Source organism: uncultured Aggregatibacter sp., assembly GCF_938046485.1.
In the GTDB taxonomy this organism is placed as follows: Bacteria; Pseudomonadota; Gammaproteobacteria; order Enterobacterales; family Pasteurellaceae; genus Aggregatibacter.
On sequence record NZ_CALIWN010000045.1, the window covers coordinates 1 to 57,671 of the forward strand.

Sequence of the window (57,671 nt, forward strand, 5' to 3'; positions counted from 1 at the left end):
CACAAGCCCCTTGAGGGGCTTGTGAAGTATAGGCCCTTATAGGGGAGCCTAAAAAACGCACGTTTTACGTGTGGATTGTTATTTTAATAAAAAAGGGCGGTGTTGAATGGGAAAACTCCCATGAACACGCGCCCTTTGAGGTTGTTGTGTGAGATTACATTTTCTCAACGGTTTTAATGCCGAGTAAATCCAATCCTTGTTTTAGCGTTCTTTCTGTTAACAACGCCAGTTTTAAGCGACTGAGTTTCACTTGCTGATCGTCGTTATTCAGAATTGGACAATGCTCGTAGAAGGAAGAGAATACGCCGGCTAATTCGTATAAATAAGCGCAAAGTACATGTGGTGTACCTTCTTTTCCAACCACTTGAACGGCCTCTTCAAATTGCAATAATTTGATTGCCAAAGCACGTTCTTTTTCATCCGTAATGCTTAATTGGGCTTGTTCTACTTCGCTTAGGGCAATTTGGCTACGATTGAAAATCGAACGAATGCGGGTGTAGGCATATTGCATATAAGGCGCCGTGTTGCCTTCAAAGCTCAACATATTGTCCCAGTCAAATACATAATCCGTGGTGCGGTTTTTGGATAAGTCCGCATATTTCACCGAACCGATACCAACAGCTTCAATCACATCAGCTTTTTCTTGCTCAGAAAGTGCGGTGGATTTTTGCGAAATTAATACGCCCGCACGTTCAATGGCTTCGTCTAATAAATCCGCCAGTTTTACGGTGTCACCACTACGGGTTTTGAACGGTTTGCCGTCTTTGCCTAACATCATGCCGAAATTTTTGTGTTCCAACTGGAAGCTATCCGGCACATAGCCTGCTTTACGAGTAATCAGCCAAGCTTGTTGCATATGTTGGCTTTGGCGCGTATCGGAGAAGACTAATGCACGGTTGGCTTTTAAGGTTTCGTAACGGTATTTGGCAGCCGCGATGTCAGTGGTGGTGTAAAGGAAACCGCCATCTTTTTTCTGCACAATAACACCCATTGGATCGCCGTCTTTATTTTTGAATTCATCCAAATAAACCACTAATGCGCCGTCATCTTCTACGGCTAAGCCTTGTTTTTTCAGATCTTCAACAATGCCCGGCAACATTGGGTTATACAAGCTTTCACCCATCACATCTTTGTCTGTTAAAGTCACGTTGAGACGATCGTAGTTGTGTTGGTTTTGTTGCATGGTAATTTTCACCAGTTTTTGCCACATGGTACGGCAATATTCATCGCCACTTTGTAATTTCACCACGTAGTTACGGGCTTTTTCGGCAAAGACCGGATCTTCGTCATAATGTTTTTTTGCCGCGCGATAAAAGGCTTCTAAATCGCTCAATTCCATTTCGGTGGCGTGTTCGTTTTCCATTTTTTCCAAATAGGCAATCAGCATACCGAATTGAGTACCCCAGTCGCCAACATGGTTAGCGCGGATAACGTGGTTACCTAAAAATTCAAGTGTGCGTACAACGGCATCGCCAATAATGGTGGAGCGTAAATGTCCCACGTGCATTTCTTTGGCAACGTTTGGGGAGGAATAGTCCACCACCACAGTTTGTTTTTCCGGATTGTGTACACCTAATTTCGGATCTTGTACCGCGCGGTTGATGTTGTCTGCCAGCCAAGTGTCTTTTAGAAAAATGTTAATAAATCCTGGGCCGGCAATTTCCGTTTTTTCTGCAATGTCTTGTAATTCGGCTTTGTCTAATACGCTTTGCGCAAATTCACGTGGGTTTAATCCCAATTTCTTGGCGGCCGGCATGATGCCGTTAGCTTGATAATCACCAAACTGCACTTTGCCCGATTGGCGAACGAGGGCTTCACATTGTGCGTCGGCACCGGCAGCGATCATCGCCTGTTTGATTTTTTCGGATAAAATAGATTGAATATTCACGGCTGAACCTTAATTTTTTGAAATAAGTTTGGGCTGATAAAAATAGCTCGATATAATACCGTTCTTTCACCTTTCAGAAAAGCCAAAAAGGAAAATTATGTCGTTTCGCTTTCCCCATAAAATGTTTGAAAAACAGACCGCACTTTTTGCCGACTTTCAGGATTTTGAGCAAAAAATTCAGGCATTGGCACAACAGATCAATTTAGATTTAAACCAATATGAAATTGATCATCTTTCGCTTCGGGTTAATTCGGCACAGAGAGCCTGTGCTTGGCTGGCATTGTTATTAAACTATGGCACCGTGCTAAGTGATAATCAAGTGAATGGGCGGGTGATTTATTTAATTGCTTTAGCGGAGCCTTTATACCTTGCAGGTCGTCCCATTGATATTGTGGAATTGCCGTTTCCTAAGGATAAAGCGTACCCGAAAGAAACATGGGAGCATATTGAAGTGGTTGTTCCATTTTTATCAGATGAAACCGCCACCGCATGGTTAGCGCGCATAAAAAATTTGTTTTTACGGAACCAATCGGCAGAATTGAAAGTCAAAACGAGCGAACCGAAAGCTGAGGGCGAAAAACTGGCTAATTTATCGGTGGCAATCAGTTTTGCGGACAAGCGCTGTAATCATGTTTGTATTAAGGTTCACCCATACAGTATTAAACAAATCGTGAATGCGGTTTGATTGTATGAAACGATTTTACTAAAATGAGTCGCCTCACTTTATGAATAAGGCGACGTAAAAATTAATCTCGTATTTAAGGAGCATTTATGAAAAAAATTGCATTCGCTGTGCTAATGAGCTTAACTCTTGTGGGTTGTGCCAATGAAGACATTTATGGCGGTAACGTCTATTCTGGCGATCAAGCAAAAGAAGCGCGTTCAATTAGCTACGGTACCATTGTTTCCACCCGTCCGGTGAAAATTCAAGCAGATAATCAAGGTGTGCTTGGTACCATTGGTGGCGGCGCTATCGGCGGTATCGCCGGTTCTGGTATCGGTGGCGGTACTGGTCAAGCGATTGCGACTGCCGTAGGCGCGGTTGCCGGTGCGGTGATTGGTAGTAAGGTAGAAGAAAAAGCCAGCCAAGTTAGTGCGCTTGAAATGGTGATTAAGAAAGATGACGGTAAAGAAATCGTTGTGGTGCAAAAAGCAGAAGCGAATCTTGTCCCGGGTGCACGTGTACGCATCGTAGGTGGTTCTCGTTTGAACGTTTCCGCACTTTAATTTGTCTTTCTAAAAAAATCAGCCCTCTTATTTTTAAGGGGGCTGATTTTTTATGGTTTATCCGTTTTAACGTTAAGCTATTTGCGCGGAAGTGAAATTTTGTTTTCTTCGCTCGGGCGATATAACACTAATACATGCCCTATCGTTTGCACCTCAGCAGCACCGGTTTCACGCACAATGGCATTGATGATCAGTTGTTTGGTTTCACGATCCGAACCGCTAATTTTCACTTTAATTAACTCATGGTGGCTGAGGGATAAATCAATTTCCGCCAATACCCCTTCAGTTAATCCGTTACCGCCCAACATCACCACCGGGCTTAAATGATGGGCAAGACTTTTTAAATATTGTTTTTGTTTGGTTGATAATGTAATCGACATAATAATCTCTTGAAAAAAGGGAGGCGGTGATTCTAAAGCAAAGTGCCTATTTTAGCGAATACATTCTGATGAAAAATAGCGCTAAAATCCACCGCACTTCCATTATTGTTTGAGGGTCTGGATATAACTCGCAACATCTTGCATATCTTGTTCGCTTAATCCTTCTTTCACGCGATTGCCGGGACCTTCAATTTTTCCGCTTTTACGATCTTGAAGTGAACTAATAATTTTCTCTTGGGAGAACGTATTCACAATTTGGGATTGTCCCATCGCTGATTTTTCAGCTTGTTTTCCGTGGCAAAGTGCACATGAACGGTTAAAAATCTTTTGTCCATGTTCAATATTGCCTTCCGCATGAACGCTTGAAATTGCACTTAATGCAATAAGAGAAAGCATAGTAGAGTAAATTTTCATGATTTTCCTTAATTGATTTTCGTTGGGGTAAAGAGTTGTTGTAAATCCTTTTCGGATAACAAACCTTCAAATTTATATATCAGTTTGCCGCTTGGGTCAATCACGAAAGACGTCGGTGTACCGACAAGTTGGTAGCGTTCGGCGGTGATTTTCATTTGATCTTTAAATACCGGCAGGGTGAGTTGTCGTTTGGTGACAATCGCTAGTGTGTCGGCCTTTTCGCCGTCGATATTCATGGCGACCAGTTGCACTTGGTTAGGGTATTTTTCCGCCCATTGTTGCAAGGTTCTTAATTCCGCAATGCAGGCGCCACAGGTTTCCGACCAGAAGTTGATGAGCACGGTTTTGCCCTGCCAGTTGCTTAACGAGGCTTTATTGCCTTGTAGATCGAAGGCGGCAATCTCCGGGGCAGGTTGGCCGATTTGCGCGGATTCCTCTTTGCAGGAAACACTGAAAAAAACGACCGCACTTATACCGAGAAAACGAAGAAAATTAGCCCGCATTTTTTTCCTCACGCAATAATTTGCCGTGTTGTAAGTAAATAATGCGGTTGGTGAGTTTGCCTAAGTCCGGGTTATGAGTCACCATGACGATCGTACGTCCTTGCCGGTTTAATTCCGTGAGTAAATTCAACACTAAATGTTCATTTGTCTCATCGAGGTTGCCGGTGGGTTCATCGGCAAAAATGACAGGCGGCTGGTTCACTAAGGCGCGCGCAATACACACCCGTTGTTGTTCCCCGCCGGAAAGTTGGCTTGGGCGGTGATTCATGCGATGCGCCAAGCCTACTTGATCTAATACGGCTTTGGCAGCGGCTTCATCGACCACGCTGTGATAATGTTGCGCCAGCATCACGTTTTCAAGCGCGGTTAAATAAGGGATGAGGTGAAATTGTTGGAACACTAAACCGATTTTTTCCGCGCGGAAACGTTGTCTGCCCGTTTCGTCCAGTTGTGCGGCATCCACACCGTCTAAAATCACTTTGCCTTCGGTTGCGGTATCCAAGCCGGTGAGAATGTTCATTAATGTGGTTTTACCTGAACCGGAGGCACCCATGATAGAGACGAATTCACCTTCGGCAATTTGAATATTAATGTCTTCAAGTGCGGTCACTTGGCCGAATCTTTTATATAAATGCTGTGTTTCAATGACTGGTTTAGCCATGTTATTCCCCTTTCAATACGTTGGCGGTTTGAATCTCTAAAGCGCGGCGGGTCGGTACGATAACCGCGATAAACGCCACTAATAAGGATAAAGTAATGGTAATCGGGAGCACCGGCAGGCGCATATCAATATAGGCTTTGAATACGGTTAAGCCGAGTACCTGTGCTAATAGATAGCCGATGATTAAGCCGCATACAATGGCGCAAAGGGCGATAATCAAGGTTTCTGCGCCGATTTGTTTAATGATGTCTCGGCTTTTCGCACCGAGAGCTTTTTGCAACGCAAATTCTTTCGCTCGTTCGCCCACAATGGCGATTAAGGTGGTGTTCACGCAAAGGGTAGCTAAAATCAAAATTACCACAGAAATCAACCCCATCAAGCCTTTGATTTTATCTAAAATTTGCCCTTCGGAGGCGGAGACTTTGCGGATCGGATGAATGTCTAAATCGGGATATTGTTGTTGCAACTGTTGGGCAAATTGATCCACTTGGCCTTGATCGTTTTTGACGTTTAACAATACGTTGGTCGCCAAGTTTTCTTTTTCCAACCAGTTTTGTGCAAAATCCAGGCTCACGATCAACATATTGTCGGTGGCATCGCCCGCTTCTACGATGGCTTTAATATTGAACTGGTGTTTATCCACGGAATTGAGGCTTAACATGAGTTTATCGCCCACGTTTAAATTAAGCCGTTCCGCGAGAGTTTTTCCGATCATGGCGTTGCGTTCGTCGAAGTTTACCCCGATAGGATTGCCTGTGATTTGCCAATAAGGTGCAAGGGTTTTCATATCTTCAAACCACACGCCCATCATCACGATTTTTTCCAAATCACTACGTGTCACGCCATATAAATAGGGGCTTGCAGCCGTGATTAAGCCTTTCGGTGCTTGGTCAAGGATCTGTTGCACTTGATCCACTTTGATTAAATTGCCGTTGCTGGGGCCAATATAAAAATTGGCGCCGAAGGTACGCAGTTCTTGGCTCATTTTGGTGTTGATGTCGAAGTACACCGCCGCCATTGCCGTCACAATGCTTGCGCCCACCGTGAGTGCGGCAAAAATGATGAATACCCGTTGCAAGCGCAGACGCAAGGCGCGTAATACCAAGCGCCAAAACATATTGATAGGTTTATTGTCTGCCATAAAGCACCTCGATAGGATAAAGACGGGCAATTCGGTGTGCCGGGAACCAAGCGCCGATCACGGCAATCAAGACGGAGAGTACCAATACGCAAGGGATAACGATCCAGGCGAAACTGAGCGGTGCGCCAAATAACGTGGCACCGATAAAACGTGCTAACCCCCAACCGGCAATGCAACCTAAGATACCGCCGATTAAGCCGCTGATGATGGCTTCGCAATAAAACAGCAAGACGATTTGCCATTGATAGGCACCGAGCGCTTTCATTAAGCCGATTTCTTTGCTACGTTCGATAATGGTTGTGGTCATTAATGAAGCAATGCCCATGGCGGCGGCAATCAGTGCGGCAAGGGTGACGACAGCGAGTAATAATTGAATTTTCTCAATGACGACGCCTTCGGAAGCCGCGACTTGCCAAATAGGGCGAACAATCGCGCCGGAAATCGCTTCTTCCAATTGATGGGAAATAGAGGAAACGTAGGCCGTGCAATACCAACGGTCATATTCCTCGGCCGCCAAACCGTCCACATTGGCGCGCGCTTTGCGGGATAAATCATTTTCCGGCACGGTGAGCGCGGAGACTTTAATTGCCTGTACCTTGCCTTCTAATCCAAGTAAATTTTGCACCGCACTTAACGGCAAAATCAGTTGTTGTTCTTCTGTTCCGCCGGTTTTAACAATACCTTTCACGATGGCGGTCATGTGTTGTGGTGACGCACTTTCTTCCGCCTGATAACTTAAGGTAATCACATCGCCGATTTTCCATTGCTGTTGCTTGGCAAGCTGGGCACCGAGTAGGGCAGGAATCTGTTCACCAAAATCATCAGTAGCATCATCCACCCATTCGCCTTCTACTTGCCAATAAGGACTGATGATTTTTTGCCCGGTATGGTAATCCTCTTCATCCGGCACAGGAATATTATGATCAAAAAATGTCCCGAGGATGCTCACATCGTTTTCTGCGCCGTTAGCCACGCGAGCTTTCACCTGCGTGCTCAGTAAGGGGGCGAACCCCACAATATTGCTGCGCCAGAAAATGTCTTTCACATTCGGCAGTTCTTTTTCATCTAAAAAATCTTGCGTAGCGAGGGAACTACGACCGCTGACATCATCCGGCAAAACGGCACTGCTAGCCGGTTCCACCAAAATATTGGCACCGTAAGATTTCAATTCTTTTGCCATTTTGTCACCAATGTCGATGGACACGGCGAGCAAGGCGGAAATCAAACCGGCAGCGAGGAAAATGGTGACAATGGCAAGAAACTTACGTTTTAAACCATAACGCCAAGATTGAAATAACATTCGCGCTAACATGATTATTTTTCCTCCTTGGCGGTTGAGGCTTCATCGGTTTTGTTTAAATAGGCCTCAGGATTATCACGGAACAGTTCTAAGTTCTTTTCATCAGTAAAGAAATAGGTTTTGCCTTCATGGTTGTATTTGTGTTCCGTTTTAGTGTTGGTCAATTTCTTACCATTGACGGGATCCACCACTTCAATTTCAATGATCGTACTGAAATAGTTCAAACCTTCTTCCAAGTTTTTCTTGTTGATGACTACTTCTGTCTCTGTTTGTTTCCAATCATCGATTGGCACAGGATTGCAACCGCCCGGTTTGCCGATGGAAGGGGTAAACATACGGACGCCACAACCTACGCATACCACTTGGTTGCCTTCCATTACATAACCTTGGTCGCCACATAAAATGCAGGCATCGAATACGGCGGCAAGACTGAGTTTGTCGGGCAGACGATTAATAATGAAGAAACGTACCGCTTTGCCATCGTCGGCAACCCAAAGAAAACGGTGTAATTTGCCGTCTTTTACTTGTTCGATTGGGATGTATACGTTGTTTTCCCCATCTAAGGTGACTCTTTGCGCTTCCGAAAGTTGTGGCGGCTGGGACGCAATTCTGTCCCAATAAAGCTGGGAAACAAGGATGATAGCGGTTGCGACTAAACCGTAAGCGATAATTTTGCCGGAAGTCCGTTTGGCGGCAATGGCTTTACGTTTTTCAATCGGGTCTTGTTCTTGGTTAGCTTGATGAAGGCGTGGTAAGTGTGTTTTGAAAGCAAATAGGCACACAATAAATGCCAATACCGCGACGTTAATATAATTCAAATAGATGGAAATATTGCCTGATTTTGCCGCAAAACTTAACCGCACTTTTGTGAGATCTATCACTTGGAGCTTCATTAAAATCAACAAGATATCGCCCATTAATGGGGTTATTAATAGCAGTGTGAAAAGGGAGGTTAAGAAAACAGAAAGTGCGGTCGTTTTTCCGGACGTTTTTTGTTGTTGAAATAAAATAAATAGCCAACCGGCGACAATAATGCAGAAAATAACGCCCAAAATGATCGCACTGAATTGAAGTAAAAAATCGGTGTTAATGACGTCTGTGCCGGTGATAGACGCAATATTAGGATCTTTTGCCCACAAGTGTCCGGCAAGCATAGACAACATAATATGCCAAAAGGTATTGAGTTTTTGCCAATGGATAAATTGGGTGAAATAAGCAAACAATAAAATACACAATGCAATAATGGCAACGGCGAGTTTTGCACTTTGTGTTGCAGGTAAATTCAGCGAGATGAGGCTACCGATAAAAAATCCGAAAAGAGAAAGCCAAATGAGTTTTTTCGCATTGGCGTTCGGGTAATGCGCCCAACTGCAACTGAGCAAAATAGAAATAGGGAGTAGGGTTTGAATGAGGAAAACAAAAAAATAGTTCATAGCTTACTCCGAAAGGGTGAATGAATCATATCGCTTATTTGAGCATCAGAGATTATGCTCTAGCATAAAAAAACACCTTGAGTGATTTCAAGGTGTTTTTTAGTTAACACCTGAAAGGCTTATTTCAAACCGGTGAATTTGAATTCATAGTTAACATCAAACGGTTTCCACCAACGGCCAACACCGGTTTCTTCGTCAGTGTGACGGTGCATACCGGCTTTTGGTGGCGGGTCAATGTGATAGGTTAATTTATAGTTACCCACGCCCATCATTTTGATGTTTGCTCCGTAGTGAGGGCCGTCGCTGGCAACCATCGGCATGAAGGTGCCTTCTTGTTTTTCACCGGTGTCGCTGTTTACTAGGGTATATTGAATGGTTAAGTAAGGCATCCATTCGCCTTCACCGAAACCGTTTTTGTTACCTTTGGTGGCGTGAATATCCGCTTCTAAGTGAATATCGGATTTCGCTGCCGGCAAGCCCATGCCACGAGGTTCCATGTCAACCGGTTGCAAATACACGGCAGCAATTTCCATTTCGTTCATAGTTACCGGTTCACCGACAGGGAACTCTTTGAAGCCTAAGGCTGCCGGTGCGGTGATCATGCCCGCTAAAAGTGCGGTGGCGATTAATGTTTTTTTCATACTTAGTTTCTCCTTAACTGAATAAGTATAGCTTGTGCGACATTAAGCAGATTTTCTGCTTTGGTACTTCATATAAATGAATGCAAAAACAGCAGCCACCAACAAGACAGCCTGCGGAACCAATGTTTCTACATAAGGATAAATACCCAACCATGAGATTTCCTTGATACCGGAAACCAAGGTTGGTTCAAATAATTTGCCTTCGATAAGCTCTAGTACGCTTTTACCGGCAAACACAAAGGCCATTAAATACATGAATGAGCCGGTGAACATAAAGAACGGTTTAAGCGGTAATTTCACCACGGTATAGCGCATGAGGAAATAGCATACGGCTAGAATTATCACGCCAAGGAAGAAACCGCCGAAAAGATAGAAATAATCCACCGCACTTTGTGCATCGCCGGCGAGGGCATAGTAGAACAACACGGTTTCTGCGCCTTCACGATACACGGCAAGGAAACTGGTCAGCCACAGACCTACAAGAGAGCCGGTGGTGAGCGCGGTAGAGAGTTTGCCTTCCAAATAGCGTTTCCAGTTTTGCGCTTCCACTTTGGAAAGCAACCAGTAACTCATCATGAACAACATCACCACAGCTATCATCATTGTGAAGCCTTCCAACAATTCTCGGCTGGCGCCGGAATTAGAGAAAATAAGTTGGAAGATCACGGCAGTAATAAGGCTACCGAGTAATGCCACATAGACGGATTGACGAATGACAGGTAGTTTGTCCTGATGGTTGTTTTTTACTAAATATGCCACGATGGCAGCAACAATTAATAACGCCTCCAAGCCTTCACGCAAGATGATTAATAAGCTGTATAAGAACAGACTCCAGGCGGTTTGTTCTCCGCCCTGTAATATCTCTACAGCTTTACTTAAATCTTGACTTAATCCTTGCGCTTGTTCTTGTAACTTTTCTTTCTCTGCGCCGGCTTTCATTAAGCTCACCAAACGGGTGAAATAGCCTTCTAATTGTGTTTTGAAATTGCTGTCGCGGGAACCCACTTTGTTTTCCATGCCAGTGCTTTCAAAAATGTCAAAGTAGGTATCTTGCACGGCTAACATGGCTTTTTTGGCTTCGCCTTGTTCATATAAGGCTATCGCTTGTTGAATGCCTGCGTTCACTTGTGCACTAACCTGCGACCAGTCTTTGTCCTGCGTGGTATCCGTGATAGTTTGATTGGCAGGCTGTTCCACTTGTGTATCACGGGTGGTTGGTAAGTCAGGCAGTTGCTCTTCGACGTCTTGTAATAACGTCGTGATTTGATAACCGAAATTGCTGATTTGATCCGGTTGTTCGCTCAGTTTGATTAAATCATAAAACTGTTGATTAAGATTGCCGGAAATGGCGGCGGAACGATTTTGGCGAATGGACATTTCCATTTCGGAGTTTTTATACCCATCGTATTGCGCTTGTTGCACCAGTTTTTTGGCGGTTGCGTAATCTTTCGCTTCATACGCCGTCATGGCTTGAGCTAATAAATCATCGATGGTTTTAAAGCTTTTTTGCCAATGCGGGGCGATAGTTTGGTTTTCATATACGCCATGTTGCGCGGAGGCGTTAAGTTGATGCCCCTCTTTTAAAGAAGGAAGCACTTCTTGCAATTCGGCTTTGAGACTGTCAATTTTGGCTTTAACTTGATCTTGTGGCAGACCGTCACCAATCATCTTGCGAATTTCGCCAAAGGTGGCTTCCATTTGATAGCTTTTTTGTGCGGAAAAGTTAATACGAATAGGGCCTTCAAGATTTTCAAATACTTCAAAATAGGCCATTTGGACTTCAGTTCGGGCGTCATCTATTTTATTTTCGGCATAAAGTGCGGTGGTTTTATCCAAGCGATTTTCAATGTCTTGTACCCATTGCTGATAGTTATCTTCTGCGTGGGTAAATGCTGAAAACAGAAGCATAAAACTAAAAAGAACAGATTGAGACCAACGGGAAAAACACATGCGCATCTCCTTGATTTATTGCATTTGCCTATAGATATAATTGAGAATAATTATCCTCTAATGAATTTTTAGTGCAAGTAAATTCTTGTTTGATCTCTGAGGTAGATCACAAAATGAGCTTTTTTATGGCGCATAAAAAAGGAAAGTTTGGCAACTTTCCTTTTTATCTCATGGAGGGGATGTTTTAGTTTTGTGCTAAATCATCAATGACAAGATAGATTTTCGCCACTGGGCCATGTACGCCGACCACTTTGATTAATTCAATATCTGCCGTGGAACTTGGGCCGGAAATGATATTAATACAAGAAGGCATACGTTCGCCCTGTTGCGCTTTGTCGTGTAACACTTTTGCCAGTTGCGCCACGCGTGGCAAGATCTTGCTTTTGCGTACAACGACAATGGATTTCTCCGGCAGTAAGCTCACAGAACGACCACGTTCGGCTTGGGAAAATAGCACGATGCCGCCCGATTCGGTTAAACCGTATTCGGCGTAAACGATCCCAATATTGGCTTGTTCCGATTTGGTAATGTTGGCGTCCGCCTGTTCCAGTGACCAAATATGGCAAGTGTATTTTTCTTGAACCGCTTGGGTAATACCGAGTTCCTCCAGACGAGGGTCGTCATTTAACACGATATTGCCGCCACCGTATTTTTCGCAAAGCTCAAGTGCGGTCTGTTTTGCTAACGTTTCTGACGTCACAACCACATCCACCATCATCACTTTGGCGAAGTTTACAAATTCTTCGCAAAGTTCTGCTTGGGTGAGATGGGTCAGGCGTTCTGTTGGGTAAGTATTCACCGGTGTCGCCATCGTTTCAGGCACATTAGCACGTTGTTTACCCATTTTGGCTGCCAATTTATTGAGGAAGTTTTCTCTATTTTGTAAATCCATTAGTTTGCTCCTCTTTTGTTAAACCATTGACGGAAGCTTTCTCCTTCAGGTGTCGGTAAATCACGGGCTTTTGTCCATTCTGCCAAGGCTCCCATTTTAATTGGCGCTTTGCCGTTCTTAATGAGTTTACCCGCTAATTTGGCGCCGGTGTTTACACCGATTTTCCATAAGGTTGGATGGGCGTTGGCAAAGCCAAAACCGAAAATGGATAAGCGTTCCAAGGCTGGCGTTTTACCTTGTTCCACCATTTTTTCACGGTGTTTTAAAATCAGTTGCGCTAACGGAATGCGTACCGGACAAACGGAGTTACAGGCATTACACAAGGAACAGGCATATGGCAATTCTTTGAATTCATCATAGCCGCCAAGTAATGGCGAAATCACTGCACCAATTGGGCCCGGATAAATAGAGCCATAACCATGACCACCGATTTGACGGTAAGCCGGGCAAGTATTTAAGCAGGCACCGCAACGAATACAACGTAAAACTTCTTGGAATTCGGAAGCCAGAATATCGGAACGACCGTTATCGACAATCACTAAATGGAATTCTTCCGGGCCATCGGTTTCGCCGGCAAGACGAGGGCCGGTAAGCCATGTGTTGTAACCGGTTAATCTGGCGCCCACCGCACTACGTGCCAGCATGGTAATTAACACGTCTACTTCTTGGAACGTCGGTGCCAAGCGTTCCATCCCCATTACGGCAATGTGGGTTTTCGGTAGAGTAGTGGCTAAACGCAAGTTACCTTCATTCGTAACTAAACAAACAGAGCCGGTTTCCGCCACAGCAAAATTACAACCGCTGATGCCGATGTCTGCTTCTAAGAAATCCTGACGAATTTTTTCACGCACGAAACGGGTCATGTCTTCCGGGGTTTCTGCACCTTCATAACCGAGTTTTTCATGTAAATCTTTACGAATTTGGTGACGATCTTTATGAATCGCAGGTACCACGATGTGAGACGGCTTATCACCGGAAATTTGCAGTAAATATTCCCCTAAATCGGTTTCAATGACTTGCATGCCCTCTTTTTCCAACACGCCATTTAACCCGATTTCTTCGGTTACCATGGATTTGGATTTCACGATTTTCTTGGCATTTTTTTTCAGCGCAACTTGGCGAATGTATTCGGTGGCTTCTTCGGCGGTTTCGGCAAAATAAACTTTACCGCCGTTTTCCATGACTTTTTCGCTCAGTTGGTATAAATAGGCATCAAGGTTTGCTAAAACGTGGTTACGGATTTGTTTCGACAAATCACGCCATTCTTCCCAGTGGCCTAACTCATCCACCATTTTTTGACGGTTTGTGCCGATGGTTTCTTGCGCTTTTACCACGGCTTTACGCATGATTTCATTATGGACTTCGCGATCAACGCGTGCTTTAAATGCAAGATTGCTGGTTTTTAATGACATACTTTATTACTCCTGCATTAACACTTCTGCGATGTGCATCACTTTGATTTTGCTACCTTCACGTTGTAGGCGACCACCAATATTGAGTAAACAGCTCACGTCTGCGCCAATTAAGTATTCAGGTTCGACTTCCTCAACGTGTTCCACTTTTTCTTTTACCATTTCACCGGAAATTTCTGCCATTTTGACCGAGAACGTGCCACCAAATCCGCAACAGGTTTGTTGATTGTGAATGGGTAACAGTTCCAAACCTTTAACGTGTTTTAGTAATGTGATCGGCTCATCCACGATGCCAAGTTTACGGAAAAGACTGCAGGAGGGGTGATAAACTGCACGACCCGGTAGATGGGCACCGATGTCGGTCACGCCGAGTTTATTGACGATAAAATCCGTTAAGTCATAGAAACGAGCGGAGACTTTTTTCGCGCGTTCCGCCCATTCCGGTTCATTGGCGCGGGTGAAGTAATCCGGGTAATTTTTAACGGCATAAACGCAAGAACCGGCAGGGGCGACGATAGGGTAATCGTTGGCTTCAAAGGTTTCGACCAAGTTTTTCATGCCGGGAAGGGCTTGTTTGGTATAGCCGCTGTTTAACGCAGGTTGTCCGCAGCAACCTTGTTTTTCCAAAAAGGTCACCTGACAGCCCAACTTTTCCAGTAATAGAACGGTGTTTTTCGCCACACCGCTCTTTACTACGTCGGCAATACAGGTCACGTAGAAATTCACATTCATAGTAATACTCCAATATTCAAAAAGAAAAATCAGTTAAAAAATTAAATGACGACCGCAAAAGTGCGGTCGTTTTTTGAGTTAATTTTATATGTTGCCGCTACAACGTGTATAACAACGGAATTAACAGGGTGGCACAAAGTGCAGCAATAATACCGTAAATCACCATTGGAATGATCGTGGTTTTGATGATGGTGCCTTCTTGATTTTGAATGTTTAATACGGAGGACACGGCAACGATATTATTAATACATACCATGTTACCCATTGCACCACCGACTGATTGTAGTGCCAAGATTAATGCGACGGATAAACCGGTCGTTTCTGCAGTGGATAATTGTACACTACCGAATGTTAGGTTCGATACGGTGTTAGAACCGGAGAAGAACGCACCGACTGCACCAAGGTAAGAGGAGAAAATCGTCCAGTCATCGCCGGTGACTTCTGCAAAGGTGCGGCCAATAATTTTCACCATAGAATGTTCGCCACCCACTAACATTAAGTTCACCATTACTAAGGCACCCATTAAGGCGATAAATGGATTTTTGGATTGTTTTAAGCTGGTGGAAAAAATATCTTTGATTTTGGCACCGGAAACGCCGAATACCGGAATCGCGATTAATACGGTGATAACAAATGGAATTAATGCCGGCACATAAAGCAATTTATAGCTGGAGGAAACATCTGATCCGAAGATATTTTTTAGGCTGAAGATAAGGCCTTTACTGATTTCGAATGTCCCTAATGAACCTAAGGCGGTAGTAAACCAAACGGTGGTATCGTTCATCATCGCTTTAAACGGCAGTTGGTGAATACGTGTTACGACTAAAAACGCAATTAACAAACCGGTAGGGAAGAGGGCTTTAACCACTTGACCGGTAGTTACCGCATTGCTATCCAATGTGTTTTCGACTTTTGCTAACCCGATATTGCGATTTGCCGCCCAGACGGAAACAAACAACCCGATTGCGCCGCCCACTAAAGATGGGAATTCATAGTTAAATTGTGCAATCAGTAAATAAGGCACGACGCAAGCAAAGACACTGATATAAATAAAGACCAAGTTTTGGCGAATATCTTTCCAGCTGACGAGTACACGCAATGCCAACAATGGGATAAGCAGGGCTGCCACAGAGTGAATCAGTGCTGTGATGGAGCCGACTTCTAGTACCATGTCTTCAGACAATTTAAGCGGACCAAAACCGAACCATGTTGGTGTGCCGACCGCACCGAAAGACACCGGAACGGAGTTCATAATTAAGGCAAGCATCGCGACTTTTAATGGGTTAAAACCTAAGCCCATCAGAATTGGCGCGGCAATGGCGGCTGGCGTACCGAAACCACTGGCGCCTTCAATCATAAAGGCAAACGCCCAACCGATAATCATCAGTTGCGCCACCGGATTTGGGTTAATGTTACCCAACCATTTACGCATAATGTCAGTTGCACCGGAGACTTCACTGAAACGGTTAAATAAAATCGCACCGAAAATAACGGTGATCGGGGTTTGTACGGCAACGATCGCAGACGCGATGTTTGCACTGATCGTGACAATATCCGTATGGAAGTGCAATAAATGCACGACCATCACCAGCACTGCCACCCAAGGTAAAGCAACATAAGACGGTAAGGCATTACGCTTAACCATGAGATAAATGAGTAAAACAATGGGGAATACGCTTAGGAAAAAAGACATATTGGCTCCTGTATCATAAATGGGACATTAAAACATTTGTCGCATTTTATGGAGTAGTCTTAAAAAAAATATACCTATTTTGGGAAAATGTGATCTAGTTATCAAAAAAAGTTAACATTTTATTAAAATTTGTGATCTCGTTAACTTAATTGTTTCAGCCATGCTTAAAATCTTGCTTTCTCGGCTCAAGTGCGGTCAAAAAAAAGCGTGTTTTTCACTGTCTTGTGGCGTATATTCTGTTATGCTTTTCGCCTTTCTTGACAACATAATTTTTAACATAGGAGTAACAATCGATGACCAGTGCTTCATTAATTAGTCAACTTCGTCAAATTGTCGGCGACAAATATTTGATTACCGACCCAAGCCAATCGGAAGCCTATCGTAGCGGTTATCGTTTTGGGAATGGAAACGCGTTGGCGGTGGTTCGACCGGGAAATTTAACGGAATTTTGGGCGATTCTTAAAGCGTGTGTGGCAGCCGATGTCATTGTTATCGCCCAAGCCGCCAATACCGGTTTAACCGGCGGTTCTACGCCCGATGGCAATGACTATGATCGCGACATTGTGATTATCAACGCCATGCGCATTTCAGGTATTCAATTAATTAATGATGCACAACAAGTGGTTTGTTTGCCGGGTTCTACGCTAAATGAATTAGAGATCGCTTTAAAACCGCACGGACGCGAACCGCACTCTGTCATCGGTTCTTCCTGTATTGGGGCCTCGGTGATCGGCGGTATTTGTAATAACTCCGGTGGGGCGTTGGTACAACGTGGTCCGGCTTACACAGAAATGGCGCTTTATGCGCAATTAACAGAGCAGGGCGAATTACAACTGGTGAATCACTTAGGCATTGATTTAGGTGAAACGCCGGAAGAAATGTTAGCGAATTTAGAGAACCAACGTTATCAACGCAAAGACATCCAATTAGATTGTGGCAAAGGTCACGACCATGCTTACTGCAACCATGTACGCCAAGTGGATGAAGACAGCCCGGCACGTTTCAACGCGGATCCGGCGCGTCATTATGAGGCGTCCGGTTGTGCAGGGAAATTAGCGATTTTTGCGGTACGGTTAGATACCTTTGTGGCAGAGAAAAATACGGCGGTATTTTATATTGGCACTAATCAAACAGAGACATTAAATGATCTTCGTCGTCATATGTTGGCTAATTTTAAACAGCTACCGATTTCCGGCGAATATATTCACCGCGATGCGTTTGATGTGGCAGCTAAGTACGGCAAAGATACGTTTTGGGTGATTAAAAAATTTGGTACGCATTGGTTACCGAAATTGTTTGCTTTGAAAGCCAAAGTCGATCGATGGGCGAAAAAAATAGATTTCTTGCCAAACCATCTCAGTGATAAGATGATGCAAACCCTCTCTCGTATTTTGCCGGAACATTTGCCGAAAAAATTATGGCAATATCGTGATCAATACGAACATCACTTAATTGTTAAAATGGGCGGTGATGGCGTACAGGAAGCCAGGGATTATTTAACCTCTTACTTTAAAGAGAGCAGCAAAGGCGCTTTCTTTGAATGTGATGCTGTAGAAACGCAAGCGGCAATGTTACACCGCTTTGCTGTGGCTTCAGCAGCGATTCGTTATCGTGCGATTCATGAAAAAGAGGTGGAAGATATTGTGGCACTGGATATTGCATTACGCCGCAATGATCGTGAGTGGTTTGAAACACTGCCGCCTGAGATCGACCAAAAAATCAGTCATAAATTGTATTACGGGCATTTTATGTGTCATGTTTTCCATCAGGATTACATCGTTAAAAAAGGCCATGATTGCATGGAATTGGAACATCAAATGCTAGAATTGCTTGATAAGCGTGGCGCACAATACCCGGCGGAACACAACGTGGGGCATTTGTATGAAGCCAAGCCGGAGTTGCGTAAATTCTATAAATCTCTTGATCCGACAAATAGCTTCAATCCGGGGCTGGGGCATACCTCGAAGAAAAAATACTGGGAATAACCCATTGACTAATAAGGGGAAGGCGTATGGTCATTGCCATGCGCCTTTTGAATGTAATATTGCTTGACGGAATTTCCGTCACATAAGGAGAACGAAGTCCTTTTGTTCATCAACCATGTCTATGAAATTACGGCTAGTTTATTTTATTTTTCTTCTTTTTTTAATTTTCTTTCTTGCTTACGCCTTTCCTCGGTTGTTTACTCAGATAGCCGATTGGCAGCGACTGTTCAATCAGTTGATCAGCGATAATTTACACCACATTCAACAACATTCAGCGGCGGCCGGCGTAACGCTCATTACAGCGAGTTTTTTATACGGTGTTATCCATGCGCTGGGACCGGGGCACGGCAAATTCATCATCGCAAGTTATTTATCGACACATGAGAGTCGGCTAAAGCAAAGCATTAAACTCAGTGTCTTTTCCTCCCTTACTCAGGGCATTGTGGCGGTGGTGGCGACCTCTGTCGTATTGATCGTGTTGAATCTCTCCTCTCGTTATTTTAAATTAAGCCAGTTGTGGCTGGAGCGAGGCGCATTTTTATTGCTTGCCGGGTTAGGGCTCTATTGGATCTATCAAGGTAGCCGCTTGCGGAAAAAACCATCGACAACCATTTTTCAAATTAACAAACTTACGCCACTTTCTTCTTCACAAACTTCTTCAAAAATTTCTTCGCAAAGTGCGGTCAAAAATCACCGCACTTTTTCCACGGAACACGCCCACGCTCATGTCTGCGCCTGTGGTCATCAGCATTTACCCAATGCCCAACAATTAAAAAAAGCCGAAGATTGGAAATCGCAGTTACTGGTGATTTTAAGCATTGGTATGCGCCCTTGTAGCGGTGCTATCTTTGTGCTCTTTTTATCTTATATGCTGGATATTTACCTATGGGGCGTGGTGGCGACTTTGGCAATGTCATTAGGAACAGGGTTGATGTTGGCGCTTTTTGCGGCGCTTGTAAAATACACGAGACATCTAGCGATCACGCTTGGGAATTGGTACGGCAAAGGTTTTACACGTTATCACAGTGAGGCACTAATGAAACTGGTAGCAGGTGGCATTATGCTGTTCTTTGCGCTGGCTTTGCTTTATGGCACAACATTGCCGATGAGTGGAGGCGCGGTGTTATTTGCGAGATGATAGAAAACAAAAAGGATTCAGCAGAAAAAAAAATAAGCCCATAAGGAGGCTATGGGCTCAAAATCTTTTGGAAATTACTGTTTTTATAAAAGGAGACAAATAAAAACGATTGAACCAAAAGACAAAAAATTGGCTCCTCCTGCTGGACTTGAACCAGCGACATATGGATTAACAGTCCACCGTTCTACCGACTGAACTAAGGAGGAATAATTCAGTATCATTTGGTATCAAAAGATAGGTGGCGTATGTTACTTATCCGAACATATCTTGTCAACACCCTAAAGAAAAATTTTTTACTTTTTCAGCGTCAATTTTCTATCCACAAAGTCTGTGGATAAGTTTGTGAGTTATTATTTTAAAAATCCTGCCATCCCCGATAAAATCAGGCTTTATTGAAATCCAAGATAAAATTGATTGTAAAATGACATTTTCTTATTTTTCAATTAGTTAATAAAAATCTAGCGAATTTTTTAAAAAAAATTTATAAATTTGTGACTTAGGCTACTTGACAAATATAACTCTGTGTAAAACTTCATTTTTTATCACTCAATTTGGAGTGAGAAATGTGTTAAAATGCGCGGCATTTAGAATATACCGTAAAAAATGACCGCACTTTATGTCAGAGAAAATTAATACCAAACCTTTCATTCTTCATTCCGATTTCAAACCTTCCGGCGATCAGCCACAGGCGATTGCCAAACTCGCCGAAAATTTAGAAGACGGCTTGGCTCACCAAACCTTACTGGGCGTTACGGGTTCCGGAAAAACCTTTACGATTGCCAATGTGATTGCGCAGTTAAACCGACCGGCCATGTTGCTTGCGCCAAATAAAACCCTTGCGGCGCAGCTTTATGCGGAAATGAAAGCCTTTTTTCCTGAAAATGCGGTGGAATATTTCGTTTCTTACTATGATTATTACCAGCCGGAAGCCTATGTGCCGAGCAGTGATACCTTCATTGAAAAAGATGCGTCTATTAACGATCAAATCGAGCAAATGCGCTTGTCCGCCACCAAATCTTTTCTGGAACGCCGGGATACTATCGTGGTTGCCTCCGTCTCAGCTATTTACGGTTTGGGTGACCCCGATTCTTACTTACAAATGATGTTGCATTTGCAACAAGGGGCGATAATCAATCAGCGTCAGATTTTGGCTAAACTAGCGGAACTGCAATATACGCGTAACGATCAGGCGTTTCAGCGCGGTACATTTCGTGTGCGTGGGGAAATTATCGATATTTTCCCGGCAGAATCCGATGAACGCGCAGTACGTATCGAATTATTTGATGATGAAATTGAGCGTTTAAGCTTATTTGATCCACTCACCGGAAGCAGCTTTGGTGCCGTGCCGCGTTTCACCGTGTATCCAAAAACGCACTACGTCACACCGCGCGAGCGCATTTTAGATGCCATTGAAAAAATCAAAGTGGAACTGGCGCAACGACGGGAATATTTTATTAAAGAGAATAAATTGTTAGAAGAACAACGCATTAGCCAACGTACTCAGTTTGATATTGAAATGATGAACGAATTGGGCTATTGCTCGGGGATTGAAAACTACTCACGTTATCTGTCGGGCAGAAATGAAGGCGAACCGCCGCCAACCTTATTTGACTATATGCCGTCTGATGCCATTTTAATTATCGATGAATCTCACGTCACGGTACCGCAAATCGGTGGGATGTATCGTGGCGACCGTTCCCGTAAAGAAACGTTGGTAGAATATGGCTTCCGTTTGCCTTCAGCGTTGGATAACCGTCCGTTGCGTTTTGAGGAATTTGAGCGCTTGGCTCCGCAAACCATCTATGTTTCAGCGACACCGGGGCCTTATGAGTTAGAAAAATCCGGGGCTGAAATTATCGATCAGGTTGTGCGTCCAACAGGCTTGCTGGATCCGCAAATTGAAATTCGCCCGGTGTCTATTCAAGTGGATGATTTGCTTTCTGAAGCGCGTCAAAGAGCGGATAAAAATGAGCGCGTTTTAGTGACGACGCTGACTAAAAAAATGGCGGAAGATTTAACGGATTATTTGGATGAACACGGGATTCGAGTGCGTTATTTGCACTCCGATATTGATACGGTGGAGCGTGTGGAAATTATCCGTGATTTGCGCTTAGGCGAATTTGATGTGTTGGTCGGAATTAACTTATTACGGGAAGGGCTGGATATTCCCGAAGTATCACTCGTGGCGATTTTAGATGCGGATAAAGAAGGTTTCTTGCGTTCCGAACGTTCTTTGATTCAAACTATCGGACGTGCTGCGCGAAACTTGAATGGTAAAGCGATTTTGTATGCGGACAGCATCACCAAGTCGATGGAAAAAGCCATTACGGAAACCAATCGCCGTCGAGAAAAACAAACAAAATACAATGAAGATCACGGCATTGTGCCACAGGCGTTAAATAAAAAAGTGGGTGAATTGTTAGATATTGGTCAGGGTGCCAAGCAAAAAGCGAAAGCCAATAAACAACGTGGAAAAATGGTGGCAGAACCGACCGCACTTTATACGGTGCCAACCTCACCGAAAGAATATCAACAACAAATCAAAAAACTGGAACAGCAAATGTATAAATTTGCGCAAGATTTGGAATTTGAAAAAGCCGCTGCGGTGCGTGATCAATTACAGCAATTACGAGAAAGCTTTATGTTGTCAGGCGAGTAAAAGTGCGGTCGTTTTCAAAGGTGAATTTTTCTTGATAAGGCAGGCGGCGGATTTTTGCAGGCATCAAAAATTCGCTTATAATACACCGCACTTTTTACCTAAACGGTAAGCGAATAATCTATGAAATTAACAGCACATAATAAAACACTCGATCTTTCTACCCCTAAAATTATGGGGATCCTCAATTTCACCCCGGATTCTTTTTCTGATAGCGGTAAATTTTTCCAATTAGACAAGGCGTTGTTCCAAGTAGAAACGATGTTGAAGCAAGGCGCATCGATTATTGATATTGGGGGAGAATCCACTCGTCCTATGGCAGAAGAGGTGACGTTAGAAGAGGAACTTGAGCGGGTTGTTCCTTTAGTTGAGGCGGTGAGAAAACGGTTCGATTGCTGGATTTCGGTGGATAGTTCCAAAGCACAGGTGATGCAAGAGGCCGCTAAGGTGGGCATGGATTTGATTAATGATATTCGCGCTTTGCAAGAACCGGATGCATTACAAACCGCTGTTCGTTTGGCATTGCCGGTGTGCATTATGCATATGCAAGGACAGCCGCGAACAATGCAACTCAATCCGCATTACGATGATGTGGTGGCGGATGTTTTAAAATTTATGCAGCAGAGAACGGAACAATGTTTGGCTTCCGGAATCAAAAAAGAGAATCTGATTTGGGATCCGGGCTTTGGTTTTGGCAAAAGCGTGCAACATAATTATTGTTTGTTACAACAATTTTCTGTTTTCTGTGAACAAGGGTATCCGGTGTTGGCGGGAATTTCCCGTAAATCTATGATTGGTGCCGTGTTGGATAAGCCTGTAGAACAACGGACCGTGGGCAGTGTGGCTGCCGCATTAATTGCTGCGATGAAAGGCGCCAGCATTTTGCGTGTGCATGATGTTGCTGAAACTGCTGATGCCCTTAAAATTTGGCTTGCAACACAGAATGCGTAATTGTGCTGTCAGACGAACGACGGCATAAAATAATAAATGACATTTTTATTAAGAAGGAATTGAAACATGGCTGAACGTAAATATTTTGGGACTGATGGGGTGCGTGGCAAAGTAGGTAGCCATCCGATTACGCCTGATTTTGTTTTAAAACTCGGTTGGGCGGCAGGTAAAGTGTTAGCGACACAAGGGTCTCGCGTAGTGCTGATTGGTAAAGATACCCGAATTTCGGGCTATATGCTTGAATCCGCCCTTGAAGCCGGTTTGGCGGCAGCCGGTTTATCTGCCGCATTTACCGGCCCAATGCCAACCCCAGCGATTGCTTATTTAACCCGCACTTTCCGCGCGGAAGCCGGTATCGTGATTTCCGCTTCCCATAATCCGTATTATGACAATGGGATTAAATTCTTTTCTACACAAGGGACGAAATTACCCGATGATGTGGAGGAAGCCATCGAAGCCATGTTGGAGCAACCGATGGACTGTGTCGAATCTGCCGAATTAGGGCGTGCCAGCCGAATTAAAGATGCGGCAGGCCGTTATATTGAATTTTGTAAAAGCACGTTTCCGGCTCACTTGAGTTTAGAGGGATATAAAATTGTGGTGGATTGTGCCAATGGCGCAACCTACCACATTGCGCCGAATGTTATGCGTGAATTAGGTGCGGAAGTCATTGAAATTGGCACCCATCCGAATGGCATGAATATTAATGAAAAATGCGGTGCAACGGATATTAAAGCGTTGCAACAAAAAGTGTTAGAAGTAAAAGCGGATGTGGGTTTAGCGTACGATGGTGATGGTGACCGTTTAATTATGGTGGATCATCTCGGTAATAAAGTCGATGGTGACCAAATATTATTTATTATTGCACGTGAAGCCTTACGCGAAGGGCGTTTGCAAGGCGGTGTTGTAGGCACCTTAATGAGCAATATGAGTCTTGAACTTGCCTTAAAACAATTAGCTATTCCGTTTGTGCGCGCCAATGTGGGCGACCGTTATGTGTTGGAACAAATGCAAGAACGCGGTTGGGGCTTAGGCGGTGAAAACTCGGGGCATATTATTATTGCTGATCGCAATACGACCGGTGATGGCATTATCGCTTCTTTAGCCGTGTTGACGGCAATGGTAAAACATCATTTGTCGCTGAACGAATTAGCCGATGCCGTCAAATTATTCCCACAAGTGTTAATTAACGTGCGTTTTGCCGGGGGTAATAACCCATTAGAAAGCGACGCCGTGAAAGCGGTGGCTGCTGAGGTTGAAAAGCGCTTGGCCGGCAAAGGACGTATTTTACTGCGTAAATCAGGTACTGAGCCGTTAATTCGCGTAATGGTGGAATGTGAAGACGGCGCATTGGCGCAGCAATGTGCAGAAGAAATCGCGGAAGCGGTGAAAGCCAATTAATCTTTAAGGTCGTTATCAATGCATTTATTTATTATGCGTCATGGCGAAGCGGAATTGATGGCGAACTCGGATAAAGCGCGCCATCTTAACGCTAACGGCAGAGAACAATCCCGACTTCAAGGAATGTGGCTAAAATCCACCGCACTTGAGTTCGATAAAGTCTTGGTGAGCCCTTATACCCGAGCTTTAGAAACCTTTGATGAGATTAATCAGGTTTTTGAGCAACAACTTTCCGATAAATTGGAAGTGTGGGAAGGTATTACGCCTTATGGAGATTCCGGCTTGGTGAGTTCTTATGTGGCTTTGTTGGAAAAAGAAGGGCACAGCAACCTCCTGCTGATCTCTCATTTGCCTCTGGTGGGCGATATTGTGAAAGAATTGTGCGGTCGAAATCCGGCGAGTTTTTATCCGGGTGCTATTGTCGATATTCATTGGGATAACGATCAGCCGAAGGTAAACGACATAAAATATGTGAGTAAAATTGCGTAAATTCGGTTTCTTTTTATGCTGTTTTACGACAGACTATGGTTTGCTTTACGAATTAATGACGTAAAGCATTTCTATTTAATCATTCATATGCATTAGGAGCTACAATGAAAAAATCACTATTAGCCGCTTTAGTTTTAGGCGCAACATTCAGTATGGCCGGTTGTGATGACAGCAAAACCTCACAGCACGTTGAACAGGCAAAGGCCAGTGTGTCTGAAGCGAAAGACGCTGTTGTCAACGCCGCAAAAGACATGAAAAACAGCACAACAGATGCTGTAAAAGACGCGCAAGCCGTTGCTGCAGAAAAAATGGATGCGATGGCAGCGAAAGCGGGCGAAATGAAAGAGGCTGCAGCTGAAAAGATGTCCGCGGCTAAAGACTCGGCTGCAGAAAAAATGGATGCCATGGCAACCAAAGCTGGCGAAATGAAAGATGCCGCAGCTGAAAAGATGTCCGCGGCTAAAGACGCGGCTGCAGAAAAAATGGATGCGATGGCAACGAAAGCTGGTGAAATGAAAGATGCCGCAGCTGAAAAGATGTCCGCGGCTAAAGACGCTGCTACAGAAAAAATGGATGCGATGGCAACGAAAGCCGGCGAAATGAAAGAGGCTGCAGCTGAAAAGATGTCCGCAGCCAAAGACGCCGTATCTGAAAAAATGGATGCGATGGCAACCAAAGCCGGCGAAATGAAAGAGGCTGCAACTGAAAAGATGTCCGCAGCCAAAGACGCTGCGTCTGAAAAAATGGATGCAATGAAAACCAAAGCGGGTGAAATGAAAGAATCTATGGCAACCAAAGCGGGCGAAATGAAAGAGGCCGCTGCAGCGAAAATGGATTCCATGGCAACCAAAGCAACAGAAATGAAAGACGTGGCTGCTGAAAAAGTGAATCAAGCAAAGGATGCCGTATCTGAAAAAGCAGCGGAAGTAAAAAATGCAGTGAAAAGCGAAATGGAAGGCAAGTAAAGCAGAAAATTATTTTGTAACAAGGGGGGAGAAATCCCCCTTTTTTCTTGCTCTAAATTGAATGCCTCAAAAAATGGCATTTCACGTCAAAATCAAACAGTGTTTCATTTAAACGGTATGCCTGTTTTAATGCAGGTCCGCAGGAATTTGACCCAATGCCACTCATTTTGTAATCAATACACAGCACAGTACTGTTGCTTTCGACAAGATCATCGTGATGCTTTTTCATTGCCAATTCTTCTTGGCGATAAGGCGAAAGATTGAAACTAAACGGTGTGGTTGCCGTGATAAAAATCTGCCGATTTTCTGACCACACTTTAACGTAAGAACAGCCATAATGGCTACCATTTTCCTGCGGTTTCAAATAAGGCACGTGATTTTGCCGAACCGTGGTGTGATAACGGCCTAAAAGGGAAGACTGATGTTTATCAATATAGCTTTCTGTTGGACCATAACCAAAATATTCAGCCTGTTGATAGGCGCGATCTAAACAGAAACGTAAACCAAAACGCGGTAAGAAAGGCAAGTGCGGTGCTTTTTCCCCATGAATTTTGATGTGTAATGTGCCAGCTTCATCTAGGCGATAGATGACGTCTAAGGTTAAAATTCGGGCCTTGGATACCGCCACTAATGCTGATTTGACTTTAATTTCAACCGCACTTTCATATTGTGTCACATGGCATTCATAGGCGCGAGTGATTGCGCGATCGTATCCTGCCGCTTGCCAGTGCGCGTTGATTAAGCCATCGTTATCTAAAGGCGCGCGCCAAATATTGAAATCCAACGGCTGTTGCAACAAGGATTCGCCCTGATGGAAAACCTGCTGCAAAATGCCTTTTTGTTTATCAAATACATAACAATGATTCTGTTGTTGTACACGAATATGCTTGGCATCTTCCTGTATCGAAAACGTGGCTTTTGTTGGTGGCTCAACGCCCAATGGTGGCATGATTGGCAATCTTGGGCGATGAAAAAGATTGAGTTGATCGAAGCCTAAAATATATGTCGCCGGCACGAAATCGGTGGCTCGACATTGTTCGTAGAATAAGGTTAACAACCATAAATTGCCGTTATCCGCAGGCAGTTCCAGTGGCAAAAGTGCGGTGTGTTTTGGCGCAATTTGGATCCCATTTATTTTTCCTTCTTGCATGACAATGCCATTTTCTGAAAGTTGATAGCGAATGCTTAAGCACTCGGCAGTATTCGTGAAATCCCAATAATTGGTCAGCCACACCTTGCCGTCTTTTAACTGCGCGCGAATAGGACGTTGTACGTTTTTTAGCTCTAATAAGTTACTTTGAATTTGACGATCTGCCGTCACCAAACCATCAGCGCAGAAATTTCCATCATTGGGGACATCGCCAAAATCGCCACCGTAGCCCATGCGGTCGGTTCCTGCCAAATAGGGCGAATGGTTGCACCATTCCCATACAAAACCACCACAGGCACCGGGGTATTTTTGCATCGCGAGGAAATAATCTTCTGCATCGCCACAAGAATTGCCCATCGCGTGCAAATATTCGCAAAAGATATAAGGTTTACGATTTTGTGGATGGGCAAAATAGGCGTCCATGTCTTCGGGGGCCGTGTACATTTCACTATGCAAGTCTAAATTTGAGGTATCATTTTGATGGGCGGAATGCTGGAAAATCGCATTTTCATAATGGACTAAACGGCTGGGATCACGCGCTTTCACCCAGGCGGCGGCCGCTTCAAAATTTTCACCGTAGCCACTTTCATTGCCGAGCGACCAAATCACCACCGAAGTGCGGTTTTTATCCCGCTCCACGTTGGCATAGGTGCGGTCTAAAATCGCGTTTTTAAATTCAGGCGCGCGAGCCGTGTAACAATAATTGTCAATCGTTTGTTGTCGAATGGCATCCTGATCGATGTCTGGTTTCACGCCAAGTAAAATGCTGCTTTCCGGTGTCGGCACATACACGGCATTGGTGCCATGAGATTCAATATCGCTTTCGGCAATGACATAAAAACCGTATTGGTCGCAGAGTTCGGTAAACCAAGGCGCATTGGGATAATGTGCTGTACGGATGGCGTTAAAATTATGCTGTTTCATCAGGCGTAAATCCTGCAATGCCTGCTCACAATGAATGACATAACCGGTGCGTGGATCGCTGTCATGTCGATTGACCCCTTTAAATTTAATCGCTTGCCCATTGAACAATAACACGCCATTTTTTACCTCAATTTTACGTAAGCCGATACGCTGACAAATCACCTCTGAACCATAACGAAAAACTAGCGTGTAAAGATTTGGTTGTTCGGCATTCCATAAGATCGGCTGAACAAGAAAACATTCGAAATCTTGACCGTACTTTTCCGCCACTAAATGCTGTTTGGGATCAAAGAGTTGCCAATGAATGTCTTGCCCATGATGATCAGAGAAAATACATTCCACCGTGATATTAGCTGCTGTGAAATCATCGTTTAATGCCGTTTTTATAAAGAAATCCTGTAAATAATGGGCTTCCCGTTCCAACATATAAACATCACGGAAAATGCCCGACATTCGGAATTTATCTTGATCTTCCAAATAACTGCCATCACACCATTTCAGCACGATGACCGTGATGTTATTTTCGCCAGATTGTAAATAATTCGTTACATCAAATTCTGAGGTGCAATGACTGATTTGGCTATAACCCACAAATTGTTCGTTGAGATATAAAAACAAGCAACTGTCCACGCCTTCAAAATTCAGCAAATAACGCTTATTGGCTTTGAGTGTCAAGTTCAATCGGCGTTGATACCAACCGCATGGGTTTTGTTGCGGAACATAAGGCGGATCAAAGGGAAAAGGATAATTGACATTGGTGTATTGATGTTGATCGTATCCGTGATTCTGCCAATTTGACGGCACAGGAAGCTGACTATTAGGAGTGAGTTGAAGGAAGTTTTCCGGCAGATCCCAATAGCTTGAAAAATACTGAAACTGCCAATTTCCGTTTAAAGGAATGAAATAATCTGAATATTCTCTGGGATTTTCTACCGCACTTTTATGTGTCGCATGAGGAATAAAATAGGCATGGTGTGGCGTAGTATTAATGTGGAGTATGGAAAGGTTTTGAAAATAGTGAGGTAATGACATAATGCACCTTAAAAACAACGAATTGTGAAACCAATATACGCAATTTCTCCGCTCAATTTTAGACAAAATGGTAATTTTGTGATTTAAATCACAATCTTTATTTTACAGTATGTAAAATTTGCAATACAATCACTGTAAATATTAAAATACACAATAAGGAACATCTATGAATAAAACAGTGGGAAGTACGCTGCTTGTGGCAGGTACCATGATTGGCGCAGGTATGTTAGCCATGCCGTTAACCTCCGCCGGCATTGGCTTTGGCGCGACCTTATTTCTTCTACTTGGGCTTTGGACGCTGTTAACCTTCAGTGCGTTGCTGTTCGTTGAGCTTTACCAAACCGCACCAAGTGATGCCGGCATCGGCACGCTGGCAGAGCAATATTTCGGTCGTCCGGGACGAATTGTTTCCACCGCTGTATTAATTGTCTTTTTGTATGCGCTCATTGCCGCCTACATTAGCGGTGGCGGTTCTTTGTTGACCGATACGTTGCCAACCATCGTTGATCGCGATACCACCGGCAAAGTCGCCGTATTGATTTTCACCCTTTTCTTCGGCGCGTTTATCATTATCGGTACGCACAGCGTAGATAAAATTAACCGCGTGTTGTTCTTTGTGATGATTGCCACATTCGTGATGGTGTTAAGTTTGATGTTGCCGGAAATTAAACTCGACAACTTGATGGCAATGCCCATTGATAATGCGCTGATCATTTCCGCCAGCCCGGTATTTTTCACCGCGTTTGGTTTCCACGGATCTATTCCAAGCTTAAACAAATACCTCGGCGGTAACGTCAAAGCCTTGCGCATTTCCATTTTAGTGGGTTCCGGTATCACCTTGTTCGCCTACATTTTATGGCAACTCTCCACCCACGGTTTGCTCACACAAAATGAATTTCTGCAAATCTTGCAACAAGATGCCACGCTGAACGGCTTAGTCACCGCCACCTTAACCATTACCCAAAGCAGTATGATGGCAAACGCCGTGAAGATCTTCTCCACCTTGGCGTTAATCACCTCATTCTTGGGCGTGGGACTTGGCTTACTAGAATGTATTGAGGACTTATTAAAACGTTCTTTTAACATCAATGCAGGGCGTTTTTCCTTAGGTTTAATGACGTTCATTCCGCCAATCGTCTTCGCCTTATTCTACCCACAAGGTTTTATTTTAGCGTTAGGTTATGCTGGTCAAATGTTTGCGTTCTACGCCGTGGTTCTTCCGGTTTCGCTGGTATGGAAAGCGCGCCGCATTCACCCGAATTTGCCGTATAAAGTCTGGGGCGGCAAAGCCACGCTACTCATTGTTTTAGTCCTTGGCGTCATCATTACCTCCATCCCATTCGCTATCCGCGCCGGCTATCTACCGTTTGTGGTGGGTTAAAATCACCTAAAAAAACAACCGCACTTTGATCGGTGTAATCAAAGTGCGGTGGGTTTTGACTTGTGTTTTTAATACGTTTTAATGAGTGTGTGCATTAAATCTAAAATTAAGCGTTTATGTTCGGCATTTAGTTGTAGAAAGCTTTCTGTTCCTTGTTTATCGATAATCGATTGTGGCTCAAGGACTTCATTTTCTGCGCCGGTTTTTAACCATTTTGGCGATACATTCAACCATTCCGCTAACACTTGTATTTTATCTAAAGATGGGATTGACTGACCATTCAACCACTTATAAATAGCCTGCGGCGTTACGGTTCCTGAAACGTAACGCAAATTAAACTCTCGCTCAATATCGGATACTTTAAATTTCTCTAAAGCAGCGGCTTCGAGTGCGGCTTTTAAACGTAAGCTAAAAAGCTCTTTTTCGTTGAATGTTTTTTGCATTCGCAAATTATAACGACTACAAAAATAATAAATTCACTAATCAGTTTAAATAAATTTAACAATTTGGTTGTTTGGATTTTATCTTGAAGGTAGAATCCTGTTGGATTTTTGTTCAACTTATAAAAGGAAAAGAGGTATGTTAAAACAATTTAAATACACGTCTATTTTGGCTTTGTCTGCATTAGTAGTTGCTTGTTCCGGTGGTAGCAGTGGTGCAGGTACTGCAGAAACACCGGATGGGAACAAATTTAACTTAACAAATAGTACTAAAGGGTTGGTTGGGAGTAAAACAATGGATGGTAAACTCATCGGCTATAACCAAAATCACTCTTTTTACGGTGTGTGGGTGAATAATGATAAAACTCGTCAACAAGTTCGTTATCAAGGAACTGCCACACCAACAGATCGTTTGCCAAGAGGGGCGGCAACTTATACAGGACATGCCGTTCGTGCACGCGATAGCGTTATTGCGCAAAATATTGATGGTGTTCAAGCTGATGGAACAATGACATTACATGTGAATTTTGATACGAAAAAGGTTTCCGGAAAGTTGGGTATTCCTTGGGCGCGCGATATCACCTTGCATGAAACCGATTTAAACGGTAACCAATTTGCCGGCAAAGCCAGCGTGTTATTTAATGATGGCGGTCGTTATAAAGGCGGATTGTTTGGTCCGAATGCAGAGGAAGCGGCCGGCATGGCCACGTTTGATAACAATCCAAGTTTAAATACTTCCTTTGGTGGTTACCGTTAATTTTATTTTATCAGGCGGGAAATCCCGCCTGTTTTTCTGCATTACAATGAAAAAAATTACATGTTGTCTTTTGCTGTTTTGTACATCAATCGTCCATTCGGAAATGGCCGAACATGGTGATTTACACCACTTACAAGAAAATCCTCAACTTATCGAATCGTTTTTGTCAGAAAATATATATCAATTAACGGCGGAACAATTACTGACATTAATAAAAATCTACCAAACCGTGCCTCAGTATAATGAAAGGCTTTTTCTTTTTGCTCAAGGACGCGTTGCTTTTTTACAACAAGATTATGCAGAAGCGACTCGATTATATCGCCTTGTATTATCTGAAAATCCAACATTAAATCCGGTGAGAATTGAACTGGCACTTGCGTTGTTTTATCAAAAGCAAGATCGTGCGGCACAAATGCAATTTGAAAAAGCAAAATCGGAAGCGAATCTTCCGGAACCTACGCGACAATTCATTGATGAATATCTCAATGCGCTGAAAGCACGGCAAGACTGGAAAATAGATCTTTCTTTTCATTATTTAAGAGATAAAAATGTCAATAATGCTGCGGATGCCAAGCAGATTGCGTTGTCAAATCGTGCCACATTAACCAAATCGGAAAAAATGCGTCCTCAGCCGGCACATGGGCTGGCGTATCATTTGGGCATTTCGCGTGATTTTAATCTTGTTGATTCCCATTATTTGTCCGTCAGTAATAAATTATGGGGAAAAAATTATTGGGATAATCATGAATATGATGATATTTCCAACCGCACTTTGATTGGTTATGCCTACAAAACGGCAATACAAACACTAAAAATCGGCCCTTTTTATGAACGCCGTTGGTATGGCAATCATCGTTATCGTTGGAATAATGGCGCGCTTTTGGAATATACCCATTGGCTAACCCCTAATTTGCAGTTATCTCATACGTTAGAAATGGCTAAGCAACATTATTTTGCCGAGCGGGTATTAGATGGTAATCTAAAACTTTTTTCATCTACCCTTATTTGGCAGCCTAATGCAAAACAATTTTTCTATTTAGGTGGTGATTTCATTGCTGAACGGACTCAGGTGAAACAATATGCCTCTGATAGTCAAGGGATTCGTTTAGGTTGGGGGCAAGAATGGGGAGGAGGAATTTCCTCTCAACTTGGGTTATCTGTAATGAAACGCCAATATAAAGATACCGCAAAACTGGGAAATTTGGATATTTTCTCTTTTAAAAAATCACGTTCAGATCATATTTATTCCGCCAATATGACATTTTGGAAACGAGATTGGCATTTTGGGGGAATAACGCCTAAGCTACAATTGAGTTGGAAGAAACAGGAGAGCAATATTCCCCAAATGTATTCCTACCAACAGAAAAATATTACGCTCATTTTTGAAAGTACGTTTTGATGGATATAAAAAAGACGGCGTTTGATTTTCACATTAAACACCGTCTTGTTATCAACGATTGGCTTCTGCCAAATTTTTCTTATTATCAGCAATTACGCCAAGATTTTGTCTAATGCTTTGCTGACATCTTCCACTTTTTGAGTGCCGTCTAAGCGGAAATATTGCGTGTTGCCTGCTTTGGCTTCTGCTTGGTAGTAATCCACTAATGGTTTGGTGGTGTTGTGATACACTTTCAAACGGTCTAACACGGTTTCCGGTTTGTCATCGGCACGGATAATCAAATCTTCGCCGGTCACATCATCTTTGCCTTCCACTTTCGGTGGGTTATAAACGATGTGGTAAGAACGACCGGAAGGTTGGTGCACACGACGACCGCTCATGCGTTCTACGATCACTTCATCCGGCACATCAAATTCCAACACATAATCAATGGCGATGCCGGCAGATTTCAATGCGTCAGCTTGTGGAATAGTACGTGGAAAACCGTCAAGTAAGAAACCTTTGGCGCAGTCAGGTTGGGCTACGCGTTCTTTCACTAAGGAAATGATTAAATCATCCGGCACTAATTGACCGGCGTCCATTAAGGTTTTAGCTTGTTTGCCTAATTCGGTGCCGGCTTTGATTGCAGAGCGTAACATGTCGCCCGTGGAAATTTGCGGGATGGCAAATTTATTCATGATGAATTGTGCTTGTGTGCCTTTTCCTGCGCCCGGTGCGCCTAATAGAATAATTTTCATGTTGTCCTCTTTTTTAAATGAAAAATAACTGAAAAAACCACCGCACTTTTCCTATTTCGGGAAGAAAGTGCGGTCGGTTTTGAAAATGTTTTATTAATCGTGGCGTATGGTTGCTTAATTCCCTAAAAATGTCAATTGCCAGCATTCGGTGCAGGGACTTTTTCGTTCCACGGGGCGACCCAGCATAAACAGAGCATGCCCGGGATGGCTAAAAATAAGCAAATCCAGAAGAAATGGTAGTAACCTACCGACGCAACGATTTCGCCGGACAGTGCGCCAAGCCCTTTGCTCGGTAAGGCGGCAAGGCTGGTAAATAACGCCAATTGAGTCGCTGTGTAAAGCTGGTTGGTTTCCCGTGCCATAAAGGCAACAAACGCCGCCGTACCAAGCCCCACGCCAATGTATTCGCCACAAATCACAATGCCAAGTTTTAAGCGCGCTGCGTTATCGACAACGTGGAAATAATCAAATCCGGCAAGCCAAATAAACCCGCCGATAGTAATCAGTTGAATAAAACCAAAGACCCAAAGGGCGCGGTTAATGCCGAGGCGTAACATAGCAATGCCGCCTGCCATGCCGGCAATAATGCTCGACCACAACGCCGTGCTTTTTACCACTAAGGCAATGTCGGTTTTGCTAAAGCCCATGTCCACGATGAATTTACTTTGTAACGTAGTGGCAAGGGCATCGCCGAATTTATACAGGAACAGAAAGGCAATAAAGCCAATTCCTGCATAAATGCCTTTACGTTGGAAAAATTCTTGGAGCGGAATGGTAAAAGCTTGGTAGAACGGCTGCTTGCTTTGATGAATTTGAATTTGTGGCTCGCGGCTTAAAAAGAAGGTCATAAACAGCCCACACAGCATGAAAAGTGCGGTCAATAAAAACACCGTTTCCCATGGCAGGAACGTGGCGAGATACAATGACAGTCCACCGGGAATCAAACCGGCAATTCGGTAGGCATTAATGTGAATCGTGTTGCCTAAGCCCAATTCGTTATCGCGCAAAATTTCCCGCCGGTAGGCATCTAATACAATGTCTTGGGTGGCGGACATAAAGGCGATGAACGTAGCCAGAAAAATAACCATTTGCATTTGTTCTTTTGGATCGTATAAACCGATGAGGTAAAGACTCAGCAGAAGCAAGAGTTGGGAAATGGCGAGCCAACTGCGACGGCGACCGAGAAATCGAGGAAAATAGCGATCCAGCAAGGGTGCCCACAAAAATTTGAGCGTGTAGGGTAGGGTGACTAAGGTAAAAGCCCCGATGGTTTGCACACTAATGCCATTATCCGACAACCAAATCGGTAACATTTGCAGCAGCACGAAAAGTGGCAAACCGGAGCTAAAACCAGTAAAGACACAAATCAGCATATTGCGGCTGAAAATTTGGGTGGCGAGAGAAGGCTTAATCGATTGTTCTGTCATCATGATTTCAGGGGGATTTTATTCAACGGCAATTTCTTTAATGCGGAGTTCATCGCCGCTTTGTCGTTGTAAATGCGCGCTGTCACAATTTGGGCACGTGCTGTTATAGGCTTGAATTTCGACCAGTTGTTTGCAATCCCAACACCAAGCTTTGGCAGGAATAGAAATTAAATGAAGCTTACAATTTTCCGCCGGTGTACCTTGTGCCGCCATTTCAAAGCCAAATTCCAACGCACTGGGTTCAATGCAAGAAAGAGCACCGACCTCCAGCCAGAGGTCGGTGACTTTGTTGACATTGTGTTGTTTGCATTGCTGCTCAACAATTTCAATGATGTTTTGACACAAAGAGAGTTCGTGCATGAGGCTTAATCCCGATACCCTTTCGGATTATTTTTTTGCCAATTCCAGGTGTCTTTCATCATTTGAGCTAAGCCACGTTCTGCTTTCCAGCCCAATTCTTTGTCAGCAAGGCTCGGATCGGAATAACAGGTGGCGATGTCGCCCGGACGACGATCCACTAATTTATAAGGAATTTGAATATCATTGGCTTGTTCAAAGGCTTTTACCATATCTAAGACGGAATAGCCTACGCCGGTACCTAAATTATAAATGTGTAAACCGGCATCGTCTTGATGGCGATCCAACGCTTTTAAGTGGCCAATCGCCAAATCCACTACATGAATGTAATCACGCACGCCGGTACCGTCATGGGTGTCGTAGTCGCTACCAAATACGGAAAGTTGAGGTAATTTGCCGATAGCTACTTGGCTGATATAAGGCAATAAGTTGTTTGGAATGCCATTCGGGTCTTCGCCGATTAAACCGCTTTCATGTGCGCCCACCGGATTGAAATAGCGCAAAATGGTCATGCTGAATTTAGGTTCTGCTTTGGCGATATCACGTAGGATTTGTTCCACCATAAACTTAGAGGTGCCGTACGGGTTAGTCGTGCCGCCCACTTTGCAGTTTTCGGTAATCGGAATGATTTCAGGATCACCGTAAACGGTGGCGGAAGAACTGAAGACGAAATTCCACACGCCGGCTTTTTTCATTTCTTGTAATAAAACTAATGAGCCGGTGACATTGTTCATATAGTATTCGGCCGGTTTTTGCACGCTTTCGCCAACGGCCTTTAACCCGGCGAAGTGAATGACGGAATGAATCGGATTTTCAGCAAAGATTTTTTGTAACAAGTCGCGATCTAACACATCGCCTTCATAAAATTTTACACTCTTGCCGGTGATTTGTTTCACACGTTCTAAGGATTTTGGCGAAGAGTTGCAAAGATTGTCTAACACCACAACCTCTTTGCCAGCATTTAATAATTCGACGACAGTATGTGAACCGATATAACCGGCACCGCCGGTGACTAGAATGGACATTTTAATTTCCCCTTATTGCGAATATAACTCATAGAAATTGTGTGTTAGTATAACACTGTTTTTAAATCAAAACATGAGACGGATTAACCGCTTATTTATTCTTGGGAGGAAACTATGAATTGGTATTTGCATGTACTCAAAAACTACGCCACGTTTTCAGGACGGGCAAGACGAAAAGAATATTGGATGTTCTTTTTATTTAACGTGTTAATTAGCCTTGGTTTGGGTGTGCTTGATGTTGTGGCGGGAACTTACAGTGTTGAATATGAAACCGGACTTTTTAGTGGCCTGTATTCTTTGTTTGTTCTTATACCAAGTATTGCTGTTAGCGTTCGTCGTTTGCATGATACTAATCGAAGCGGATGGTGGATTTTAATTTCATTAATTCCTCTTATCGGTGTTATTGTGTTGTTTGTGTTTATGTGTTTGGATAGTCAGCCGGGAACAAATCGTTTCGGCGTGAACCCAAAAGAAGCTGCATCACAAACGCTTTCTGCGGTCGAAACAGATCGTTTTATCAGCTAATTATCAGTGCGTAGCGTGCAATTTGTTGCACGACCAAACTACGCACGGAACCTTATTTAACCCTTTGGGGCATTCACGATTTCGTGCAACAAGTTGCACGCTACGATTCTAATTTTTTATTCAAATAGAGAGAAGGCGAGAAGCATATTCGCTTTCTCTTTTTTATTTCTTGCGCAAACGTTTACTTCTTTTGGCGTTGCGGTAAAATACCGCCCTCTTTTTTTCAACGACAAATTAAAAGGTAATTTCATGTCATCTTCTCCATCTTCCGCTTTAGAAAAACGCTTTGAGTTGACTAAACGCGGTTCCACCGTACGCAAAGAAATTGTGGCAGGTTTAACCACTTTCCTTGCCATGGTGTATTCCGTTATCGTTGTGCCGAACATGTTAAGTGCGGCAGGTTTTCCGGCTGAATCGGTCTTTATTGCGACCTGTTTAGTCGCGGGTTTAGGCTCGCTCTTAATTGGTTTTTGGGCGAATGCGCCAATGGCAATCGGTTGTGCTATTTCTTTAACCGCATTTACTGCGTTTAGCTTGGTTATCGGACAAAAAGTGAGTATTCCGGTCGCCTTAGGTGCGGTCTTTTTAATGGGGGTTTTCTTTACCCTGATTTCTGCCACAGGGATTCGTGCTTGGATTTTGCGTAACTTACCAGTGGGTATTGCACACGGTGCAGGGATCGGTATCGGTTTATTCCTGCTTTTAATCGCTGCAAACGGAGTAGGTCTTGTGGTGAGCAACCAAGCCGGTTTGCCGGTAAAATTGGGCGAGTTCACTGCGTTTCCGGTGATGATGTCATTAATTGGTTTGGCGTTAATTATCGGCTTAGAAAAAATGCAAGTGAAAGGCGGCATTTTATGGGTGATCATTGCGATTACCGTCGTCGGTTTAATTTTCGATCCGAATGTGACCTTTAACGGTCAAGTTTTCAAAATGCCAAGTTTCGGTGAAGAGTCTTTATTCTTGCAATTAGATATCATGGGTGCATTACAACCGGCGATTTTACCGGTGGTGTTTGCGTTAGTGATGACCGCGGTATTTGATGCCACAGGCACCATCCGCGCAGTGGCGGGACAAGCGGATTTATTGGACAAAGACGGTCAAATCATTAACGGCGGTAAAGCCTTAACCTCCGACTCCGTCAGTAGCTTATTCTCCGGTATTTTCGGCACGGCACCGGCAGCCGTGTATATCGAATCCGCAGCAGGGACTGCCGCGGGCGGTAAAACCGGTATCACTGCCATCGTTGTTGGTGTATTGTTCCTATTAATGTTGTTCTTCCAACCATTAGCATTTTTAGTGCCAAACTATGCAACAGCACCGGCGTTAATGTACGTGGGATTATTGATGCTAAGCAACGTCAGCAAATTGGATTTTGATGATTTCGTTGGTGCCATGAGTGGTTTGATTTGCGCGGTGTTTATCGTGTTAACGGCAAACATTGTAACCGGTATTATGTTGGGCTTTGCTGCATTGGTGATTGGCCGTGTGGTGAGTGGCGATTTCAAACGCTTAAATATCGGCACCATTGTGATTGCCGTTGTTTTAGTGGCTTTCTATGCTTGTGGTTGGGCGATTTAATTCAGCCAATAAAGACAATAAAGGCGCATGAGTATGCGCCTTTTTGTTTGTCTTAATCTTGAAAAACAGTGAAAAAACCCACCGCACTTTGTAACTTATCACCATAGAAAATGAGTGGGATGCGTTGTCGTTGCCAAGGGGCCACGTTCAACTGTTGCCACACTTTTTTAATGTCTTTATTCACGCCGTTTGAGGTTAATTTCACTTTGCCCGAATAACGAAATCGAATCCAAACTTTCGTTCCCTCTAAGGGTAAATTTAACGCTTCTTGATGTGTTTGCCCATTTTCATCCCGCCAAAGTGCGGTCATTTTTTCGGTTGTTTTTTGTAGCAACAGCGTGCCTAAATGATCCGGCAAGAAAATAGGCTGATTAAATTTCGCCTCAACATATTCTTGTGAAATGTCGGTAAACATCGGCGTGAGAAATAAACGGCTTTGATAGCGGCGGACAATTTTATCGTGTAGGCGAAATTGTGGTTGTGTATCGGCTTTCGCGAAAATGACATCCGAAATAATTTTTTCTAATTGTACGAGAGAGGGGAGGGTAACGCCCCAATCTTGCAACCATAAGCGTAACAAGGCGCGTTGTTTCACCGGCGAATAGTCGGCGAAATGTTGCAGGTTAAAAGTGCGGTCATTTTTTACGATGTTTTTTTGATATTCTTCCGCTAACAATTCATTAAGCAGTTGTTGTTGTTCATAACAATGTTGCGCGGAACGTTGCACTGCCGAATCAAAATGCGCCCAGCGTTGGCGCAATTCAGGCAACACGACATTACGCAGAAAATTGCGATCGTATTGATTGTCTTCGTTGCTTTCGTCCTCAATCCAACTCAGCCCTTGCTGTTGTACAAACGCCAGTAATTGTTGGTGGCTAAAATTCAATAACGGACGAAAAATGGGCACACCGTAAACGTTGCTTTTGGGCGGCATGGCGCCTAAACCTTGCACGCCACTGCCGCGTTTTAGGGCAAGGAAAAATGTTTCCGTTTGATCTTGTTGATGGTGTGCTGTGACGAGCCATTCGGTAGGTAAAATTTGCTGTGCAATGGCTTCATAACGGGCTTGGCGGGCACCTGCCTCAATGCCGTTTTCTGTGCTGACGTTCACGTGTTGAATTTGCAACGGAATATGGAATTGGCGGCAAATTTGTTGACAATGTGCTGACCAAGCATCGGCATTGATGCTTAATCCGTGATGAATATGGATGGCGCGCAGCTGAAAGTGCGGTTGTTTTTCACGAAGTTTTGCAAATAAAGCGAGTAGCGCCGTGGAATCCAAACCCCCGCTAAACCCAATAAGAAAGTGAGTTTGGTTCGGTGCAAGTTGGCGGAGTTGCTGTGAAAAACAGTCGAGGAGCATAGGCGAATGGCACGGGTAGAGGACATTCCCTCCCGTCTTCAGGAGGGATTTAAATGAGACTTTTTTTATACGTAGCCGTAACTCATTAGACGTTGATAACGACGTTCTAGCAGCTTTTCTGTGTCAAAGACGTCAAGATCGTCTAAATCGGCAAGCAGGCGTTTTTTCAAGTTTTGCGCCATTTCATCGTAATTGCGGTGCGCACCGCCCAACGGTTCCGGTACGATATTATCAATTAAGCCAAGTTTTTTTAAACGATTGGCGGTTAAACCCATGACTTCTGCTGCGGTGGAGGCTTTATCGGCGCTTTTCCATAAAATAGATGCACAACCTTCCGGAGAAATCACGGAGTAGGTCGAGTATTGCAACATATTGACTTTATCACCCACGCCGATAGCCAACGCACCGCCGGAACCGCCTTCACCGATAACGGTACAAATTACCGGCACTTTGAGGGTGGACATTTCGCGTAAGTTGCGAGCGATAGCTTCTGACTGACCGCGTTCCTCTGCGCCTACGCCCGGATAAGCGCCCGGAGTGTCAATGAAGGTGATGATAGGCAATTTGAAACGCTCTGCCATTTGCATGAGGCGTAAAGCTTTGCGGTAGCCTTCCGGTGCCGGCATACCAAAGTTGCGTTTTACTTTATCTTTCACGGTACGCCCTTTTTGATGGCCAATCACCATTACCGGTCTGCCGTCTAAACGTGCTAATCCGCCAACAATGGCTTTGTCATCGGCAAAAGCACGATCGCCGGCAAGTTCTTCAAATTCGGTGAAAATATGTTCGATGTAGTCAAGAGTATAAGGACGATTCGGATGACGAGACATTTTTGACACTTGCCACGCATCTAAATTTGCAAAGGTTTTTTCGGTTAATTCGATGCTTTTTTTCTGTAAACGGGCAATTTCATCATCAAGATTAATTTCATTATCCTGTGTTGTCATTGCACGCAAAGATTCGATTTTCGCTTCAAGTTCGGCAATGGGTAATTCAAAATCTAAGTATTCTTGACTCATGTGTGATTCCTAATTTTGTGAAAATTTTGCACCGCACTTTAACAAGATTTTGGTAGTGGTGCAATTGGACGCGCTATTCTATGCGTTTTTTTCATAAAAGTCATACCATTTCATCTGGTAACACCAGCTAAGGCTATGTAATGAAAGTGTTTATTGCCTTTACGCGGGAAACGAAAAATGAAAAAAATGCGTGAAATATCAGGTTATGCGCTAATTGACAATCTGCTAAAACGATTTTATTATGTAACCACTTTCAGGATAAGATGTTTGAAAGTCAGGATTGGTCTCCTGAAATAAGCGGGCTGAAGGTATAGAACACTTTTAGTATCAGTATGTCGCAAACTACAAACCATCATCCATCAATGGTGGACTAGGTAGAAACCCGCAAGGACGCGACGCAGCGAACCGCTTGCTGTTAAGACCAATTCTGCTTAGTTCACCACCCTTTTTCTCTCATCTTCACATTCATTTATACCTCTTGACACCATCGATATCACCTGCTTTTTGTCTTGAAAGGCATTTCCATTAATGAATTCTAAACCCAATCACGTTATAATTACGCCATTCGTTTAACAAAAAGGAAGTAAGCATGACAGAGCAGGCTTTGCACGCGGAACAGAATGAATGCGTCATAACAAACGACATTCGGCTGACGCAATATAGCCACGGCGCCGGTTGAGGCTGCAAAATATCGCCTAAGGTTTTAGAGGAAATTTTGCATACCGACATGGCACCGTTTATTGACCCGAATCTCCTTGTCGGCAATGACACCAAGGATGACGCGGCGGTGTATGATTTAGGCAATGGTACGTCGATTATCAGTACCACAGACTTTTTCATGCCGATTGTGGACGATCCCTTTGATTTTGGTCGCATTGCGGCAACCAACGCCGTGAGCGATATATTTGCTATGGGCGGTAAACCGATCATGGCGATTGCGGTGTTTGGCTTTCCAATTAACAAATTGCCTGCAAGCGTGGCACAGCGCATTATTGACGGTGGCCGTTTTGCTTGTCAGGAAGCGGGTATTGCCCTTGCCGGCGGACATTCTATTGACTCGCCGGAACCGATTTTTGGCTTGGCGGTGACCGGCATTATCGACACCGAGAAAGTGAAACGAAATGCCACGGCACAAGCAGGCTGTCACTTGTATTTAACCAAGCCACTGGGCATCGGCGTATTAACTACGGCAGAAAAACAAGGCAAATTAAAAGCAGAACATAAAGGTTTGGCGACTAAGTGGATGTGCCAAATGAATTTGCTGGGAAGCCAGCTTTCAAACATTGATGGCGTTACCGCCATGACGGATGTCACCGGTTTTGGCTTGTTAGGGCATTTAGCCGAAATCTGCGAAGGCTCCAATCTTAATGCCGAAGTGGATTTTGCTAACATTAAAACCCTAGACGGTGTAGAAGACTACATTGCGCAAGGCTGCATTCCGGGCGGTACGAACCGTAATTTCGACAGCTACGGACACAAAATCGCCCCAATAACGGATTTACAGAAAGCCGTTCTATGTGACCCACAAACTTCCGGTGGCTTACTCATCGCCGTCAAACCGGATTCGGAAAAAGAGGTTTTTACTGTCGCCAAAACCGCAGGTGTTGAGCTATATCCTGTCGGTAAACTCATTGAACGACAAGCTACACCGGAATTTATTGTGGTGAAATAGAGTTGATTTGTTGATTAAAGTGCGGTCATTTTTCCAAGTGTTTTTTGAAATGAAAAATATTTGAAGAAATGACCACACTTTTTATTATAGATTCGTACGTTGACCGTGTTTCCTAACACGTGCCAAAGAAAGTAAATAAAGTGCGGTTGATTTTTGAAGTATTTTTGTTGGAATTAGGCACACGCTGGGAAGCGTGCGCCAACGCAGAAGAGAAATATTAAACATGTTCTATAAGTAGTTAGGGATTTTTACTAAAATCCTCAAATCCTTTTTCCCAACCTAAATTGTAAGCCTCCTGAGCTGAACGATGTCTAGCTTTACCAGCTTGACTGTAAGGAAGATCTAACTCATCTAAACTATGTTTTTCGTTATTTAGACCATCTCTAATTCCAGCTTCATAAGCGCACCCAGCACATCTATGGCGCCCAGCCTCATTATTTTGGCTAAAAGATAGGGTTGTTAAAACATTAGCATATCTATGATTCTTCTGACAAACATTAATTACAGTATCTATAAGAGATTCATTTAATAGTTCAAAATATAAAAATTGTTGTTTCTTAATTTCTGATTTGGTTCCTATTTTATAGTTAGATTTTATAAATGGAAATAATGCAGCTCTAGTTGTAATAATCATTGAATCTTGATTTTCCATGCAAAAATCTTTTTTAATACTCTGTTGAGCGTGTTCTGGTAGTGAACTATTTATTTTTACTTCTATTGGAACTAAAGTATTCCACTGAGTATCAGAATCAATGAACTCTTTTGTTAGGGGTTCTGACAATACATCATAATGCGCCTCTATAACCCGAGATATTTTAAAATTTTTAAATTGAGATAATTCCTCACTTTGTTCAAAAGCCCTAAAATACCATTCTTGATTATTTACAAAAAGATTTATTGGAAAGAGAACTCGCTCAGACTTATTAGAGCTATTAGCTGATTCATATTTACATTTAATAGCTTTATTTCTATATAAAGCCCTCGTAACATTTACAATTGATATACTGTCAATTTGTGTAATTTGAGAGTTGTTGATAAATTCTACTTTCAGCAGATTCTTTTTATCCATAAATTTGTTACGGTTAAAACCATTTGTTAACACATCTAGTGCAATAATAGGATCAATTATGAATAATGGAATAAATGAATCAGATATCTCTGTAACTTTTTCTTTATGATTTAGAAAAATCCCTGTTTGGTTTAGCTCTCTGTATTCATTGAGATCTTTTGAGGCAGCTGCGGCAGCTATTTCAAATTCATCCATAATATCCAAACGAGATACGTATCCTAAATAATTTAAGCAAATATCAATAAAAATTAACCTCTCAATTTGGCTAAATTTTTTTTGGGTTTCAATCAAAAATTGGTCAATTTGTTGACTTAACATAGTACCACCTCACTAAATGCTCTTTTTTATGAATCCATATGATCTATTTTTTAGATGATCTATTTTATAGATCGATATTGACTATTTATAATACCTATGATACAGTTTAGCATCTTTTCAATTATTGGAAAGATTTTTCTACCATAAATTATACAGGAGAATATATATGGCAAAAAATGCTCCATATGGAGACAATCAACGTAAAGGCATGGTTCGCAGTAGATCACAAACTTATAACCCAACAACTGGGCAATGGATCAAAAGAGACTCTAACACTGGGAGATTTATGGATGTGAAACAAGATGGTTTACCGTTTAAGGGGGTTAGAAAAGAAAGATAATACAAGGTACATAAAGAAAAAACTTGAAATGCGACTAACATTTCAAGTTCATGGAATGGAAGTGAGAACGCCCCTCTTCCTGCGATGCCTAAATGAATAGACAATAGCTATAAAATCGGAGTGCGATTATATTTTCTTTTAAGCATCTAATCAATATCGTTCTCTTATTTTTTAATGGAGATTGCATAATGATGCAATGTAAATTTCCTAAATCCGTTCATGTAAGAGCGTATGTTCGTTTTAAGCGGGGACAATGGGAACGAGTCTGTGAACATTGTCGCAGTTATCCGCACTCATAATATTCAAAAGTCAGATGAAAGTCTGACTTTTAATCTTTTATTAATAATAGAAAAAATATTACTTCATCGTCACACCCAACCACTTCATCATCTCTCTCTCATCCCAACCTTTACGTTTGGCATAATCTTGAGCTTGGTCTTCATCAATGCGACCTAAAGTGAAATAGTTGCTTGCCGGGTGGGTGAAGTACCAACCGCAGACGGAAGCTGCCGGCCACATGGCGTAGCTTTCGGTGAGTTTCATGCCGATGCGTTGTTCTACTTCTAGTAAATCCCAAATCAAGGCTTTTTCCGTATGCTCTGGGCAGCTTGGATAACCTGGCGCAGGGCGGATGCCGACGTAGTTTTCATTGATTAACCCTTGGTTGTCGAATTCCTCTTGCGTGTAGCCCCAAATGCGGGTGCGGAGCTCAAAGTGCAGGTATTCTGCCATGGCTTCGGCGAGACGGTCGCCTACGGCTTGTAGCAAGATGGCGCTGTAGTCATCGCCTGCGGTTTTGTAGCCTTCCACTAGCGCCATTTCTTCAACGCCGGCGCACACGGCGAACATGCCCATCCAGTCTTTTTTGCCGCTTTCGCGATCAGCGATAAAGTCGCTCAAGGCAAAGTTAAATTGGCTTTTGCTGTTTTTGCCACGTTCCGTTTGTTGGCGTAAGCCGTAAGCGGTGCCGATAGGTTGAGAGCGTTCTTCATCAGCGAAAAGCACCACATCATCGCCCACACGTTCTGCAGGGAAAATGCCTAAAATACCGCTTGGGTTAAGTTTGTGGTTTTGTTCGAAAGCATCTAACATCGCTTGCGCATCATTCCACACGCGGCGGGCTTCTTCGCCACTTTCCGGATGATCAAAGGCATCTGGATAGCCACCCATCAAGCCCCATACGCGGAAGAATGGCGACCAGTCGATAAATTTACGCAGCTCGCCGATTGGTACGTTTTTAAATTCCACAATGCCGGTTTGTTTTGGCGTTGGCGGCACATAATCTTCCCATTCGCCGCTAAAGCCGTCGAAACGGTTGGCGCGCGCTTCTTCAATACTCAGTTGTTTCCGCAACGGTTTGCGGTTGGCAAAAGATTGTTGGATTTTTTCGTAATCTTTTTTGAATTGTTCCCACAATGCTGCACGGCCTTCTGGGTTCATCAACGTGGCACAGACTGTGACCGCACGGGAGGCGTTCGAGGTATAGAACACGCCGTGTTGTTTGTATTTTGGATACAGTTTAATGGCGGTATGCTCTTTGGAGGTGGTAGCACCGCCGATTAAAACAGGCAAGTTCAACCCTAAACGCGTCATTTCGCCAAGGAAGTATTCCATTTCGTCTAGGGATGGCGTAATCAAACCGCTCAAGCCGATAAGATCCGCTTTTTCATCAATCGCCGTTTGAATGATCTTGTCTGCCGGTACCATCACACCCAAGTCAATCACTTCAAAGTTATTACATTGCAACACCACGCTCACGATGTTTTTGCCAATATCGTGCACGTCGCCTTTTACGGTAGCGATCACCACTTTGCCGTTGCTGGAGCCTTTTTGTTTTGTGGCGTTGATAAATGGCTCTAAATATGCCACAGATTGTTTCATTACGCGTGCCGATTTCACCACTTGTGGGAGGAACATTTTGCCGTCGCCGAACAAATCGCCCACCACGTCCATGCCTGCCATGAGTGGACCTTCAATGACCTCTAACGGCGTTGGCAATTTTTGGCGAGCTTCTTCGGTGTCTTCGATAATGTGTGTAGTAATGCCTTTCACGAGAGCGTGTTTTAAGCGTTCTTCTACCGGCCATGTGCGCCATTCGGCGACAGAATCCACCGCACTTTCATTGCCTTGATTGCGGTATTTTTCTGCAATATCAAGCAATTTTTCTGTGGCATCTGGACTACGGTTTAAGACGGCATCTTCTACGATCTCACGCAATTCAGGATCGAGATCGTCATAAATCGCGAGCTGTCCCGCATTCACAATCCCCATGTCCATGCCTTGTTTGATGGCGTGATAGAGGAAGACTGCATGAATGGCTTCACGCATCACATTGTTACCACGGAAGGAGAAGGACACGTTTGATACACCGCCTGAAATTTTGGCGTGTGGCAAGCTGCGTTTAATACGACCTGTGGCGTTAATGAAATCTACGCCGTAGTTGTTGTGTTCTTCAATCCCGGTGCCGATGGCGAAAATATTCGGGTCGAAAATAATGTCTTCCGGCGGGAAACCAAGTTGGTTGACTAAAATGTTATAGGCACGGGTACAGATTTCCACTTTGCGATCTTCGGTGTCTGCTTGGCCTACTTCGTCAAACGCCATCACGACCACAGCTGCGCCGTATTTACGCACCAATTTAGCCTGATGAATAAATTTTTCCTCGCCCTCTTTTAAGGAAATAGAGTTCACAATCGGCTTACCTTGCACCGATTGCAAGCCCGCCTCAATCACTTCCCATTTGGAGGAGTCGATCATCACCGGCACTTTGGCTGCATCGGGTTCCGTCGCCATAATGTTGAGAAAACGGGTCATGCATTTTTTACCGTCGAGCAAGGCTTCGTCCATGTTCACGTCGATCACTTGCGCGCCGTTTTCCACTTGGTCGATGGCAATTTCAATGGCTTCGGCAAATTTGTCTTCTTTAATTAAGCGTTTGAATTTCGCCGAGCCGGTTACGTTATTACGTTCGCCCACGTTCACGAACAGGCTTTCATCATCAATGTTAAGCGGTTCTAAACCGGATAAACGCATGGCGGTTTTAATTTGTGGCAATTTGCGTGGCGGGATATTTTCTACCGCATCGGCAAAGGCTTTGATGTGTTCCGGTGTGGTGCCGCAACAGCCACCGATAATGTTTACAAAGCCGCTTTCCGCCCATTCTTTCAGGTGTGCTGCCATGTCTTCCGCGCCGAGATCGTAGCCGCCGAAGGCATTCGGCAAGCCTGCGTTCGGGTGCACGGAAACGTAGGTTTCACTGATTTTAGAGAGTTGTTCAACATACTGACGCAATTCTTTCGGGCCCAGCGCACAGTTCAAACCGAATGTCAGTGGTTTAGCGTGGCGCAGAGAGTTGTAGAAGGCTTCAGTGGTTTGTCCGGAAAGGGTGCGGCCGGAAGCATCGGTAATGGTGCCGGAAATCATAATCGGCAATTCCACGCCCAATTCTTCAAATACGGTTTCAATGGCAAATACTGCCGCTTTGGCATTTAAGGTGTCGAAAATGGTTTCGATCATAATTAAATCGGCACCGCCTTTAATTAAGCCGCGCGTGGCTTCTGAATAGGCATCCACCAATTCCATAAAGGTGATGTTACGGAAACCCGGATCGTTTACGTTCGGGGAAATGGACGCCGTGCGGTTCGTCGGGCCGAGAATCCCCGCGACGAATCTTGGTTTTTCCGGTGTGCTGTATTTATCCGCTGCCAAACGCGCTAGTTTTGCGCCGGCAAAGTTGAGTTCGTAGGCGATGGATTGCAAATCGTAATCCGCTTGCGCAATGGTCGTGGAGCTGAACGTATTGGTTTCGATAATGTCCGCGCCGGCTTCTAAATATTTTTCGTGAATCGCGGAAATGAGTAACGGTTGGGTGAGGGTCAGCAAATCATTATTGCCGCGTAAATCGATCGCACTTTCTTTAAAGCGTTCACCACGGAAATCCGCTTCGGTGAGTTTATATTTTTGGATCATCGTGCCCATGGCGCCGTCTAAAATTAAGATACGTTGGGCGAGGGCATTTTTTAGTATTTCAGTGGTGTTTTTCAAAATAAGCTTTCCGTTTGTTGGAGTTCAAATAAATGGGAGGAATAGTAGGAAGATGTGCTTGCGCTGTCAAATGTTATCTCTCTAAAAGTGCGGTGTTTTTTAGCGTGTTTTTCTGGCTGGCCTAAGAGAATTCTTTGCCGATATTCTGCTTTTTATCTTGGTCTATGCTAAACTAGCGCGCAATTTTTTTCGTATTTTTAATGATTTTTTATCCCTTATGACCTTATCTACCCCTCTTTTTATTGCATTGCGCTATTGGCGGGCGAAAAGTGCCGATCGTTTTGGGCGGTTGGTGACGAATTTAGCCAGTTTCGGCATTGTGCTTGGCGTGATGGCATTGATTATTGTGCTGTCTGTGATGAACGGTTTGGAAGGCTATCAAAAGCAACAAGTGCTTTCTTCCATTCCCCACGCCATTGTTAACCCGAACGGCAAGGTGAAGATCGACGATGCCGAGCCGCCTATGCCGAATTTCGTGCAAAAAGCCGTGCCGATAAACATGACGAATGTGATTTTTCAAACCGCAGGCGGTGTCAGCGCAGGGCAAGTGATTGGGATTCGACAATTTTCGGATGACCCAATTTTATCCACATTGTCTGAGCAGAATTTTGAGGATTTGCTACCGACAGGTGAGTTTAAAATCATTCTTGGCGATCAACTGGCACAGAAATTAAACCTGCATGTCGGCGACAAAGTGCGTTTGATGATTACCGAAAACAGCCAATACACGCCTTTCGGGCGCGTGCCGTTGCAACGTTTATTTACCGTCAGCGAAATTTATTTTGATGCAGGGCATGCGTCAGGGTATGAAGCGTTTGCCAATTTAACGGACATTGGACGCTTAATGCGAATTCAGCCGGGCGAAGCACAAGGTTTCCGTTTATTTTTAACAGATCCGTTCCAAATTACCGAGCTGCCGGCCGCGTTTCCATCAGCAACGCAAATCACCGATTGGCGCACACAAAAAGGTGAGTTTTTCCAAGCGGTTCGCATGGAAAAAAATATGATGGGCTTGTTGGTGAGCTTAATTATTGTGGTGGCGGTGTCCAATATTATTACGTCTTTAAGCCTAATGGTGGTGGACAAACAGGGTGAAATCGCCATTTTGCAAACTCTTGGTTTAACGAAAGGGCAGGTGCGTTCTATCTTCATTTATCAAGGCTTATTGGTGGGGTTAATGGGTACCTTGGCGGGCGCCATATTGGGCGTGTTAGTGACATTAAATTTGGACGCTATCGTAAATATCTTAGGCGCAAAAACGATGTATTTACCGACCGCACTTGAGCCTTGGCAAATTCTGACGATTGTCGTGTTTTCCTTATTATTGTCATTGTTATCCACCATTTATCCGGCCTATCGCGCTGCGAAAGTGGAACCGGCAGAAGCCTTGCGCTATGAATAAAAAGAGATGAAAAAATGAATACAGCATTATTATCTTGCCAAAATATCACGAAATTTTATCAAGAAGGCACACAACAAACAGAAGTGCTAAAACAGGTGTCTTTTTCTATGCAACCGAGCGAATTGGTGGCGATTGTGGGCAGTTCCGGTTCGGGCAAAAGTACGTTATTGCATACCTTGGGCGGATTAGATCAACCGAGCAGCGGTGAAGTGTTTATCAAAGGGCAATCGTTGCAACAAATGACACCCAATGCGTTGGCAAAGTTGCGCAATCAATATTTAGGTTTTGTGTATCAGTTTCATCATTTAATGGCAGATTTCACCGCACTTGAGAACGTGATGATGCCGATGCTTATCGGGCAACAAAACAAAACGGAAGCGCAGGATCGCGCCGAGCAGATCTTAAGTGCGGTCGGTTTACAGCACAGAATTTCACATCGCCCGTCTGCGTTATCCGGTGGAGAACGCCAACGTGTGGCGATTGCCCGAGCGTTGGTGAATAATCCGGCATTGGTGTTGGCGGATGAGCCTACCGGCAATTTGGATCACAAAACCACGGAAAGCATTTTTGAGCTAATTCAACAGCTCAATCAAGAAAAACAGATTGCCTTCTTATTGGTGACCCACGACTTGAATTTGGCGGAAAAATTGAATCGTCGTTTGATTATGCAAGACGGTGTGTTACGCGAGGAAAACGCCTGATGAATACGCCATTTTTTATCAGTTGGCGCTATCAACACAGTAAGCATAAAAACCGTTTGGTGTCGCTGATTTCATTTTTTTCCAGCATGGGCATAGCCTTGGGCGTGGCGGTACTAATTATCGGTTTAAGCGCCATGAACGGCTTTGAACGTGAACTCAATCAACGGATTTTGGCGGTCGTGCCGCATGCGGAAATTTCCTCTGCAAGCGGGCAAAGCAACGCACCGATCGATCATTGGCAACATCTTGCTGCTAAGTTGAAACAAAATCCGCAAATCATTGGCGTTTCGCCTTTTGTCAGTTTTACCGCCTTAGTGGAAAATGGCGCAAAATTAAAAGTAGTGCAAATTAAAGGCGTGGAAACGGCATTGCAAGATCAAGTGAGTTCTCTTGGGCATTTTGTGTTAAATCAAGGATGGCAAAATTTTGCCCAACATGGTGGCTTGGTGCTGGGCTCGGGGATTGCACGGGATCTAGATGTGCAAGAAGGGGATTGGGTTTCTCTGTTAATTTCCCAACAAAAAGGCACGGAAAATTTGACTCAGCCGTTGCGTGAACGTGTCCAAGTCACGGGGATTTTGCGTTTGGATGGACAGTTGGATCACAGTTACGCCCTCATGCCCTTGGCGCAGGCGCAGCAGTTGATGGATTATCAAGCGGAACAGGTGAGTGGGGTAGAACTGAAAACCGCGGATCCGTTTAACATTCAAACCCTTGATTATTCCATGTTGCAAGATTATCCGCAGATGCTTTACCTGCAAAACTGGATCAGTAAATTCGGCTATATGTATCGCGATATTCAGCTGATTCGCACGGTGATGTACATTGCCATGGTGCTGGTGATTGGGGTAGCGTGTTTTAATATCGTGTCCACGCTCATCATGGCGGTGAAAGATAAAGCGGGCGACATTGCCATCATGCGTACCCTTGGCGCGAATAATGGGTTTATTAAGCGTATTTTTATTTGGTATGGCTTGCAGGCGGGCATGAAAGGCTGTCTGATTGGCATTGTGTTCGGCGTGATTTTGGCCTTAAATTTGACCGCACTTATACAGGGGTTAGAAGGTGTCATCGGTAGAAAATTATTGTCCGACGGCATTTATTTCGTGGACTTTCTGCCAACCGAACTCCATTGGCAAGATGTGTTGCTGGTGCTGCTTTCTGCGTTAATTCTCAGTTTATTTGCCAGCCTTTATCCGGCAAATCGCGCGGCAAAATTGCAACCGGCACAGATATTAAGCGGTCATTAAAAAAGAAATTAAATAAACTAGTTTACTAGTACAAATTGCAGTGGTAGAGTAATACCACTTTTTTCGGACATTTTAGAATTTTATGAAGATAAGCGAGTGAACAATGAACACAAAAAACGATATTTCCATTGAAAACGACGATACGCGAATTGGTAAGATTGAACAGGTGTTACCCCCGATTGCGTTGCTAGAAAAATACCCGGCAAGCAGCGTTGCGGTGAAAACCGTGGAAAATGCCCGTCACGAAGCGCATAAAATTATTCATGGTGAAGATGATCGTTTACTTGTGGTTATCGGGCCTTGTTCCATTCACGATCCGAAAGCGGCATTAGAATATGCAAAACGCATTAAATTAATGCGCGAAAAATACCAAGATACCTTACAAATTATTATGCGCGTGTATTTTGAAAAACCGCGTACTACGGTGGGCTGGAAAGGTTTAATTAACGACCCATACTTAAATAATACCTATGCCTTGAACGATGGTTTGCGTATAGCGCGTAAATTGTTATCCGACATTAACGATTTAACCGTGCCGACGGCTGGGGAGTTTTTGGATATGATCACGCCGCAATATTTAGCGGATTTCATGAGCTGGGGGGCGATTGGGGCGAGAACCACCGAATCCCAAGTGCATCGTGAATTGGCTTCCGGTTTATCTTGTGCCGTTGGTTTTAAAAATGCGACCAATGGTGGCGTAAAAATTGCCTTAGATGCGATTGGTGCCGCAGAAGCACCGCATCATTTTTTGTCTGTCACGAAGTTCGGTCATTCTGCTATCGTTTCCACCAAAGGTAACGAAGACTGTCACATTATTTTACGTGGTGGCGACAATGGCCCGAATTATAGCGAACAAGATGTTGCCGAGGTGTGCGATGAACTTGCCAAAGCGGGTTACAGAGCCCATGTCATGGTGGATTTCAGCCATGCCAACAGCTGCAAACAATTCAAAAAACAATTGGATGTGAGCCGTGAAGTGGCGCGTCAAATTGCGGCAGGTTCCGATAAAATTTTCGGTGTGATGATTGAAAGCCATTTGGTGGAAGGGCGTCAAGATTTGGTGGAAGGCAAACCATTAACTTATGGGCAAAGCATTACCGACAGCTGTATCGGTTGGGAAGACAGTGAAAAAGTCTTGCAAGAGTTATCCGATGCGGTGGCGGCAAAACGCAAATTAAACGGCTGATTTTTCTTTTCATCCGTTCATTTCAAACAAAAGTGCGGTGGATTTTCAGAGCGAATTTCCACCGCACTTTTTTTGACTTTTAAGTTAAACCAACCCCGGATTTGGTATATCATATAGGGACTTCTTTTTATCCACTGAGGCAATAATGGCGTCTAAGAATTCTCCTCCTGCGAAAGACCAAAACACCACCAATTTGAATATTCCTCCTCATTCTATCGAAGCTGAACAAGCTGTGTTGGGCAGTATTTTGCTGAACAATATGTATTGGGATGATGTGGCTGAAAATGTGGTGAAAGAGGATTTTTACCGCTTTGAACATCGTCTGATTTTCGAGGAAATGGAAAAGCTGATTGCCCAGCAATCGCCGGTGGATTTAATTACCTTAGAACAGGCGCTGAAAAGTCGCGAAGTCATCGAACAGGTGGGCGGTTTTGCTTATTTGGCTGAGCTTTCTAATAACACACCGAGTGCCGCCAACGTGGTGGCTTATGCCAATGTGGTGCGAGAAAAGGCGATCATGCGCGAGTTGATTTCCGTTGGGAACAAAATTGCGCAAAACAGCTATTCTCCGAAAGGGCAGGATGTAAAACATTTGCTGGATGAGGCGGAGCGAGAAGTTTTTGCCATTGCTGAGAAGCGTACATCCGGCACTGAAGGCCCACAAAATATCATTTCCATTCTGGAAAACACCATCAATAAAATCGAACAACTCAGTCAAATTAAAGATCATTCCGGTGTTACTGGTGTTTCCACCGGTTTCAAAGATTTAGATAAGAAAACGGCAGGTTTGCAAAAATCCGACTTGATTATTGTGGCGGCGCGTCCTTCCATGGGGAAAACCACCTTTGCCATGAACCTGTGTGAAAATGCGGCGTTAGGCAGTGATAAACCGGTATTGGTGTTCAGTTTAGAGATGCCGGCGGAGCAAATTATGATGCGTAGCTTGGCGTCACTTTCACGCGTGGATCAAACGAAAATTCGTACCGGTCAGGGCTTGGATGACAACGATTGGGCAAAAATTTCCAGCACCATGGGTATGTTGGCTAAAAAGCCGAATTTATTTATTGACGATTCTTCCGGCTTAACGCCAACGGAGCTACGTTCCCGTGCGAGACGAGTTTATCGTGAAAATAACGGATTAAGTTTAATCATGGTGGACTACCTTCAATTAATGCGTGCCCCGGCTTTTTCTGAGAATCGTACGTTGGAAATTGCAGAAATTTCCCGTTCTTTAAAAGCCTTGGCAAAAGAATTGGAAGTGCCGGTGATCGCCCTGTCACAATTAAACCGTACCTTAGAAAACCGTCAGGATAAACGCCCGGTCAACTCGGACTTGCGGGAATCAGGCTCCATTGAGCAGGACGCAGACTTGATTATGTTTATTTATCGTGACGAAGTGTATAACCGTGAATCGGAAGAAAAAGGCATTGCGGAAATTATTATCGGTAAACAGCGTAACGGGCCGATTGGACGCGTGAAGTTGGCATTCCAAGGTCATTTTTCCCGTTTTGATAACTTAGCAGAACATCATCATTATGATGACGAATATTAGATAACAGCGTAAAAGAGATAAAAAATGCACATGAAACCTGCAACAGCGAAAATCAGTTCTGTTGCGTTAAAACACAATATTCAAACCATTAAACAAAAAGCCCCAAACAGTAAAATTATTGCGGTGGTAAAAGCCAATGCTTACGGACACGGCGTTGTGTTTGTGTCTTCTGCCGTCGAAAGTTTGGTGGATTGCTTTGGCGTGGCGCGTTTAGAAGAAGCACTAAAATTACGCTCCAACGGTATTACCAAACCGATTTTGCTGTTAGAAGGCTTTTTCTCTTCTAAAGACTTACCGATTTTGGCTGTCAATAACATTCAAACCGTCGTGCATAGCCAAGAACAGCTAGACGCCCTTGAGCAAGCCAAAACACCTAATCCGGTAAAGGTGTGGTTAAAAATTGATACCGGTATGCACCGATTAGGCGTCCATTTGGACGAAGTGGACAACTTTTATCAAAAACTCAAATCGCTTCCGTGTGTTGATCCGAATATTGGCTTTGTGAGCCATTTTAGCCGTGCTGATGAACTAGAGTGCGGTTATACAGAAAAACAATTAAGCCGCTTTTTACAGGCAACGGAAGGCAAATCCGGTGAACGGAGTATATCTGCTTCCGGCGGTATTTTATTCTGGCAGGACGCGCATTTAGATTGGATTCGTCCGGGCATTATTATGTACGGTATTTCACCGAATAATACCGCAGGAAAAGAATACGGTTTAACGCCGGTGATGAATTTAACGTCTTCTTTAATCGCTGTGCGCGAACATAAAAAAGGCGAACCGGTGGGATACGGTGGTGTTTGGACAAGTGAAAAAGACACGAAAATTGGCGTGGTAGCTATCGGGTATGGTGATGGTTATCCACGTGATGTGCCACAAGGAACACCGGTTTACCTGAATGGTCGCCGTGTGCCGATTGTGGGTAAAGTGTCCATGGATATGCTCACCGTGGATTTGGGCGCAGACAGTCAAGACAAGGTCGGCGATGAAGTGATCTTGTGGGGGAAAGAATTACCGATTGAAGAAATAGCAGCAATTACGGGCATAATCAGTTATGAATTAATCACCAAATTAACCCCGCGTGTATTAACTGAATACATTGATTAAATTTAAAGGAGTGCTTATGCAAAATATCAATCCAACCCAAACGAACGCATGGAAAGCGTTAACCCAACATCATGCGCAACGTAAGAATACAACGATTCAAGATTTATTTGCGCAAGAAAAAGATCGTTTCGCCAACTATTCTTTAACCTTTAACAACGAGATTTTGGTCGATTTTTCCAAAAATAATCTAACCCGAGAAACCCTTGATTTATTGCGTCAACTCACTGAAGAGTGCGGCTTAACACAAGCTAAAGAAGCCATGTTCAATGGCGAAAAAATCAACCGTACAGAAAATCGTGCCGTATTACACACCGCACTTCGTAACCGTTCCAATACGCCGGTTTTGGTGGATGGCAAAGATGTGATGCCGGAAGTGAATGCCGTGCTCGCTAAAATGAAATCGTTCTGTGAACGCGTGATTTCCGGTGAATGGAAAGGTTATACCGGTAAAGCCATTACCGATGTGATCAATATCGGTATCGGCGGTTCCGATCTTGGCCCTTACATGGTGACCGAAGCGTTGCGCCCGTATAAAAATCATTTAACCATGCATTTTGTTTCCAACGTGGACGGGACACACATCGCGGAAACGTTGAAAAAAGTGAATCCGGAAACCACCTTGATTTTAGTGGCGTCCAAAACGTTCACCACCCAAGAAACTATGACGAATGCCTTGTCTGCCCGTGATTGGTTCCTTGCCGCAGCAAAAGATCCTGCCCATGTGGCAAAACACTTTGCCGCGCTTTCGACCAATGCAAAAGCGGTCGCAGAATTCGGCATTGATACTAACAATATGTTTGAATTCTGGGATTGGGTAGGCGGTCGTTATTCTTTATGGTCTGCTATCGGTTTGTCTATTGCACTTTCTATCGGCTTTGAAAACTTTGAAGCGTTATTAAGCGGTGCCCATGAAATGGATAAACATTTCCGCAATGCACCATTAGCACAAAATATTCCGACAACGCTAGCTTTAGTGGGCTTGTGGAACACCAACTTCTTGGGCGCACAAACGGAAGCGATTTTACCGTACGACCAATATTTACACCGTTTTGCCGCCTATTTCCAACAAGGCAACATGGAATCTAATGGAAAGTACGTTGATCGCAATGGCAGGGTGATTCATGATTATCAAACCGGCCCAATTATCTGGGGTGAACCGGGCACGAACGGTCAGCACGCGTTCTATCAATTGATTCACCAAGGAACCACATTAATTCCTTGTGATTTCATTGCACCGGCTCAAAGCCATAATCCGTTGTCTGACCATCACAACAAATTGCTTTCCAACTTCTTTGCCCAAACCGAAGCGTTAGCGTTCGGTAAAACCAAAGAACAAGTGGAAGCCGAATTCTTGAACGCAGGTAAAACCTTGGCAGATGTGAAAGACATCGTGCCGTTTAAAGTGTTCACCGGTAACAAACCGACCAACTCCATTTTGGTACAAAAAATCACACCGTTTAGTTTAGGCGCGTTGATTGCCATGTACGAACACAAAATTTTCGTACAAGGCGTGTTGTTCAACATTTACAGCTTTGACCAATGGGGCGTGGAACTAGGTAAACAACTTGCCAACCGAATTCTGCCGGAATTGGTGAACAACGAGAAAGTGGAAAGCCACGACAGCTCAACCAACGGCTTGATTAATCAATTCAAAGCTTGGCGTTAAGCTCTCCATTTAGTGCCTTTTATTGGAAATAATGGGAGGTACTAGGTGTGGAATAACAAAAAAAGTGCGGTGAAATTTCACCGCACTTTGTTGTTATAGCCAGCCAAAGCACGAATGATTAACCTCAATGCGTAATTCATGATGTCGTGCGTAGCGTACAACTTGTTGCACGGATGATAAATCTCAATGCGTCATTCACGATTTCGTGCGTAGCGTGCAACTTGTTGCACGAATGATAAATCTCAATGCGTCATTCACGATTTCGTGCGTAGCGAGCATCTTGTTACACGAATGATAAATCTCAATGCGTCATTCACGATGTCGTGCGTAGCGTACATCTTGATCCACGATCAAACCACGCACGGAACGTTATATTTATCCCTTTCGGGCGTTCA

General features: G+C 43.9%; 47 protein-coding genes and 1 tRNA gene. 23 read left to right on the plus strand and 25 right to left on the minus strand.

Translation table 11 applies throughout. The features are described 5' to 3' along the window. Positions 1-154 precede the first annotated feature (154 nt). Positions 155-1,888 (minus strand): arginine--tRNA ligase, encoded by a 1,734-nt coding sequence (argS, locus tag Q0203_RS05535; RefSeq protein ID WP_297930135.1) that lies wholly within the window; start codon positions 1,886-1,888, stop codon positions 155-157. Between the two features lie 97 nt (positions 1,889-1,985). Between argS and Q0203_RS05540 the strand changes: the two genes are divergently transcribed. Together Q0203_RS05540 and Q0203_RS05545 are read left to right on the plus strand one after the other, a co-directional pair. Beyond that, a complete protein-coding gene (locus tag Q0203_RS05540; protein ID WP_297930138.1) occupies positions 1,986-2,573 on the plus strand; it encodes a VOC family protein in 588 nt (195 codons plus the stop codon). Positions 2,574-2,659: 86 nt separating this feature from the next. Then, complete coding sequence (locus Q0203_RS05545; RefSeq protein ID WP_021616729.1) at positions 2,660-3,115, plus strand: glycine zipper 2TM domain-containing protein; 456 nt, start codon at positions 2,660-2,662, stop codon at positions 3,113-3,115. 77 nt (positions 3,116-3,192) lie between these two features. Here the strand turns inward: Q0203_RS05545 and yhbY are convergent, their stop codons facing one another. The 13 genes from yhbY to Q0203_RS05610 all read right to left on the minus strand — a co-directional run bounded on the left by yhbY (position 3,193) and on the right by Q0203_RS05610 (position 16,288). Continuing rightward, positions 3,193-3,495, minus strand: a complete 303-nt coding sequence (gene yhbY / locus Q0203_RS05550) for a ribosome assembly RNA-binding protein YhbY (protein WP_297930142.1) — start codon at positions 3,493-3,495, stop codon at positions 3,193-3,195. Positions 3,496-3,597: 102 nt separating this feature from the next. After that, positions 3,598-3,909, minus strand: a complete 312-nt coding sequence (locus tag Q0203_RS05555; protein ID WP_296026827.1) for a c-type cytochrome — start codon at positions 3,907-3,909, stop codon at positions 3,598-3,600. 8 nt (positions 3,910-3,917) lie between these two features. Continuing rightward, positions 3,918-4,412 (minus strand): TlpA disulfide reductase family protein, encoded by a 495-nt coding sequence (locus Q0203_RS05560; protein ID WP_297930145.1) that lies wholly within the window; start codon positions 4,410-4,412, stop codon positions 3,918-3,920. Then, positions 4,402-5,073, minus strand: coding sequence for an ABC transporter ATP-binding protein (locus Q0203_RS05565; RefSeq protein WP_021616725.1), 672 nt, complete (start codon positions 5,071-5,073; stop codon positions 4,402-4,404). The genes Q0203_RS05560 and Q0203_RS05565 overlap by 11 nt, the downstream gene beginning before the upstream one ends. Position 5,074: 1 nt before the next feature. After that, complete coding sequence (locus Q0203_RS05570) at positions 5,075-6,214, minus strand: FtsX-like permease family protein (protein ID WP_297930150.1); 1,140 nt, start codon at positions 6,212-6,214, stop codon at positions 5,075-5,077. Next, the gene (locus Q0203_RS05575) at positions 6,201-7,526 is read right to left on the minus strand and encodes an ABC transporter permease (RefSeq protein ID WP_297930154.1); all 1,326 of its coding nucleotides are present in this window, start codon (positions 7,524-7,526) and stop codon (positions 6,201-6,203) included. Before Q0203_RS05575 ends, Q0203_RS05570 begins: the two co-directional genes overlap by 14 nt. Positions 7,527-7,528: 2 nt before the next feature. Beyond that, on the minus strand, positions 7,529-8,947 hold the full coding sequence (locus Q0203_RS05580) for a Fe-S-containing protein (protein WP_297930156.1): 1,419 nt from the start codon (positions 8,945-8,947) through the stop codon (positions 7,529-7,531). Positions 8,948-9,066: 119 nt separating this feature from the next. After that, positions 9,067-9,588 (minus strand): iron transporter, encoded by a 522-nt coding sequence (locus Q0203_RS05585; RefSeq protein WP_006718557.1) that lies wholly within the window; start codon positions 9,586-9,588, stop codon positions 9,067-9,069. A 42-nt stretch (positions 9,589-9,630) separates the two neighbouring features. Beyond that, positions 9,631-11,538 carry an FTR1 family protein gene (locus Q0203_RS05590; protein ID WP_297930159.1) on the minus strand — a complete coding sequence of 636 codons (1,908 nt, stop codon included), beginning with the start codon at positions 11,536-11,538 and terminating at the stop codon, positions 9,631-9,633. A gap of 184 nt (positions 11,539-11,722) precedes the next feature. Continuing rightward, complete coding sequence (locus tag Q0203_RS05595) at positions 11,723-12,430, minus strand: lactate utilization protein C (RefSeq protein WP_297930161.1); 708 nt, start codon at positions 12,428-12,430, stop codon at positions 11,723-11,725. Then, positions 12,430-13,842: a LutB/LldF family L-lactate oxidation iron-sulfur protein gene (locus Q0203_RS05600; RefSeq protein ID WP_297930163.1), complete on the minus strand. Its 1,413-nt coding sequence runs from the start codon at positions 13,840-13,842 to the stop codon at positions 12,430-12,432. The genes Q0203_RS05595 and Q0203_RS05600 overlap by 1 nt, the downstream gene beginning before the upstream one ends. Before the next feature lie 6 nt (positions 13,843-13,848). Beyond that, positions 13,849-14,574 carry a (Fe-S)-binding protein gene (locus tag Q0203_RS05605; RefSeq protein ID WP_297930166.1) on the minus strand — a complete coding sequence of 242 codons (726 nt, stop codon included), beginning with the start codon at positions 14,572-14,574 and terminating at the stop codon, positions 13,849-13,851. A gap of 97 nt (positions 14,575-14,671) precedes the next feature. Beyond that, a complete protein-coding gene (locus tag Q0203_RS05610) occupies positions 14,672-16,288 on the minus strand; it encodes a lactate permease LctP family transporter (RefSeq protein ID WP_297930255.1) in 1,617 nt (538 codons plus the stop codon). 272 nt (positions 16,289-16,560) lie between these two features. Here Q0203_RS05610 and dld point away from each other — a divergent pair, with 272 nt between their 5' ends. Both dld and zevB read left to right on the plus strand, forming a co-directional pair. Beyond that, on the plus strand, positions 16,561-18,252 hold the full coding sequence (dld, locus tag Q0203_RS05615; protein WP_297930169.1) for a D-lactate dehydrogenase: 1,692 nt from the start codon (positions 16,561-16,563) through the stop codon (positions 18,250-18,252). Between the two features lie 121 nt (positions 18,253-18,373). Next, positions 18,374-19,390, plus strand: a complete 1,017-nt coding sequence (gene zevB, locus Q0203_RS05620; protein WP_297930172.1) for a zinc transporter permease subunit ZevB — start codon at positions 18,374-18,376, stop codon at positions 19,388-19,390. A gap of 130 nt (positions 19,391-19,520) precedes the next feature. Here zevB and Q0203_RS05625 read toward each other — a convergent pair. Beyond that, positions 19,521-19,596, minus strand: a tRNA-Asn gene (locus Q0203_RS05625). A 410-nt stretch (positions 19,597-20,006) separates the two neighbouring features. Between Q0203_RS05625 and uvrB the strand changes: the two genes are divergently transcribed. From uvrB to Q0203_RS05650, 5 genes are all read left to right on the plus strand, one after another. Further along, positions 20,007-22,049: an excinuclease ABC subunit UvrB gene (gene uvrB, locus Q0203_RS05630; RefSeq protein ID WP_297930175.1), complete on the plus strand. Its 2,043-nt coding sequence runs from the start codon at positions 20,007-20,009 to the stop codon at positions 22,047-22,049. Positions 22,050-22,169: 120 nt separating this feature from the next. Then, on the plus strand, positions 22,170-22,997 hold the full coding sequence (folP, locus tag Q0203_RS05635) for a dihydropteroate synthase (RefSeq protein ID WP_297930178.1): 828 nt from the start codon (positions 22,170-22,172) through the stop codon (positions 22,995-22,997). A 66-nt stretch (positions 22,998-23,063) separates the two neighbouring features. Further along, positions 23,064-24,398: a phosphoglucosamine mutase gene (gene glmM, locus Q0203_RS05640; RefSeq protein WP_290522025.1), complete on the plus strand. Its 1,335-nt coding sequence runs from the start codon at positions 23,064-23,066 to the stop codon at positions 24,396-24,398. Between the two features lie 18 nt (positions 24,399-24,416). Next, complete coding sequence (gene sixA, locus Q0203_RS05645; RefSeq protein WP_297930182.1) at positions 24,417-24,887, plus strand: phosphohistidine phosphatase SixA; 471 nt, start codon at positions 24,417-24,419, stop codon at positions 24,885-24,887. 104 nt (positions 24,888-24,991) lie between these two features. Next, positions 24,992-25,852, plus strand: coding sequence for a hypothetical protein (locus tag Q0203_RS05650; RefSeq protein ID WP_297930185.1), 861 nt, complete (start codon positions 24,992-24,994; stop codon positions 25,850-25,852). Positions 25,853-25,904: 52 nt separating this feature from the next. Here the strand turns inward: Q0203_RS05650 and Q0203_RS05655 are convergent, their stop codons facing one another. Beyond that, complete coding sequence (locus Q0203_RS05655) at positions 25,905-28,958, minus strand: glycoside hydrolase family 2 TIM barrel-domain containing protein (RefSeq protein WP_297930187.1); 3,054 nt, start codon at positions 28,956-28,958, stop codon at positions 25,905-25,907. A gap of 166 nt (positions 28,959-29,124) precedes the next feature. Between Q0203_RS05655 and Q0203_RS05660 the strand changes: the two genes are divergently transcribed. Then, positions 29,125-30,339 (plus strand): aromatic amino acid transporter, encoded by a 1,215-nt coding sequence (locus Q0203_RS05660; RefSeq protein WP_297930190.1) that lies wholly within the window; start codon positions 29,125-29,127, stop codon positions 30,337-30,339. 68 nt (positions 30,340-30,407) lie between these two features. Here the strand turns inward: Q0203_RS05660 and Q0203_RS05665 are convergent, their stop codons facing one another. After that, positions 30,408-30,782 (minus strand): helix-turn-helix transcriptional regulator, encoded by a 375-nt coding sequence (locus tag Q0203_RS05665; protein ID WP_297930193.1) that lies wholly within the window; start codon positions 30,780-30,782, stop codon positions 30,408-30,410. A gap of 136 nt (positions 30,783-30,918) precedes the next feature. Between Q0203_RS05665 and Q0203_RS05670 the strand changes: the two genes are divergently transcribed. Beyond that, positions 30,919-31,536, plus strand: coding sequence for a Slam-dependent surface lipoprotein (locus tag Q0203_RS05670; RefSeq protein ID WP_297930196.1), 618 nt, complete (start codon positions 30,919-30,921; stop codon positions 31,534-31,536). Positions 31,537-31,639: 103 nt separating this feature from the next. Further along, positions 31,640-32,935: a surface lipoprotein assembly modifier gene (locus tag Q0203_RS05675; RefSeq protein WP_297930198.1), complete on the plus strand. Its 1,296-nt coding sequence runs from the start codon at positions 31,640-31,642 to the stop codon at positions 32,933-32,935. Positions 32,936-33,027: 92 nt separating this feature from the next. Here the strand turns inward: Q0203_RS05675 and adk are convergent, their stop codons facing one another. The 4 genes from adk to galE form a co-directional block, all read right to left on the minus strand. Then, entirely contained in the window at positions 33,028-33,672 is a 645-nt protein-coding gene (gene adk, locus Q0203_RS05680; RefSeq protein WP_209364612.1) for an adenylate kinase, read from the minus strand. 131 nt (positions 33,673-33,803) lie between these two features. Further along, positions 33,804-35,099, minus strand: a complete 1,296-nt coding sequence (locus tag Q0203_RS05685) for an MFS transporter (protein WP_297930201.1) — start codon at positions 35,097-35,099, stop codon at positions 33,804-33,806. 18 nt (positions 35,100-35,117) lie between these two features. Further along, positions 35,118-35,459 carry a hydrogenase maturation nickel metallochaperone HypA gene (gene hypA / locus Q0203_RS05690; RefSeq protein WP_297930203.1) on the minus strand — a complete coding sequence of 114 codons (342 nt, stop codon included), beginning with the start codon at positions 35,457-35,459 and terminating at the stop codon, positions 35,118-35,120. Between the two features lie 5 nt (positions 35,460-35,464). Then, on the minus strand, positions 35,465-36,481 hold the full coding sequence (galE, locus tag Q0203_RS05695) for a UDP-glucose 4-epimerase GalE (RefSeq protein WP_297930205.1): 1,017 nt from the start codon (positions 36,479-36,481) through the stop codon (positions 35,465-35,467). Positions 36,482-36,595: 114 nt separating this feature from the next. Between galE and Q0203_RS05700 the strand changes: the two genes are divergently transcribed. After that, a complete protein-coding gene (locus Q0203_RS05700; RefSeq protein ID WP_297930207.1) occupies positions 36,596-37,006 on the plus strand; it encodes a DUF805 domain-containing protein in 411 nt (136 codons plus the stop codon). A 249-nt stretch (positions 37,007-37,255) separates the two neighbouring features. Further along, positions 37,256-38,587 (plus strand): NCS2 family permease, encoded by a 1,332-nt coding sequence (locus Q0203_RS05705; protein WP_297930210.1) that lies wholly within the window; start codon positions 37,256-37,258, stop codon positions 38,585-38,587. Between the two features lie 52 nt (positions 38,588-38,639). Here the strand turns inward: Q0203_RS05705 and tilS are convergent, their stop codons facing one another. Further along, entirely contained in the window at positions 38,640-39,950 is a 1,311-nt protein-coding gene (tilS, locus tag Q0203_RS05710) for a tRNA lysidine(34) synthetase TilS (protein ID WP_297930213.1), read from the minus strand. A 65-nt stretch (positions 39,951-40,015) separates the two neighbouring features. Beyond that, positions 40,016-40,969: an acetyl-CoA carboxylase carboxyl transferase subunit alpha gene (accA, locus tag Q0203_RS05715; RefSeq protein WP_296027686.1), complete on the minus strand. Its 954-nt coding sequence runs from the start codon at positions 40,967-40,969 to the stop codon at positions 40,016-40,018. A 631-nt stretch (positions 40,970-41,600) separates the two neighbouring features. On the opposite strand from accA, the gene selD reads away from it, so the two are divergent. Next, complete coding sequence (gene selD / locus Q0203_RS05720; RefSeq protein WP_297930257.1) at positions 41,601-42,641, plus strand: selenide, water dikinase SelD; 1,041 nt, start codon at positions 41,601-41,603, stop codon at positions 42,639-42,641. Positions 42,642-42,879: 238 nt separating this feature from the next. Here selD and Q0203_RS05725 read toward each other — a convergent pair whose 3' ends face one another. Beyond that, positions 42,880-44,028, minus strand: a complete 1,149-nt coding sequence (locus Q0203_RS05725) for a WYL domain-containing protein (protein WP_297930216.1) — start codon at positions 44,026-44,028, stop codon at positions 42,880-42,882. Between the two features lie 166 nt (positions 44,029-44,194). Between Q0203_RS05725 and Q0203_RS05730 the strand changes: the two genes are divergently transcribed. Then, on the plus strand, positions 44,195-44,368 hold the full coding sequence (locus Q0203_RS05730) for a hypothetical protein (protein ID WP_276810432.1): 174 nt from the start codon (positions 44,195-44,197) through the stop codon (positions 44,366-44,368). 357 nt (positions 44,369-44,725) lie between these two features. On the opposite strand, the gene metH is transcribed toward Q0203_RS05730, so the two are convergent. Beyond that, positions 44,726-48,415: a methionine synthase gene (metH, locus tag Q0203_RS05735; protein ID WP_297930259.1), complete on the minus strand. Its 3,690-nt coding sequence runs from the start codon at positions 48,413-48,415 to the stop codon at positions 44,726-44,728. Positions 48,416-48,629: 214 nt separating this feature from the next. Between metH and Q0203_RS05740 the strand changes: the two genes are divergently transcribed. The 7 genes from Q0203_RS05740 to pgi all read left to right on the plus strand — a co-directional run bounded on the left by Q0203_RS05740 (position 48,630) and on the right by pgi (position 57,276). Beyond that, on the plus strand, positions 48,630-49,814 hold the full coding sequence (locus Q0203_RS05740) for a lipoprotein-releasing ABC transporter permease subunit (protein WP_297930224.1): 1,185 nt from the start codon (positions 48,630-48,632) through the stop codon (positions 49,812-49,814). A gap of 14 nt (positions 49,815-49,828) precedes the next feature. Beyond that, on the plus strand, positions 49,829-50,515 hold the full coding sequence (lolD, locus tag Q0203_RS05745; protein ID WP_109858776.1) for a lipoprotein-releasing ABC transporter ATP-binding protein LolD: 687 nt from the start codon (positions 49,829-49,831) through the stop codon (positions 50,513-50,515). Next, positions 50,515-51,765 (plus strand): lipoprotein-releasing ABC transporter permease subunit LolE, encoded by a 1,251-nt coding sequence (lolE, locus tag Q0203_RS05750; protein WP_297930227.1) that lies wholly within the window; start codon positions 50,515-50,517, stop codon positions 51,763-51,765. The genes lolD and lolE overlap by 1 nt, the downstream gene beginning before the upstream one ends. Before the next feature lie 103 nt (positions 51,766-51,868). After that, positions 51,869-52,951 carry a 3-deoxy-7-phosphoheptulonate synthase AroG gene (gene aroG / locus Q0203_RS05755; RefSeq protein ID WP_297930229.1) on the plus strand — a complete coding sequence of 361 codons (1,083 nt, stop codon included), beginning with the start codon at positions 51,869-51,871 and terminating at the stop codon, positions 52,949-52,951. Positions 52,952-53,096: 145 nt separating this feature from the next. Then, the gene (locus Q0203_RS05760) at positions 53,097-54,503 is read left to right on the plus strand and encodes a replicative DNA helicase (protein ID WP_297930232.1); all 1,407 of its coding nucleotides are present in this window, start codon (positions 53,097-53,099) and stop codon (positions 54,501-54,503) included. A 24-nt stretch (positions 54,504-54,527) separates the two neighbouring features. After that, positions 54,528-55,610, plus strand: coding sequence for an alanine racemase (alr, locus tag Q0203_RS05765; protein WP_297930234.1), 1,083 nt, complete (start codon positions 54,528-54,530; stop codon positions 55,608-55,610). Positions 55,611-55,626: 16 nt separating this feature from the next. Continuing rightward, complete coding sequence (gene pgi / locus Q0203_RS05770; protein WP_297930236.1) at positions 55,627-57,276, plus strand: glucose-6-phosphate isomerase; 1,650 nt, start codon at positions 55,627-55,629, stop codon at positions 57,274-57,276. The last annotated feature ends 395 nt before the right edge of the window (positions 57,277-57,671 follow it).

Excerpts from the sequence above, each read along its gene's own strand:
- Q0203_RS05540 (WP_297930138.1), top strand. The coding sequence starts at position 1,986 with ATGTCGTTTCGCTTTCCCCATAAAATGTTTGAAAAACAGACCGCACTT.
- Q0203_RS05545 (WP_021616729.1), top strand. The coding sequence starts at position 2,660 with ATGAAAAAAATTGCATTCGCTGTGCTAATGAGCTTAACTCTTGTGGGT.
- yhbY (WP_297930142.1), bottom strand. The coding sequence starts at position 3,495 with ATGTCGATTACATTATCAACCAAACAAAAACAATATTTAAAAAGTCTT.
- Q0203_RS05555 (WP_296026827.1), bottom strand. The coding sequence starts at position 3,909 with ATGAAAATTTACTCTACTATGCTTTCTCTTATTGCATTAAGTGCAATT.
- Q0203_RS05560 (WP_297930145.1), bottom strand. The coding sequence starts at position 4,412 with ATGCGGGCTAATTTTCTTCGTTTTCTCGGTATAAGTGCGGTCGTTTTT.
- Q0203_RS05565 (WP_021616725.1), bottom strand. The coding sequence starts at position 5,073 with ATGGCTAAACCAGTCATTGAAACACAGCATTTATATAAAAGATTCGGC.
- Q0203_RS05570 (WP_297930150.1), bottom strand. The coding sequence starts at position 6,214 with ATGGCAGACAATAAACCTATCAATATGTTTTGGCGCTTGGTATTACGC.
- Q0203_RS05575 (WP_297930154.1), bottom strand. The coding sequence starts at position 7,526 with ATGTTAGCGCGAATGTTATTTCAATCTTGGCGTTATGGTTTAAAACGT.
- Q0203_RS05580 (WP_297930156.1), bottom strand. The coding sequence starts at position 8,947 with ATGAACTATTTTTTTGTTTTCCTCATTCAAACCCTACTCCCTATTTCT.
- Q0203_RS05585 (WP_006718557.1), bottom strand. The coding sequence starts at position 9,588 with ATGAAAAAAACATTAATCGCCACCGCACTTTTAGCGGGCATGATCACC.
- Q0203_RS05590 (WP_297930159.1), bottom strand. The coding sequence starts at position 11,538 with ATGTGTTTTTCCCGTTGGTCTCAATCTGTTCTTTTTAGTTTTATGCTT.
- Q0203_RS05595 (WP_297930161.1), bottom strand. The coding sequence starts at position 12,430 with ATGGATTTACAAAATAGAGAAAACTTCCTCAATAAATTGGCAGCCAAA.
- Q0203_RS05600 (WP_297930163.1), bottom strand. The coding sequence starts at position 13,842 with ATGTCATTAAAAACCAGCAATCTTGCATTTAAAGCACGCGTTGATCGC.
- Q0203_RS05605 (WP_297930166.1), bottom strand. The coding sequence starts at position 14,574 with ATGAATGTGAATTTCTACGTGACCTGTATTGCCGACGTAGTAAAGAGC.
- dld (WP_297930169.1), top strand. The coding sequence starts at position 16,561 with ATGACCAGTGCTTCATTAATTAGTCAACTTCGTCAAATTGTCGGCGAC.
- zevB (WP_297930172.1), top strand. The coding sequence starts at position 18,374 with ATGAAATTACGGCTAGTTTATTTTATTTTTCTTCTTTTTTTAATTTTC.
- uvrB (WP_297930175.1), top strand. The coding sequence starts at position 20,007 with ATGTCAGAGAAAATTAATACCAAACCTTTCATTCTTCATTCCGATTTC.
- folP (WP_297930178.1), top strand. The coding sequence starts at position 22,170 with ATGAAATTAACAGCACATAATAAAACACTCGATCTTTCTACCCCTAAA.
- glmM (WP_290522025.1), top strand. The coding sequence starts at position 23,064 with ATGGCTGAACGTAAATATTTTGGGACTGATGGGGTGCGTGGCAAAGTA.
- sixA (WP_297930182.1), top strand. The coding sequence starts at position 24,417 with ATGCATTTATTTATTATGCGTCATGGCGAAGCGGAATTGATGGCGAAC.
- Q0203_RS05650 (WP_297930185.1), top strand. The coding sequence starts at position 24,992 with ATGAAAAAATCACTATTAGCCGCTTTAGTTTTAGGCGCAACATTCAGT.
- Q0203_RS05655 (WP_297930187.1), bottom strand. The coding sequence starts at position 28,958 with ATGTCATTACCTCACTATTTTCAAAACCTTTCCATACTCCACATTAAT.
- Q0203_RS05660 (WP_297930190.1), top strand. The coding sequence starts at position 29,125 with ATGAATAAAACAGTGGGAAGTACGCTGCTTGTGGCAGGTACCATGATT.
- Q0203_RS05665 (WP_297930193.1), bottom strand. The coding sequence starts at position 30,782 with ATGCAAAAAACATTCAACGAAAAAGAGCTTTTTAGCTTACGTTTAAAA.
- Q0203_RS05670 (WP_297930196.1), top strand. The coding sequence starts at position 30,919 with ATGTTAAAACAATTTAAATACACGTCTATTTTGGCTTTGTCTGCATTA.
- Q0203_RS05675 (WP_297930198.1), top strand. The coding sequence starts at position 31,640 with ATGGCCGAACATGGTGATTTACACCACTTACAAGAAAATCCTCAACTT.
- adk (WP_209364612.1), bottom strand. The coding sequence starts at position 33,672 with ATGAAAATTATTCTATTAGGCGCACCGGGCGCAGGAAAAGGCACACAA.
- Q0203_RS05685 (WP_297930201.1), bottom strand. The coding sequence starts at position 35,099 with ATGACAGAACAATCGATTAAGCCTTCTCTCGCCACCCAAATTTTCAGC.
- hypA (WP_297930203.1), bottom strand. The coding sequence starts at position 35,459 with ATGCACGAACTCTCTTTGTGTCAAAACATCATTGAAATTGTTGAGCAG.
- galE (WP_297930205.1), bottom strand. The coding sequence starts at position 36,481 with ATGTCCATTCTAGTCACCGGCGGTGCCGGTTATATCGGTTCACATACT.
- Q0203_RS05700 (WP_297930207.1), top strand. The coding sequence starts at position 36,596 with ATGAATTGGTATTTGCATGTACTCAAAAACTACGCCACGTTTTCAGGA.
- Q0203_RS05705 (WP_297930210.1), top strand. The coding sequence starts at position 37,256 with ATGTCATCTTCTCCATCTTCCGCTTTAGAAAAACGCTTTGAGTTGACT.
- tilS (WP_297930213.1), bottom strand. The coding sequence starts at position 39,950 with ATGCTCCTCGACTGTTTTTCACAGCAACTCCGCCAACTTGCACCGAAC.
- accA (WP_296027686.1), bottom strand. The coding sequence starts at position 40,969 with ATGAGTCAAGAATACTTAGATTTTGAATTACCCATTGCCGAACTTGAA.
- Q0203_RS05725 (WP_297930216.1), bottom strand. The coding sequence starts at position 44,028 with ATGTTAAGTCAACAAATTGACCAATTTTTGATTGAAACCCAAAAAAAA.
- Q0203_RS05730 (WP_276810432.1), top strand. The coding sequence starts at position 44,195 with ATGGCAAAAAATGCTCCATATGGAGACAATCAACGTAAAGGCATGGTT.
- Q0203_RS05740 (WP_297930224.1), top strand. The coding sequence starts at position 48,630 with ATGACCTTATCTACCCCTCTTTTTATTGCATTGCGCTATTGGCGGGCG.
- lolD (WP_109858776.1), top strand. The coding sequence starts at position 49,829 with ATGAATACAGCATTATTATCTTGCCAAAATATCACGAAATTTTATCAA.
- lolE (WP_297930227.1), top strand. The coding sequence starts at position 50,515 with ATGAATACGCCATTTTTTATCAGTTGGCGCTATCAACACAGTAAGCAT.
- aroG (WP_297930229.1), top strand. The coding sequence starts at position 51,869 with ATGAACACAAAAAACGATATTTCCATTGAAAACGACGATACGCGAATT.
- Q0203_RS05760 (WP_297930232.1), top strand. The coding sequence starts at position 53,097 with ATGGCGTCTAAGAATTCTCCTCCTGCGAAAGACCAAAACACCACCAAT.
- alr (WP_297930234.1), top strand. The coding sequence starts at position 54,528 with ATGCACATGAAACCTGCAACAGCGAAAATCAGTTCTGTTGCGTTAAAA.
- pgi (WP_297930236.1), top strand. The coding sequence starts at position 55,627 with ATGCAAAATATCAATCCAACCCAAACGAACGCATGGAAAGCGTTAACC.